We start from the raw sequence: 56,946 nt of genomic DNA on the forward strand, positions 1-56,946 counted from the left end.
AAGGGTTGGCTTGGACCTCGCAACAAGATACTCACCCGCTCCCTGGCCTTGCTGTGCCTGCTGACACTTGCGGGCGTGCTGGTTCTGATCGAAAGCAAGCCCTACCGGTTGGCTTGGTTCAATATCAGCTACGGCTTGAGCCTTGTCACTCTGGTCTGCCTGACCTTATCGCCGCAAACCAACTCGGCCACGGCCTGGCGTTATCTGCTATTGGGTGCTGGCCTTTGCATCGCAAGCATTCTGCTCATACGCGGCTACTTCACCTTGAACGCTCCTTGGCTGCGCAGCTTTGCAGAGGAACCCAGCCCACATATGCTGCTTTCGTGGCTGATCCCCATAGGTTCCGCCATTTTTTTCGTATCGATCCTGATGGCCTGCCGTGACGAAGAAGTCCGCCAGCGATCCGCAAACGCACCAGAAGACAGTCTGACCGGCCTGCCGCTGCGCCAGGCCATCAAGAACCAGGCCCGCTTCATGCTGAACAGAGCTCGACGCGAAGGCCTGCCGCTGGCCTTGATTCTGATCGACATGGATCACTTTTCGCGGGTCAACAGCCGCCATGGCTATCAGGCCGGAGACGCGGCGCTGCAGCTCATGTCACGCACTCTGCGAAAGCAGATGCGCGGCGACGAGGTCGTGGCCAGATGGCAGGGTGAATCCTTTTGCCTGCTGATTCACGCCGATCAATTGGGTGTCAGGTCGCTGCTGACTCGCATCCAGTCCGCATTCCAGATCGGCGCGCAGTACGAACTGCAGATGGACCTGGACTTCAGCGCGGGTTGTGCCCTGGTCCCCTCGGCCTGGAAGAGCCTGAGCCTCAACGAGCTGGCCAGCCATGCCGACACCGCCCTGCAACAAGCCAAGAATCAGGGCCGGGGAAGGGTCGAATGCACCGCTCTGACGCCTCCGCCCGGCGAGGATCATGCCCCCTCCGACCTGGCTCCGCTGACCTGAGTCAGCACTCGGCCTTGATCAGATCTGCCGCCTTCTCGGCAATCATGATGGTCGGCGCATTCGTATTGCCGCTCACGATGCGCGGCATGATCGATGCGTCGACCACGCGCAGCCCTTGCACGCCATGCACCCGCAAGCGTGCATCGACCACATCCTTCACGCCAGGCCCCATGCGACAGCTTCCCACAGGGTGATAGATGGTGTCGGCGTAATTGCGGATGAACTGCTCGATCTCCGCATCGCTGCGCGCCTGTGCCGAATACTCCAGCTCCCGTCCCTCGAAACGAGCCAGCGCAGGTTGCCCGAGAATTTCGCGCATGCGGCGTACGCCGCGCACCAGGCGCAGCATATCGTCGGCCTCGGCAAAGAAGGCAGGGTCTATGAGCGGCGTGGCTCTGGCATCGGCAGAGGCCAGCTTCACGCTGCCCCGACTCCTTGGCTGCAGCAGACAGACATGGCAGGAGTAACCGTGGCCCAGCACCGTCTTGCGACCGTGGTCGACCAGCTTGCCCACCACAAAATGCAGCTGCAGATCGGGCGCACGCTCCTGCGGCCCGCTGCGGATAAAGCCGCCGGCCTCGGCAAAGTTGCTGGTCAGCATGCCCCGGCGCTCACGGCGCCAGCGGCCCATGCCCTGCCAGACATTCCTGAGGCCGGCAAACGACAGGCCAAAGCTGTCCGTCATCTGCGGGCCGTCCACCACCTGCACCACATCGGGGTGGTCATGCAAATGCTCGCCCACACCGGGGAGGTGATGCACGACATCAACGCCTGTTTGCTGCAGATGCTCGCCCGGCCCTATGCCCGAGAGCATCAGCAGCTGCGGCGACTGCAGCGCCCCGGCACAAAGCAAGACCTCGCGCCGGCAGCGTAGCTGCCGGGTCTGACCACCCTGCACATACTCCACTCCGACAGCTCGGCGACCTTCCATCAGTACCCGCAGCACCTGCACACCGGTCAGGATTTCCAGATTGGGCCTGCTGCCGCGCACCGGCTTCAGATAAGCCTTGGCTGCACTGCAGCGCTCGCCCTTGTGATGCGTGACCTGATACAGACCCACGCCCTCCTGAGCGGTGCCGTTGAAGTCGAGGTTGTGCGCATGACCGGCCTGCACGCCTGCGCGCACAAAGGCATGGGCCAGCGGGTTCGGATCGCAGAGATCGGAGACATGCAAAGGGCCGCTGGCACCATGCAGCGCATCCGCGCCGCGCGTATTGCATTCGGCCTTCAGAAAATAGGGCAGAACATCGCTCCAGCCCCAGCCTGGATTACCCTGGGCGCTCCAATATTCGTAGTCCGCAGGCTGACCGCGCAGATAGATCATGGCATTGATGGAGCTGGAGCCGCCCAGCACCTTGCCGCGCGGCTGGTAGCCCCGCCGGCCATTGAGGCCGGCCTGCGGCACCGTGCTCATGGCCCAGTTGAAGTTTTTCTGCTTGGCCATCAGCGCCAGCCCTGCCGGGCAGTGGATCAGCACGCTTTTGTCTTCGCCACCCGCCTCCAGCAAGGTCACGGTGACCTGCGGGTTCTCGCTGAGCCTGGCTGCCAGAACCGCACCAGCGGAGCCGCCTCCCACCACCAGATAGTCACGCATCTCCGCCCTCCTTTTGCCGCAAATTCTGACCAGAGGTCTGCAGCAGCGAAACGAGGAAAAACACGGTCGTGCAGAAAAAACTGTCATCGTGATGACTCCTAACACGCCAACCATGCCCGACTAGGGTCAAACCCGGTCAGAACCGGGATAACATTTTCCTGTTCAACCGCACTCAACTGAATGGAGACAAAAAGATGGCAATCCAAACCGTAGGCATCATCGGCGCCGGCACCATGGGCAACGGCATCGCGCAGGCTTGCGCCGTGTCGGGCATCGACGTGGTGATGGTGGATATCTCCGAGGCCGCCGTGCAAAAAGGCCTGGCCACCGTGGCCGGCAGCCTGGACCGCCTGATCAAGAAGGAAAAGATCAGCGAAGCCGACAAGAACGCAGCGCTGGCACGCATCAAGACCTCGACCAGTTACGACGATCTGAAGTCGGCCCAGCTGGTGATCGAAGCCGCCACCGAGAACTACGAGCTCAAGGTCAAGATCCTCAAGCAGCTCGATACCCTGCTGGCACAGGACGTGATCGTTGCAACCAACACCTCGTCCATTTCCATCACCCAGCTGGCAGCTGCCACGCAGCGTGCCGACAAGTTCATCGGCATGCATTTCTTCAACCCCGTGCCCATGATGGCCCTGGTGGAGATCATCCGCGGCCTGCAGACCAGCGACGCCACCCACGATGCCGTCAAGGCCCTGTCGGAAAAACTGGGCAAGTCGCCCATCACCGTCAAGAACGCTCCCGGCTTTGTGGTCAACCGCATTCTGGTGCCCATGATCAACGAGGCCTTCCAGGTGCTCAGCGAAGGCACGGCCTCGGCCGAGGACATCGACGCCGGCATGAAGCTGGGCTGCAACCAGCCGATCGGCCCGCTGGCCCTGGCCGACATGATCGGTCTGGACGTCTGCCTGGCCGTGATGGAGGTCTACCTCAAGGAATTCGGCGACAGCAAGTACCGCCCCTGCTTCCTGCTGCGCGAAATGGTGGCCGCCGGCCGTCTGGGCCGCAAGACCGGCCAGGGTGTTTACACCTACTAAATCGCCGGCCTTCAGGTCTTGTGCGCGACTGCGGCGGCTGCGACAGCCGTCTAAGGTTGCAGCAGGAGACCTGCCATGCAAATCGACCATCCCAGCCCTCCGCCCGAGGGCTGCATTTCTTGTGAAGTCCGCGGCCATGTGCTGCTGATAGGCATCAACCGCCCGGCCAAGCGCAATGGCTGGACGCCGGCCATGTTCCAGCAACTGGCAGAGGCCTATACCCGGCTCGACGACGAGCCAGAGTTGCGCGTGGGCCTGCTCCATGCGTTCGGTGAACATTTCACGGCGGGACTGGATCTGCCTGTCATCGCCGAGTTCATGAAAAACGGCCAGAAGGTCATCCCTGCAGGTCTCGTGGAGCCTCACGACTATGGCCTGCCCGGCTACCGCCGCCGCACCAAGCCCATGGTCGCCGCCGTCAAGGGCATCTGCTTTACCGTCGGCATAGAGCTGATGCTGGGCGCCGATATCGTCGTCGCAGCCGACAGCAGCCGCTTTGCACAGATGGAAGTACAGCGCTGCATCATGCCCACGGGCGGCGCCACGCTGCGCATGCCCGAGCGCGCCGGCGTGGGCAATGCCATGCTGCATCTGCTGACCGGCGACGCCTTCGATGCAGCCGAAGCCCTGCGCTGCCACTTTGTGCAAAAAGTCGTGCCTGCAGGCCAGGAACTGGAAGAGGCTTTTCGCATTGCCGAGCGCATTGCCGCCCAGGCGCCGCAGGCCGTGGTGGCCACACGCCTCAATGTCCTCAAGGCCATAGAGCTGGGCCAGGCCGCCGCCGTGGCCGATTTCATCCCCGTGCAGCAGCGCCTGGCCAGCAGCGAGGACGCTGCCGAAGGGGTGTGTTCCTTTATCGAGAAACGCCCAGCACGTTTTACCGGTCGTTAATCCCAAGTCCAAGAGGTGATGATGAGTTTGAAGTCTTTTACGCGCAAAACGCTTGTGCCACTTGCGCTGACAGCTATGGTTTCTGCAGTCCATGCACAGGCTGCCGCTCCCGCATTGCCCGACCCGGCCAGCACCAGCGTGCAGGCCATGGGCTGGATGCAGGGCTTTCCGCCCGCAGCCGACAAGCTCATCACCTTCGACAACCCCCTGGGCAATACCTTTCCACGCAATCGCTGGACCTTCTCGCATATCCGCGAAATCACGCCCACGGCCAATGTCTGGCGTGGCCCTGGCTCGCCCAGCGCCCTGCGCTCGGCTCCGGTCGACATCGAGCACGTGCGCTTCAAGGTCATGGGCACCGGCGAGGAACTGAGCTTTGCCCAGGCACTGGATCGCAACTACACCGATGGCATTCTGGTCATGCACAAGGGCCGCGTGATCTATGAGAAATATCTGGGCGCGCTGGAGCCACAGCGCCCGCACCTGGCCATGTCGGTCACCAAGTCCTTTGTCGGCACCCTGGCCGCCCTGCTGGCCCATGAAGGCCTCATCAAGCCCGAGGCACCGGTGACTGACTATCTGCCCGAGATGAAGAACACCGCCTATGGCGACGCCACGGTGCGCCAGGTGATGGACATGACGATTGGCGTGAAGTACTCCGAGAACTACGCCGATCCCAAGGCCGAAGTCTGGGACTACGCCCGCGCCGGCGGCATGATGCCCCAGGGCAAGGACTATGCAGGGCCCAGGAGCTTCTATGAATTTCTGCAGACCCTGCAAAAAGAGGGCGAGCATGACCAGGGATTTGCCTACAAGACAGTCAACGCCGAAGTCCTGGCCTGGATCGTGCGCCGCGCCAGCGGCAAGCCTCTGGCCCAGTTGCTGTCCGAGCGCATCTGGAGCCGCATCGGTGCCGAGCAGGACGCCTACTTCATGGTGGATCGCATAGGCACGGAATCGGGCGGCGGCGGGCTCAACACCACGCTGCGCGACCTGGCCCGCTTCGGCGAGCTGATGCGCAACGAAGGCCGCGCCGCCAGCGGCCAGCAGGTGCTGCCCAGGGCCGTGGTTCAGGACATTCGCCGCGGCGCCGACCCCGCCAAGTTTGTGAAGGCCGGTTATGCCACGCTGCCCGGCTGGTCGTATCGCAATATGTGGTGGGTCTCGCACAATCCCAACGGGGCCTATATGGCGCGCGGCATTCACGGTCAGGCCATCTACATCGACCCCAAGGCCCAGATGGTGGTGGTGCGCTACGCCTCCCACCCGATTGCAGGCAACGCAGGCATAGACCCGACCAGCCTGCCCATGTACCAGGCTCTGGCCGATGCACTGACCACCCGTTAGGCTCGAGACAGCTTCAGCCGCGACAGGCTCCGTGAGCGGAGCCTGTTTGCATTGCTCCGGACCTCTGCACTGCCTCCTTTGGCTTGGTTGCTTGCAAATTAAATTGCACACAATTTAATTGTCTGCAATAATTCAACACATGCGATCCGATGACAACCTTCTCCCCGACAGCTCCGAGCTGCTGCGCCTGGACAATCAGGTCTGCTTTGCGCTGTACTCGGCATCGCTGGCCATGACCAAGCTCTACAAACCCTTGCTGGATGCCATAGGCCTGACTTACCCTCAGTACCTGGTCATGTTGGTGCTCTGGGAAGGCGACCAGCTCACGGTCTCGGAACTGGGTGAACGTCTTTACCTGGATTCAGGCACGCTGACGCCCTTGCTCAAGCGACTGGAGAGCGCAGGCCTGCTGGCACGCCAGCGCGATGCACAGGACGAGCGCCGCGTGCGCATCGCCCTCACGGATACCGGCCGGGCACTACGCGCCGAAGCCGAAAAAATACCTGCCTGCGTGCTTCAGAGCACGCAGTGCACCCTGCCCGAACTGCAGGCCCTCACGGGCCAGCTCGGCACACTGCGCGCACGGCTTGCGCCGCGCCGCAGCCACTCCTGACGATTTCCTCCACCCGCCCGCATTGCCGGGCAATCTCGCAAAGGAAGACACCATGGCCCAACTCGACAAGGTTCTCTACACCGCCCACGCCCACACCACCGGCGGCCGCGAAGGCGCTTCGCGCACCGATGATGGCCGCCTGGACATCCAGCTGAGCTCGCCCGGCGGCGCCGGCAAGGGCACCAACCCTGAGCAGCTGTTTGCTGCCGGTTACTCCGCGTGCTTTATCGGCGCCATGAAGGCCGTGGCCGCTCGCCAGAAGCTGACCCTGCCTGCCGACCTGTCGGTAGACGCAGAAGTCGATCTGGGCCCCGTGGGCGAAGTGTTCGGCATCGCCGTGCGCATGAAGATCAGCCTGCCCGGCATGGACAAGGCTGCGGCCCAGCAACTGGTGGACGCCGCTCACAAGGTCTGCCCCTACTCCAACGCCACGCGCGGCAATATCGGCGTGACGCTGACCATCGCCTAAAGCGGCTCAGGCCACAGGGCACCGGGCGCTGCAACATAGCGCCCGGTGTCCAGTTCGAAGACGCCTTCAAGCGTCAGCGGCCCGGCAATATCGGCCGCCGCATAGCGGGCCAGCGCCAACTCCCTTACCTCGAAGACCGGCAAGTCCTGGATCAGTGCCAGCAACTTGTCCACAGCCTCTCGCAGTGGCAGCCGTCTCGCATAGTGGCCCAGGGTCACATGGGGTACATAGCGCCAGCCCGGCGCGGGCTCCATGGGCACCAGCGCCTTATGCAGGCGCTGCAAGCATTCCTGCCCCCGGCCGACGCCCAGATAAGGCACGGTGGTGAAGCTGCCAGCCCCCGCGACTTGCACGGCAAAAGGGCGCAGCCGCAGGCTTTGCAGCATGGCGACATCGGCGCGCAGCGCCAGCCGGTCATATTCCCGCGCCACATGCTCGTCCCCTCCCCCACACAGCCCCCTATAGGCCAGCGTGATATGCGGCTGGCGCGCATGGCGCGGCAACAGGGCATCACCGAGTCTGGATCTGGCGTGCTGCAGCAAGGACTCCAGGTCAGGGCCTTGCAGCATCACCACCCAGACGGCGCACCAGGGGCAGCCTTTGTGCCACTCGGCAAAATCCCGGTCCTCACAGGGCTGTGAAAGTTCTTCGCTCTCTTGCATGCGGGCAGTGTGCCAGCTTCGGCCACATGCACGGCACCAGGACAGTTTTCCCATTTTTCAGACCACCAAGCCTGGCCTGTCAAATGGATACCGCTATCAAATCAAAAGCAATCTTGTCGGCGTATGCGCAACCCCGTCCGACCCGGACTGGCCTGTTTGGGCCTGACAATGCAGGGATGAGCGATACACAAGACCCCTCTCACCCCTATGCGGACCTCACGCCGGACTGCGTGATCGATGCGCTGTGCAGCACGGGCCTTGTGCCGGACGGACGGCTGACGGCGCTGAGCTCCTATGAAAACCGCGTCTATCTGGCCCATCAGGACGAGGGCGACAAGGTCGTCGCCAAGTTCTACCGCCCCGGCCGCTGGAGCCGCATCCAGATCGAGGAAGAGCACGCCTTCTCCCAGGAGTTGGCGGACGGGGAAGTTCCCGTGGTTGCGCCGCTGGTGCTGCAAGGGCAAACCGTGCATGAGCATGCGGGCTTTCTGTTCAGCATCAGTCCCTGGCGCGGCGGGCGCCGCCCCGAGCTGGACGACTGGGAGGTGCTGGAATGGACAGGCCGCTTTCTGGCCCGCATCCACACCGTGGGTGCCGCTCGGCCCTTTGAGCATCGTCCGGCGCTGAACCTGAAAAGCTTCGGCTACGAATCCATGCACTATCTGCTCGAACATGAGGTCGTGGCGCTCGAAGTGCGCAGCCGCTGGCAGCAGGCTTGCGACAAAGCTCTCTCATTAATAGCACCATCCGCTGACGGATTAAGCGCTGCAGGCCATTTTGGCCTGCATTCTGCAACGCAGATTCGCCTGCATGGCGACTGCCACCCGGGAAACATTCTCTGGACGCCACTGGACGACGAAGGCCATGGCGGCCCGCATTTCGTCGATCTGGACGATGCGCGCAGCGGTCCAGCCGTGCAGGATCTGTGGATGCTGCTCTCGGGCGACCGGGGCCAGCAGACGCAGCAGCTGTCGGCCCTGCTCGAAGGCTATGAGCAGTTCCGTAGCTTCGACCGGCGCGAGCTGGCGCTGATCGAGCCGCTGCGCACCTTGCGCCTGCTGCATTACAGCGCCTGGCTGGCGCGCCGCTGGCAGGATCCGATCTTTGCCATCAACTTCCCATGGTTTGGCAGCACCGACTACTGGCAGGGTCAGGTGGACATGCTGAACGAACAGATCGAAGCCATGCAGCAGGAGCCGCTCTACGCCTAAGGCGGTCCATGCCTGCAAAGAGCTAGCAGCGCCCCTGCAAACGGCATTCGGGCACGAGCTGCCCACGTGCATCGCGCCATTGCACGGCATCGCCGCTCTGTGCGGGGGCCGGCGGCGGCGCGGGCTGCGCCTCTGGTGTCTGCGGGCGATTGGGGTCATGCAGCACGGTGGAGGACCCCACCCCGACACCCACGCTGGCACCGCCCACACCGGTGGAAGCGCCGACACCGGCACTCCCCAGCACCTGCCCGCGCTGATTGACGCCTACGCCCACACCGACAGGCCCGACGCCCGTGCCGACGCCTGCGCTGAGACCGCCGCTGCCAAGGCCCACGCCCACGGAAAACGGCCCCACCGGAATCCCGACGCCCACGCCAGCTCCTACGGAGCCGCAGGCGGGCAAGGCCAGCACCAGAGCAGCGGCACAGACCGTGCTCAGGATTCTGTGATGACCGGGTTTTATGGTGACTGGCATGGAATTCATCTCACTGACTCTCACTGACGTTTGACAGCCGCATTGTCACCCGCCGTGACCGCAAAAAGGTTATCAATCAGTAGCTCGACCAGTGGCTTGAGTGCCAGCTTCTGCGAGCCCTCGGAAGCCAGCAGGTTGTTGTGCACCAGCGCCATCCAGAACGGGCTGGCCAGCAACTGGGCACTGCGGCTGACCGAGCGGGTCTTGAGCTCCCCCTCTTTCACGGCCAGCGCCAGCAAGTCCTGCACATAGTTCTGCCAGGCATCAAAAGCCAGCTCTTTGTACAGTCTGGCCAGCTCGGGCGCATGCCGTGCCTCGCTGAGCACCAGACGTGCCAGCATGCCGCGCTCGCTGCTCTCGACCGCCTCCAGCGTCGGCAGCAGACTGCGGCGCAGAAAGGCACGCACCGTCTCGCTTTTTCGACGCTTGAGCGGCCGGTAGACGGCCGAATGCCGCAGCGCATGCTCCACCACGCCCCGCAGCAGCTCATCCTTGGATGGGTAGTAGAGATACAGCGTGCCCTTGGCCACCTGCGCGCGGCAGGCGATGCGCTCCATGGTGCTACGGGCCACGCCGCACTCCACGAACTCGGCCAGCGCGGCCTCCGCGATCTGCTGACGGGTCTGCGCTGTCTTGTCGAGACTCGGGCCACGCGTGCGCCGCTGACGCTTTGCCACTGTGCCGATATCCGGGTCTGCACAAGGGGCTGCCGTCGCAACATCCGCCATGCTCTGAAATCCTTTTCTAGAATTCATAAAATTGACCAATTAGTCATTTTTAATAATTTTAGGCCAAGCCGACTTGCCCGCACCGGGCATGCGGATGACTGCTCCACCAAAGCCTTCCCAATGCAATCCCGTCTGAGTCCCTATGCCTGGGTCTGCTTTTCCATGTGCGTCGGCGTCATGGGAACGGCGCTTGCCAGCCCGCTCTACCCGCTCTACCAGCAGGCCTGGGGGCTGCAGCCCAGCCATATCACGCAGATTTTCGTGACCTATATGCTGGGCGCCTTGATCAGCCTGCTGTTTCTGGGCCGTCTGACCAACCTCTTCGGTTTTCTCAAAGTGCTGCGCCTGGGACTGATGGTGATGACCGTGGGCGTCATCGGCTCGGCCCTGTCCTGGAATGCCTGGAGTCTGGGCGCCTCCCGCTTCATCATCGGCCTGGCCTCGGGCCTGATCACCACCTCGGCCTCCATAGGCATGACCCAGCTCAACAACAAGGGCGACCTGCAGCGTGCGGCTGCGACCACCAGCCTGACGATTGCCTTCGGCTTCGGCCTGGGGCCCGTGGTTGGCGGCCTGATGGCGCAATGGGTGCCCCACCCGCTGGTCAGCAGCTATCTGCCGCCCATCGCACTGAGCTTTCTGGGCATCCATGCGCTGTTCAAGGTCCAGCTACCGGCGGCCAGTGCGCCCGTCCACAACGCTCCCGGCCTGACACTTAAAGATGTTCTGCCCAGCATTTCCCAGCCGCGCAAGCCTTTTCTCTACCACTATGCGCTGGGCTGCATGGCGGCGTTTTCTGCCTTCGGCATGTTCAGCCTGTTTGCCGCCATGGCCCCCAGCTTCATGGCCCAGATGCTGCCCTGGCACGGACCGGCAGTCTCGGGTCTGTCCATCGGCGTCATCCTGTTTCTGTCGGCCGGCATTCAGCTCATCGCCCGGCCCTACCCTACCAAGCGACTGATCATCATCGGCTTCTTCGCCCTGGCGGCGACCAATGCCCTGCTGGTTCTCAATCTGTTTGCCGGCTCGCCATGGCTGTTCGCTCTGAGTGTGCTGAGCATGTCCTGCGGTCATGCACTGTGCAATCTGTCGGGCATGGCCGTGGTCAACAAGGTCTCCAAGCCCATCAACCGCACGGGCCTGCTTTCCACCTATCTGGTCGTGGGCTATGTAGGCACCATCGTCCCCATCCTGGGCATGGGCTGGCTGTCCGACCATATAGGGCTGACGGGCGCACTGATAGCCTTCTGTGCCTGCCTGGGCCTGCTGTCGGCACTGCTTGGCATCATCAGCGCAAGGGCACGCGTGCTGCCCGTGCCGCGCCAGTAGGCACGACTATCTGAAATGCGGGCCGGCTCCCTGCGCCGCAAGACAGTCATGGTCGTTGCGCAGCGGGCATGCCTGCAGAGACAGGCAACCGCAGCCTATGCAGGAATCGAGCTGATCCCTGAGCTGGGTCAGCATGGCAATGCGTGCATCGAGCTGTGCCTGCCAATGCAAGGACAGGCGACTCCAGTCGGCCTTGCCGGGTACGCGGTTGGCCGGCAGATGGGCCAGTGCCTGCGCGATCTCGGCCAGGGGTACGCCCATGCGCTGGGCTACCTTGATCACGGCCACCCGCCTCAGCACCGCTCGTGCATAGCGACGCTGATTGCCTGCGGTGCGCGCACTCTCGATCAGGCCCTGCTTCTCATAGAAATGCAGGGCCGATACCGCCACCCCGCTGCGGCTGGCGACCTCTCCCACACTGAGATCCGGCATTCCCTCAGCCTCGGCCACCGGGCCGCTGCCGCATCCATTCATATCGCCAGCCTCTTCACACTGCACAGTCATCTCCCGTTGCTTCCCTTTGTCCCTGCCTGGCCGCCATAACCGCAATCCTGTGTGGTCATACAAACCTCTTGACCTCAAGCTTAGTTGAGGTTGAACAATTCCAGCGGCTTCCGGAACAAAGGCCTGCTGCTGGCGGGCCCTGCCGGACCAGCCTTGCCTGAAAGACTTCATGGACGCCAAGCCCAGTTTCATTGCCCCTGCCCCGCAACCGTGCTATTTGCAGCCCGCCGGTCTTTATGACAGCCTGCCCAATGGCTACACCCATGTGGTCACCGTCCAGGAGCCGCTGCGCTGGCTCTTCGTCTCGGGCCAGGGTGGAGAAAACGCCCTGGCCGAGCTGCCAGACAGCTTTGCCCTGCAAGCTGCGCAGGCTCTGGCCAATATCAAGACCGCCCTGGACGCCGGTGGCGCGGACATGGGCCATGTGCTCAAGCTCACCGTGCTCATCGTCGATCATTCGCTGGAGCGCTTCGAACACTGGCAAAGCGCCGTGAGACAGCATTGGGGCAGCGGCGAACCCGGCGACAAGCGGCCGCGCTTTCCGGCCTGCACGCTGATTCCCGTGCCCAAGCTGGCCCTGCCCGGCATGCTGATCGAGGTGGAGGCCACGGCGGCCCTGCCCATGGCGGTGGGCGCCAAAGCCGCCACTCCCGCCTGACACCCTGCACACCTGAACGCCTCATGAAAACCACAACACCAGCGGCCACTACCGTCCTCTCCAGAACCACCTTGCTGCTCATGGCCACGGCCTGCGGTCTGTGCGCCGGAGCCAATTACTTCAACCAGCCCTTGCTCAACTCCATGGTCCAGCATCTGCACATCAGCGATGCCCAGGCCTCCAGCACCGTGACCATGGCCCAGGTCTCCTACGGCCTGGGCCTGCTGTTTCTGGTGCCGCTGGGCGATATGCTGGAGCGCCGCCGCCTGGTTCTGACGCTGATGCTGCTAGCCGCCTGCGGCATGCTGCTCTCGGGTATCAGCGGCCTGGCAGGCAGTTTTGCGCTGCTGGCTGCCGGCACGCTGATGGCCGGTGTCTTCTCGGTGGCCGCCCAGGTACTGGTGCCCATGGCGGCCACCTTCGCCGCCCCCGGCACCAGCGGCCGCGCCGTAGGGCTGGTCATGAGCGGCCTGCTGATCGGCATTCTGGCCTCGCGCAGCGTGGCGGGGATTCTGTCCGATCTGGGCGGCTGGAGCACCGTCTACTGGGCAGGTGCCATCGCTACGGCCTTCATGGCTCTGCTGCTGGCACGTGCCTTGCCCAAGGCGGCTCCCGCCGCTCCCGTCAGCTATGGTGAAGTCATGAAGTCCCTGGGGGACTTGTTGCGCCGACATCCGCGCCTGCGCAGCCGCGCGCTGATTGGCGGCACCGGCTTTGCCACCGTGAGCGTGCTGTTCTCCACCATGGCGCTGCTGCTGGCCGGGCCGGGCTTTGAACTCTCGGATCTCATGATCGGCCTGATCGGCATCGTGGGCATTGCCGGCGCACTGATGGCCAATGTGGCAGGCCGCATGGCCGACAAAGGGCTGGAGCAGTCCACCACGCTGGCCGGCGCCATTCTGATGCTGCTGGGCTGGCTGTGCCTGTGGCTGGGCGGCAGCAGCCTCTGGTGGTTCATGCTGGGCCTGCTGGTGGTTGACGGTGCCTTGCAGGCCCTGCACATCAGCAACCAGAACGTGGTCTATGCATTGGCACCCGAGGCCCGCTCGCGCATCAATGCCGTCTATATGACCACGTACTTTCTCGGCGCCTCCCTCGGCTCGGCACTGGGCTCGTGGGCCTGGCTAGCACATGGCTGGGCCGGCACCAGTCTCATGGGCGGCCTGCTGGGCCTGTTCACCCTGGCCATGGTGCTCTGGGATCGCAGCCTGCTTGCACGTTCACGCAGCTAATCAATTTTGATAGCTGGTTGCCCCCTATCTATAAGTGACACAGCCAGAAATCATGAAAAAATCCCCGCAGAGCCACCACTCTGCGGGGATTTTTATCGGGGTAACCGAACCGCTCAGGCCAGCAGCGCGTTCACACGCTTGACATAAGCAGCAGGATCTTCGGGCATGCCGCCCTCGGCCAGCACGGCCTGGTCGAACAGAATCTGGGCCAGATCGTTGAAGTGGACCGAGCCGTCGAGCTTCTTGACCAGGGCGTGATCGGGGTTCACTTCCAGCACCGGCTTGGACTCGGGCGCGGCCTGGCCGGCCTGCTTGAGCAGTCGGGCCAGTTGCAGGCTCATGCCGCCGTCGCTGACCACCAGACAGGCGGGCGAGTCGACCAGGCGACTGGTGGCACGCACGTCTTCGGCACGGTCCTTGAGTGCTTCCTTGAGCTTGGCCAGCACGGGCTTGAAGGCTTCGGCAGCTTCCTCGGCGGCCTTCTTCTCTTCCTCATTCTGCAGCTTGCCCAGATCCACGGCGCCCTTGGCCACGGACTGCAGCGGCGTGCCGTCAAAGTCGTGCAGATAGTTGAGCGCCCACTCGTCCACACGGTCGGTCATCAGCAGGACTTCGATGCCCTTCTTCTTGAACACTTCCAGCTGCGGGCTGTTCTTGGCCGCAGCCAGGGTGTCGGCCGTGATGTAGTAGATCGCGTCCTGACCTTCCTTCATGCGTGCCTTGTAGTCGGCAAACGAGGTGTTCAGACCTTCATGCGTGGTCGTGGCGAAGCGCAGCAGCTTGGCAATGCGTTCCTTGTTGCCGAAGTCCTCGCCCAGCCCTTCCTTGAGCACGGCGCCGAACTCGTTGTAGAACTGGGTGAACTTGCCTTCCTTGGCCTTGTCCTCTTCGCTGACGACATCCTGCACGCCATCCGCAGCCTCGGCCGCAGCTTCATGCCTGTCATGCCGTGCCAGGTCTTCCAGCATCGAAAGCACGCGCTTGGCCGAGCCGTCGCGAATCAGGCGCACATCGCGGCTTTCCTGCAGCAACTCGCGGCTCACGTTCAGCGGCAGGTCGGCAGAGTCGATCACGCCCTTCACAAAACGCAGATACTGAGGCATCAGCGCCTCGGCGTCGTCCATGATGAAGACGCGCTTCACATAGAGCTTGATGCCGGCATGCTTGTCACGCTGGTACAGGTCGAACGGAGCCTTGGCGGGGATATAGAGCAGCTGCGTGTACTCGGTATTGCCTTCGACGCGGTTGTGGCTCCAGGTCAGCGGGTCCTCGAAGTCATGGCTGATGGCCTTGTAGAACTCCTTGTACTGCTCTTCCGTGATGTCCTTCTTGGCGCGGGTCCACAGGGCGCTGGCCTTGTTCACGGTTTCCCATTCGCCGGTCTTGACCATCTCACCAGGCTGATCGTTCTCGCCGTCCTTCCACTCTTCCTTTTCCATCAGGATGGGCAGGCTGATGTGGTCGGAATATTTGGAGATGACCTGCTTGAGCTTGTAGCCGTTGAGAAACTCCTCGGCGTCCTCACGCAGGTGCAGGATGATGCTGGTGCCGCGCTGGGCGCGTTCGATCTGCTCGATCTCGAAGTCGCCCGTGCCACCGCTGATCCAGCGCACGCCGGCCGATGCCGGAGCACCGGCGCGGCGGGTTTCCACGGTGATCTTGTCGGCCACGATGAAGCCTGAATAAAAGCCCACGCCAAACTGGCCGATCAATTGCGAATCGGCCTTCTGGTCGCCGCTGAGCTTTTCCATGAAGGCCTTGGTGCCGCTCTTGGCAATCGTGCCCAGATTGTCGATGGCCTCCTGCTCGCTCATGCCGATGCCGGTATCGGTGATGGTCAGCGTGCGGGCAGCCTTATCAAAGGAAACGCGCACTTCCAGCTCGGGCTGATCGCCGTAGAGACTGGCGTCGCCCAGCGCTTCAAAGCGCAGCTTGTCGCAGGCATCCGATGCATTGGAGATCAGCTCGCGCAGGAAGATTTCCTGGTTGGAATACAGCGAATGCGTGACCAGGTGCAGCAGCTGGGCCACTTCGGCCTGGAAGGAATGGGTTTGCTTTGTCATGTCTTTGTGAGCGAAAAACTGAAATCAAAAGCCGCCCGGAGAACCTCTCAAGGCGATTCGCAGTCATAGCTAGGGCCTGCCCCTGATATTTCAAGGGCTATTCGAGCAAGAAAAAAGCGCAAGCACTTATTCAAAAAGAATAGCTACTTGCGCTTATCAATAAATGGCCAGAGGCCAATTTCACTCAAAATTCGACACACCCCACAACCGGAGACAGCGAGCAAGGGCCTGGGCGGCCCCGTCGCCCCACACCGAGGGTGTCGTCCCCCTCCCATAGCGCGCAGCGCGTAGAGAGAGGGGGAAGCCGCAAAGCGGCTCAGGGGGAGCTTAGAAACTCTCGTGTGGAGCCAGATAGCGCCATTGGCCGGTGGGCAGATTGCCCAGGGTCACGCCGCCGATGCGGATGCGCTTGAGGCCCACGACCTTGAGGCCGACCTGCTCGCACATGCGGCGAATCTGGCGCTTCTTGCCTTCGGTCAGCACAAAGCGCAGTTGCTCGGGGTTCTGCCAGTCCACCTGGGCCGGCTTGAGCGGCTGCTCGTCCAGCGACAGGCCGTGACGCAGCAGAGCCAGCTTTTCCTCTGGGAAGACGGACTGCACATCCACGTCGCGATCACCGAAGGTCACTCGCACCAGGTATTCCTTGTCGACTTCCGAGTCCTCGCCAATGATCTGGCGCGCCACGCGGCCGTCCTGCGTCAGCACCAGCAGACCCACGGAATCGATGTCCAGACGGCCGCAGGGAGCCAAGCCCTTGAGCTGGCTGAAGTTGAAGCGCGTCTTGCTGCGGTCTTCGTTCCAGCGGTTTTCGTTGGTGATCAGCACCACGGCGGGCTCATGGCCGTCCTCGGCCTGACCGCTGACATAGCCCATGGGCTTGTTCAGCAGGATGGTGACCTGCTGGTCCTGGCGTTCCTGAGCCTTCTGGTCGATCTCGATCCTGTCGCCGGGCACCACGTTCTGGCCCATGGTTGCGACTTCGCCGTTGACCGTGACCCAGCCGTTTTCCACCCACTCATCGGCTTCGCGACGCGAGCACATGCCCATGTCGGCAATTCGCTTGTTAATGCGAATGGCACCGGGACGGTCGTCCTGGCGCGCTTCGGCTTCGGGAGCACGCTTGACGGGAATCGCACGGTCCGAGCCATCGGCTGCGGGGCGATAGGTGCGAATACCGGTGGTGGGGCGACGGGTCGCCTCCGACACAAACGAGCCGGGGATATGGCGCTTCTCAGGCTCGCTACCGCGCTCGTCGCGGCGTTCACCACGGCGCTCGTCGTTGCGGCGGTCATCACCGCGACGGGCATCCCCGCGGCGGTCGTCACGATCAAAGGAGCGGCCTTCGGGACGGTCACCGTAGCCACGGTTCTGCGGACGATCACCAAAGTTGCGGCCTTGCGGGCGACCGCCACCACGGCGCTCGCCATCACGGGGCTGGTATTCACGGCGTTCGCCACCTTCGGAGCGGTCTGGGCGACCATAACCACGGCTTTGCGGACGGTCACCAAAGTCACGACCTTGAGGACGCTCATCGCGGCGGCCTTCAAAGCGATCACCGCCACGACGTTCGCCGTCGCGTGGACGGAATTCACGGCGCTCGCCACCTTCGGAGCGCTCAAAACGGCCCTGGTCGGGACGGCCAAAACCGGACGAACGTGGACGGTCACCAAAGTCACGGCCGCCTTGCGGGCGGTCATCACGGCGGTCGTCACGGGGGCGGAATTCACGGCGCTCGCCACCTTCGGAACGCTCGAAGCGGCCCTGGTCGGGGCGACCAAAACCGGACGAACGTGGACGGTCACCAAAGTCACGGCCGCCTTGAGGGCGGTCATCACGGCGGTCGTCACGGGGACGGAACTCGCGGCGCTCGCCGCCACGCTCGCCACCGCGATCACCATCACGCGACTCGCCATAGGGGCGGAAACCACGGTCACCGCCGCCAAAGCGGCGCTCGCCGCCTTCATCGCGATCGGTGCGGGGGCGGCGCTCATCGCGCTGCGAGAAGCCGCCGCGACGTTCACCGTCGTCACGAGCAGGGCGGCCGCCATCGGGACGACCAAAGCCTGAAGCGCGGGGGCGCTCGTCGCGCTCACGCTGAGGGCGGGCGCCACGTTCGCCACGCGGGCCTTCACTACGCGGGCCGCGATCGGTACCGCCAGCGGGCCTGGAGCCACGGGCTGCCGCAGGCTTTTCGGCCTTGGCTGGCTTGGCCGGTGCACGCAAAACAGGGCGCGCCGACGAGGAATCAGAGGGCGCGGAGGATTTGCCAGCACCAGGGGCGCCGGACTCTTTAGGAGGTTTGACTGACATTTGGGCGTAATTGTCTCGCGACGCGCGGGCGCGAGGCGAGAGTTATCCACAATTCCAGCGCGGAGCTAGGTTATAGGACGTCCCTCAGGCAAGCGCCTTGCGCGACGCACAGAACTCACCATGCCGCAGCGCTTCCAGGTCCAGTACGCGCAGGCCGCCATACTCGATCTGGATCACGCGCTCGCGCTGCAGCACAGACAAGGCCTCGTTCACACGCTGACGTGACAGGCCGACCAGATTGGCCAGCTCCTGCTGGGTGATGCGCAGAATCTGCCCCACGCCGGGATAGAGCAAGGGGTTGAACAAGGCGGCCAGAGTACGCGCCACGCGCAGATCGGGGTTGCTCATGCGGTCGATCTCGCGCGCCGCGATGAACTGGCCCAGGCGCTCGTTGAGCTGGTTCATCACAAAACGATTGAAGCCTATGGAGTGATCAAGCAGCCAGTGGAACATGTCTATGGGCAGGCCGCCCACAACCGTCTTGCGGATGGCCTGCACGTTGTAGCGATAGGGCTCGCGCTTGATGACCGTTCCCTCCCCAAACCAGCCGCCGGGAGGCAGGCCGGCCAGCGTCATGCTGACTCCGTCGGCGCTTTCGGTGTTCATCTTGAGCAGGCCGTCGACCACGCCAAACCAGTAGGTAGGCGGGCGACCGGTGCGGCAGACATAGTCGCCCGGCTCGGCATCGCCGACGAGCAGCACGCGTGCCACGTTTTCACGCTCCATGGGCAACAGAACGGGCCACCAGGGAATGCCATCGAGTTCTGAGCTCAAAGGCTTGCGCCGCCTTTGATGCAGGGACAGTTCTTGACTCATGCCCAGAAGCATTGCCAAAGCCGCGCTGGCGCAACAGCGGGATTTCCACGAGGCAGCAAATGCGCCATTTTCAGCAGCATTTGTTACAGCGGATTTTCACTATGCAGGCTTTCCCTCAAATTGTCGTCAAACAGACATCCTGACGTCAAAGTCACTCATAGCATGTCTGCAAGACTTTCGTGAAGGGTAGCCGCGGCGGCTCCAACCCCAACCAAGAGGATCAGGCATGACAACCACGTTCCCGCAACTGCTGCTCAAGCACGCGACAGAACGCCCCGATGCGCCCGCCCTGCGCGAAAAGGAGTATGGCATCTGGCAAACCTGGAGCTGGCGCGAAGCCGCACAGACCGTACGCCACATGGCCTGCGGCCTGCGCGCGCTGGGGCTTGAAAGTGGCCAGAACCTGGCGTTCATCAGCGATAACCGGCCTCATGTCTACATGGGCTTTCTGGCCGTTCAGGCCTGTGGCGCAGTGCCCATTCCGCTGTACCAGGATGCCGTGGCCGCCGAGATGCGCTTTGTGATGGAGGACGCGGAGATCGCGTTCGCCTTTGCCGAGAACCAGGAACAGGTGGACAAGTTGCTGGAAGTACGCGAGAGCGTGCCAAGCATTCGCCACATCATCTATGACGACCCGCGCGGCCTGCGCAAATATGACCAACCCGGACTCATCAGCACCGATGAGCTGCTGGCCAAGGGCAAGGAATGGGATGCACGGCACGCAGGAGCCTATGAGGCCATGCTCCAGGCCGTCTCGCCCGACGATGTCTCGGTCATCCTCTACACCTCGGGCACCACGGGCAAGCCCAAGGGGGTGTGCCAGACCCACGCCAGCTTTGGCGAATCTGCCCGCGGCGGCGTGCAGACCGATGGCCTGAATGCTTCGGACAATGTGATCTGCTATCTGCCGCCGGCCTGGGTGGGAGACCATCTGTTCTCGTTTGCGCAATGGCTGGTGGCGGGCTTCACCATCAACTGCCCGGAATCCGCCTCGACCATCGCCATCGACCTGCGCGAGATCGGACCCAGCTACTACTTTGCTCCGCCGCGCATATTCGAGGGCATGCTGACCTCGGTTTCCATTCGCATGGAAGATGCCTCGCCGCTCAAGCAATGGATGTATGCCAAGGCCATGGAGGTGGCACGTCGCGTAGGCTCGGACATTCTGGACGGCAAGAACGTCAGTGCCATGGATCGCCTCAAATACCAGTTGGGCAGCTTGTTCATCTACGGACCGCTGCGCAATGCTCTGGGCCTTTCGCGCATCCGCGTGGCCTATACGGCAGGCGCTGCCATCGGCCCCGAGCTGTTTCGCTTCTTCCGCTCCATCGGAATCAACCTCAAGCAGCTCTACGGTCAAACCGAAACCTGTGCCTATGTCTGCCTGCAGCGCGACCGCCAGGTGGAACTCTCCAGCGTGGGCCAGGCGGCTCCGGGCATCGAGCTCAAGATTGCCGACAACGGCGAGGTGCTGGTCAAGGGTGTGTCCGTGCTCAAGGAGTACTACAAGCGCCCCGACGCCACGGCAGAGGTGATCGACGCCAGCGGCTACTTCCATACCGGCGATGCCGGCGTGATCGATGCCAACGGTCAGCTGCGCATCATCGACCGCGCCAAGGATGTGGGCAAGACCAGCCGCGGCGCCATGTTCGCGCCCAACTACATAGAGAACAAGCTCAAGTTCTTCCCGCATATCAAGGAAGCCGTTTGCTTCGGCCATGGCAAGGACGAGGTCTGTGCCTTCATCAACATCGACTACGAGGCCGTGGGCAACTGGGCCGAGCGCCAGGGTCTGCCCTACGGCGGCTATGTGGACCTGGCCAGCAAGGCCAAGGTGCTGGAGCTGGTGGCCGACTGCATAGACAAGGTCAACGCCGACTTGGCCAGCGAGCCCGGCATGGCCGACACCCAGGTGGCGCGCTTTCTGGTGCTGCACAAGGAGCTGGACCCCGATGACGACGAGCTGACCCGCACCCGCAAGGTGCGCCGCAACTTCATCGCCGACAAGTACGGCGTGCTGGTGGAGGCGCTCTACACCGGCAAGCAGCAGCAGTTCATCGAGACCCTGGTGAAGTTCGAGGACGGCCGCACGGGCAGCGTCAGCGCCACGCTGACCATCGTCGAAGCCAAGCTCCACCCGGCTTCGGCCAAGGCTGCTGCCTGAGAGGAATTTTCATGAATACAAGAACCAGCGGCGAAGTGATTCTGGACATCAAGAACATCAGTCTGCGTTTCGGCGGCGTCAAGGCCTTGACCGATATCTCGTTCAATGTCAAAGAGCACGAAATCCGCTCCATCATCGGCCCCAACGGCGCCGGCAAGAGCTCCATGCTCAACTGCATCAACGGCGTCTATACACCGTCCGAAGGCTCCATCACCTTTCGCGGCCAGACCTTCAGTCATATGAACAGCCGCCAAGTGGCCGAGATGGGTGTCGCACGCACCTTCCAGAACCTGGCGCTGTTCAAGGGCATGAGCGTGATCGACAACATCATGACCGGCCGCAACCTCAAGATCAGGAGCAACATCCTCATGCAGGCCCTGCGCATCGGCCCCGCGCAACGCGAGGAAATGCAGCACCGCGAGTTCGTCGAGCACATCATCGACTTTCTCGAAATCCAGGCCTATCGCAAGACTCCCGTGGGTCAGCTTCCCTATGGCCTGCAAAAGCGCGTGGACCTGGGCCGAGCCCTGGCCATGGAGCCTCAGGTTCTGCTGCTGGACGAGCCCATGGCCGGCATGAACGTGGAAGAAAAGCAGGACATGTGCCGCTTCATCCTCGATGTGAACGAGGAGTTCGGCACCACCATCGTGCTCATCGAACACGATATGGGCGTGGTCATGGACATTTCGGACCGTGTCGTGGTGCTGGACTATGGCAAGAAGATCGGCGACGGCGCTCCCGATGAAGTACGCAACAACGAAGACGTGATCCGCGCCTATCTGGGCGCAGGCCACTGAAGGAGCAGTCATGGGATTTTTCTTAGAGACATTGTTCGGCGGCCTCATGGTGGGCACGCTGTATGCACTGATCGCCATCGGCTTCGTGCTGATCTTCAAGGCCTCCGGCGTCTTCAACTTTGCGCAAGGCGCCATGGTGCTGTTTTCAGCCCTGGCCATGGCGCGTTTTTCGCAATGGATTCCCGGCTGGCTGGGCCTGGAGCCGGGGCTGGTCGGCAACCTGCTGGCCATCGCCGTCACCCTGGCGCTGATGGTAGGCGTGGCCTGGGTGATCGAACGTCTGGCCCTGCGCCATCTGGTCAATCAGGAGCCCATCACCTTGCTGATGGCCACGCTGGGCATTGCCTATTTGCTCGATGGCCTCGGCCCCATGGTCTTTGGCAGCGAGGTCTACAAGATTGACGTAGGCATGCCCAAGGACCCCGTCTTCATTATGGACAGCCTGTTTCAAGGCGGCGTGATGATCAGCCTGGAAGACCTGTATGCGGCATGCATCGCCGCCATCCTGGTGATCTGCCTGAGCCTTTTCTTTCAGAAGACCAAAACCGGACGCGCGCTGCGTGCAGTGGCCGACGACCACCAGGCCGCCCAGTCCATCGGCATTCCGCTGTCGCGCATCTGGGTCATCGTCTGGTCGGTGGCCGGCGGCGTGGCTCTGGTCGTCGGCATCATCTGGGGCAGCAAGCTGGGCGTTCAGTACTCGCTGTCGCTGGTGGCCCTGAAGGCCCTGCCCGTGGTGATTCTGGGCGGCCTGACATCACTGCCCGGCGCCATCATCGGCGGCCTGATCATCGGCGTGGGAGAGAAGCTCTCCGAGGTCTACATCGGCCCCATGGTGGGCGGCGGCATCGAGACCTGGTTTGCCTATGGTCTGGCCCTTTGCTTCCTGCTGGTACGACCCCAAGGTCTGTTCGGCGACAAGATCATTGACCGCGTCTGAACAGGGAGAACAAGAATATGTTTTATCGTGAAAACGGCCAGTTCAAGACCAGCTACGCGGCAGACCAGCAGATCTTCGGCGTCGCGCAGGACCGCTGGGTCATCCTGCTGGTGCTGGCCTTTGCCTTCCTGGCCATTCCCTTCATTGCCAGCGACTACACCTTCCAGGCGATTCTGATTCCTTTCGTCATCATGTCGCTGGCGGCGCTGGGACTCAATATCCTCGTCGGCTACTGCGGCCAGATTTCGCTGGGTACCGCCGCCTTCATGGCCGTGGGTGCCTATGCGGCCTACAACCTGCAGGCCCGCATTGAAGGCATGCCTTTGCTGGTGGCACTTCTGGGCGGTGGCGTGGTGGCCATGGCGTTCGGCGTGGTGTTCGGTCTGCCCAGCCTGCGCATTCGCGGCCTGTATCTGGCCGTAGCCACGCTGGCCGCCCAGTTCTTTGTGGACTGGCTGGCGACCCGCGCGGCCTGGGTGACGAACAACTCCTCATCCGGCTCCGTCAGCGCCAAGCCACTGGCCATTCTGGGCTGGGCCATCGACACGCCCATGGAAAAGTACCTGCTCTGCCTGGCCATCCTGTGTCTGCTCGGACTGGCCGCCAAGAATCTGGTGCGCAGCTCGGTAGGTCGTGAATGGATGGCCATGCGCGACATGGACGTGGCGGCTGCCGTGATCGGCATCCGCCCCACCTACGCCAAGCTGTCGGCCTTTGCCGTGAGCAGCTTCATCGTCGGCGTGGCCGGTGCGCTCTGGGGCTTTGTCCACCTAGGCGCCTGGGAACCCGCAGCCTTCAGCCTGGACCGCTCTCTGCAGTTGCTGTTCATGATCATCATCGGCGGCCTGGGCTCGGTCGTGGGCAGCATCTTCGGCGCCGCCTTCTTCGTGCTGCTGCCGCTGCTGCTCAACCAGGTGCCCCACTGGCTGGGCCTGCCGCTGTCCACAGCCACGGCGACCTATCTCGAGCACATGATTTTTGGTGCGCTCATCGTGTTCTTCCTGATTGTGGAACCCCACGGATTGGCCAAGCTCTGGGCCACGGCCCGTCAGAAGCTGCGCGTCTGGCCGTTTCCGCATTGATGACTCCCCTTGTGCCGCTGACGCGGCTTCTCCCAAGGGGGACGGCACCTTCGCCGGGGCGGCCCCGCCGCGAGGCGGCTCTTGCTCGGTGCCCTGAATTGCTGAGTGCTTGATTGAGAGATAGCTGATTTATTTACAAGACACCGCAGAGTGCCTGCAACCGGGACAGCGTCCCATACAACCCAAGGAGACAGTCGATGATGTTCAAGAAAGTTGCGATTGCTGCCGCTGCTGTTGCTGCAGGCATGGGAGCCTTGATGGCCTCGCCTGCGGCTCAGGCCCAGGAGCAGTTCGTGCCTCTGCTGGTGTATCGCACGGGCCAGTTCGCGCCCCTGGGTATTCCATGGGCGGACGGCAAGCAGGATTACCTCAAGCTGGTCAATGCCAAGGGTGGCGTCAACGGTGTGAAGATCAAATTCGAGGAATGCGAAACCGCCTATGACACGGCCAAGGGTGTGGAATGCTACGAGCGCCTCAAGAACAAGGACGGCGGCGCCTCGGGCTTTGACACCCAGTCCACCGGCATCACCTTTGCCGTGACCGACAAGGCTCCCGGCGACAAGGTGCCAGTGGTCACCCCAGGCTATGGTCTGTCCCAGTCCGTGGACGGCAAGGTCTTCGAGTGGAACTTCCCGCTGCTGGGCAACTACTGGACAGCCGCCGACTCCATCGTGCAGGACATTCTGAAGAAGGAAAAAGGCAACCTCAAGGGCAAGAAGATCGCACTGGTCTATCACGACTCGCCTTATGGCAAGGAGCCGATTCCGCTGCTGGAAAAGCGCGCCGCCAAGGATGGCTTTGAGCTGATCAAGCTGCCCGTGACTGCCCCCGGCGTGGAGCAAAAATCCACCTGGCTGCAGATTCGCCAGAACCGCCCCGACTATGTGCTGCTGTGGTCGGCCGGCGTGATGACTCCTACGGCCGTGCGTGAGGCGCAGGCCACGGGCTACCCGCGCGAGAAGATGTATGCCGTCTGGTGGGGCGGCTCCGACCATGACGTCAAGGACATCGGTGCCGGCGCCAAGGGCTACAACACGGTGACCATCCACAACACTGCCGAGAGCGACAAGGTGCATGGCGACATCAAGTCCATGCTCTACGACAAGGGTCAGGGCACCGCCAAGGACGCCAAGGAACTGGGCCAGCTGGCACATACTCGCGGCATTGTGATCTCCATGCTGCAGGTCGAGGCCATCCGCACCGCTCAGGAAAAGTTCGGCAAAGGCAAGGTCATGACACCCGAGCAGGTGCGCTGGGGCCTGGAGAACCTGAATATGACGCAGGAACGCCTGAACGAGCTGGGCTTCGGCAAGATCATCCGCCCCTTCAAGACCAGCTGCGACAACCATCTGGGCGCCGACTGGGCCCGTATTGCCACCTGGGACGGCGCCAAGTTCAAGGTGACTTCCGACTGGTACCAGGCCGACAAGTCCATGGTCGATCCGCTCTACAAGGAATTCGCGGAAAAGTACGCCAAGGAAAAGAACGTCAAGGTAAGAACCTGCACCCCCTGAGGCGCGTCGCGCCTTCCCCCTCACTGGCGCCTGGCGCCTGAGGGGGACGACATCCTCGCTGCGGCGCGGCCAGCCCCGGTCCTTGCTTGATGTCTCTGACCAAGGCTCGCCTCGTCGCAACCGGATTTATAAAAATCAGCCTCAAGCGCTTATCCATGAAGTGCAGACAGCTATCTATTTTGAGTTATCAGGTGACCGCATGACCGATATCGCGCACACAGTTTCCACTTCCGCCCAGACCGCACCGCTGGTGGAAGTCAATGGCATCGAGGTCATCTACAACCATGTGATCCTGGTGCTCAAGGGCGTCTCGCTACAAGTCCCCCACCAAAGCATCGTGGCCCTGCTGGGCGGCAATGGCGCGGGCAAGACCACCACGCTGCGCGCCATCTCCAATCTGCTCAAGGGCGAGCGCGGCGAAGTCACCAAAGGCGGCATCACACTGGAAGGCGAGCAGATCGCCAACCTCTCGCCCGCCGAACTTGTCAAGCGCGGAGTGGTCCAGGTCATGGAAGGACGCCACTGCTTCGCCCACCTGACGATCGAAGAAAACCTGCTCACCGGCAGCTACACACGCACGGACAAGGGCGAGATTGCAGCCAATCTCGAGAAGGTCTACAACTACTTCCCGCGCCTCAAGACCCGGCGCACCAGCCAGGCGGCCTACACCTCGGGCGGCGAGCAGCAGATGTGCGCCATCGGCCGTGCGCTGATGAGCAACCCGCGTATGGTTTTGCTAGACGAGCCCTCCATGGGCCTGGCACCGCAGATCGTGGACGAGGTCTTTCACATCGTCAAAGACCTCAACAGCAAGGAAAAAGTCACCTTCCTGCTGGCCGAACAGAACACCAACATGGCGCTCAAATACGCCGACTACGGCTACATCATGGAAAGCGGGCGCATCGTCATGGACGGCTCCGCCAAGGATCTAGCCAGCAACGAGGACGTCAAGGAGTTCTATCTGGGCGTGGGCGGCGGCGAACGCAAGAGCTTCAAGGATGTGAAGAGCTACAAACGCAGAAAACGCTGGTTGGCTTGATGACTGCCCCCTGAGGCGCTTCGCGCCTTCCCCCTAGGGGGACGACGGCCTCGCTGCGCGGCGGCGCTTGCTCGCTGTCTCTGGCTTGGTGCGCGCCAGTTTTTAACTTGCGCCCATTGACTTCAGTTTTGCTTGCAGATTTTCTCTACAGGATTTGCCATGAGTGATTTCTACGATGCCCTGGAAACCCGCAGCCCCGAACAGCGCGAAGCCGACTGCATGGCCAGCCTGCCGCTGCAGATTGCCCATGCACAGCAGCGCTCCAGCGCTTTTGCCGAAATTCTCAAAGGTGTGGATGCGTCCCGTATCACCAGTCGCGCAGCGCTGGCCACCTTGCCTGTGACGCGCAAGAGCGAGCTGCTGGAGCGCCAGGCTGCACAGCGTCCGCAGCAGATTTTTGGCGGCTTCAATGCCATTGGCCTTGGCCACGACATGCCCAGGCTGTTTTCCAGCCCCGGCCCCATCTACGAGCCCGAAAGCCGCCGCCCCGACTACTGGCGCATGGCCCGCTCCATGTACGCCGCGGGCTTCAGGTCTGGGGAGCTGGTGCACAACTGCTTCAGCTATCACTTCGTGCCCGCCGGATCGATGATGGAAACCGGTGCTCAGGCCCTGGGCTGCACGGTGTTCGCGGGCGGCACGGGCCAGACCGAGCAGCAGGTGCAGGCCATGGCCGATCTGCGGCCTGCGGCCTATGTGGGTACGCCCAGTTTTCTGAAAATCATTGTGGAAAAGGCCCAGGAGATGGGAATGAAGCTGCCCAGCCTGACCAAGGCCATGGTCAGCGGCGAAGCCTTCCCCCCCTCGCTCAGCCAATGGATGCGCGATCATGGCATAGACGCCTACCAGAGCTATGGCACGGCCGATCTGGGCCTGATTGCCTATGAGACCAGCGCCCGTGAAGGTCTGGTGCTGGACGAGGGCGTGATCGTGGAGATCGTGCGCCCCGGAACCGGCGACCCTGTGGCCGAGGGCGAGGTGGGCGAGCTGGTCATCACCACGCTCAACCCCGACTATCCGCTGATCCGCTTTGGCACGGGTGACCTCTCGGCCTATCTTGCGGGAACCTGCCCCACGGGTCGCACCAATGCCCGCATCAAGGGCTGGATGGGCCGCGCCGACCAGACCACCAAGGTGCGCGGAATGTTCGTGCATGCCAAACAGGTGGCCGAGGTCGTCAAGCGCTTTCCGCAGATCGTCAGGGCCAGGCTGGTAGTGACGGGTGAGATGGCCAACGACCAGATGCAGTTGCTGGTTGAAACCACGGAAACCGCACCGGGCTTTGCCCTGCAGGTGATCGACGCCTTGCGCGAAGTCACCAAGCTGCGCGGCGAAGTGCAGATGGTGTCTCCCGGAAGCCTGCCCAATGACGGCAAGGTGATCGAGGATGCGCGCTCCTATCAGTGAAGCTCTGAAGAGCTACCAGCATTCGGCTGGCTCTGCGACCTAAAGGTTTTGTACTGGGACTTGAGCTTGGCCAAGCCCCTGCACATGTGTCGCCAATACGCGACAGGCAATCGGTTTGCTTTAACGCAAATGCAATGTGATCGCCCGCTCCATCAAGGGATAACACTTAGAAAATAACAAAAACCCCACAGATTAGCGCTACCTAGAATCCGGCTTTACGTCACGACAAGTCAACCGTCCTGGTCTGCTTGCACATTATTTTTAGGGAGACACTGTGAAAACTATTTTCAAGATCGCCACCATCGCTCTGGCCGCTACCGCAGCCATCAGCAGCCATGCCGACAGCTACCCAGCCGCTGGCAAGACGATCACGATCATCGTGCCTTTCACGGCAGGCGGCCCCACCGACAAGGTGGCTCGCGACCTGGCCGAATCCATGCGCAAGCAGCTGAACAACGCCACCATCGTCATCGACAACGCAGACGGTGCCGGCAGCACGATTGGCACGGCCAAGGCCGCACGTGCACGCAATGACGGCTACACGCTGCTGCTGACGCATATCGGCATGTCCACCATCCCGACGCTGTACCGCAAGCTGTCCTTCAACGTGCTCAACGACTTCGAGTACGCCGGCATCATCAACGATGTGCCCATGACGCTGATCGGCCGCCCCACCCTGCCCGCCAAGAACTTCGCCGAAGTCAAGGACTGGGTCAGCAAAAACCAGGGCAAGGTGAATCTGGCCAACGCCGGCGTGGGCTCGGCCTCGCACCTGTGCGGCCTGATGTTCCAGGCCTCGCTGCAGCAGGACATGACGCCCGTGCCCTACAAGGGTGCAGCTCCTGCGATTGCCGATCTGATGGGCAACCAGGTGGATCTGCTGTGCGACCAGACCACCAATACCACTTCGCAGATTGCCGCCAAGAAGGTTCAGGCCTATGCCGTGACCACTGCCAAGCCTCTGACCACGCCTGCACTCAAGGACCTGCCCACGCTGCAGTCCCTGGGCCTGAAGGACTTCAACGTGACCATCTGGCACGGTCTGTACGCCCCCAAGGGCACGCCTGCCGATGTGGTGCAAAAGATCAACGAAGCCATGAAGGCTTCGCTCAAGGACCCCGAGTTCATCAAGCGCCAGGAAGCCTTGGGGGCCGTGATTGCCAGCGACGACCGTACCAACCCTGCGGGTCACAAGAAGTTTGTGGAAGCCGAAATCGCCAAGTGGGGCAAGGTCATCAAGGCCGCCGGCATCTACGCCGACTGAGAACGCACAATCCGTTCAACGCAAAAAAGCCTGCATCTGCAGGCTTTTTTGCATGGGGCGACCGAAGAAGGCCGCTTACCAGGTCACTTCCTTGCCATCGGCGGCGCTGCGCCTGAGCATGTCTACAAAAGGCACGATGCGCTGGCCCAGGGCCACGCCGTCCTGATTTGCAGGCACGGCATCCTCCTCCTGCGCTTCGTCTTGCGGCTGCGCACGTCTGGCCGCATCTTCGGCGGCAGCAGCCTCCAGCGCGATGATGGCGGCCGGAATCTGCTCCACGGTGATGATGCCATGCACCTCATCGGGAGACTTGCCGATGATTTCCAGCAGCTTGCGGCCGTTGGCGTCCAGCATGATGAGGTCTGCCGTGGCACGCGATTTGAATTTGTAGGGCATGAAGCGACTCCTTCAACGGTAGATGTATTCGCGGTTGAAAGGATAGCCGCTCTGCGCACCCGCCATCGCACCGCTGCGCAGATCGCCATCGGGTTTGCTGCACAGCATCTGATGCAACGCAATCCAGCCATGCTCGAAGCCCATGGCCGAGCCCGCCAGATAAAGACGATAGGCACGCAAAGCCTTAGCGGCCTTTTCCTCGTCGTACTGGGCTTGTAAAATGATTTGAGCTTCGCCCAGCCTGGCCTCCAACCCATCCGACCAGGCCCAAAGCGTGCGCGCGTAGTGCGGGCGCAAGTTCTCGGTATCCACCATTTCCAGTCCGCTGGCCGCCAGATCATGTAGCACGCGGCTGACATGCATGAGCTCTCCACCGGGAAAGATGTAGCGATTGATGAACTCGCCCATGCCGGCCCCCAGCTCCACATTGCTGACACCGCCCGCCGTGATGCCATGGACCAAGGCCAGTCCGCCGGGCCTGAGCATGGAATAAATGGTTTCGAAGTATTCCTGCAGATTGGCGCTGCCCACATGCTCGAACATGCCGACCGAGCCGATCTTGTCGAATGGCTCCACATCAACCATTTGCCGGTAGTCGCGCAACTCGACCTGAACCTTGCCCTGCAGGCCCTTCTCGGCAATCAGACGCTGCACATGATCGAACTGGTTGCGCGACAGTGTGATGCCATGGGCCTGCACGCCGTAATGCTCGGCGGCCCAGAAGACCAGTCCGCCCCAGCCAGAGCCTATGTCCCAGAAGCGCTCTCCGGGCTGGAGCTTGAGCTTTTTGCAGATGTGATCGAGCTTGGCCTCCTGCGCCTGCGCCAGGCTCATGCCCTGCTCTTTGTAGTAAGCGCAGGAATAGACGCGGCGCGGGTCCAGCCACAGCGCGTAGAAATCGTCGGAGAGATCGTAATGAAACTGAATCTGCTCGGCATCGCGGGTCAGCGTGTGCATGGCCAGCGACCTGGCCTTGGAGACCGTCTGCCCCAGCCAGGAGGGCGTATGGCTGACCGGATCACCGCGCAGCAGCCCGGCCGCTGCCGCCATGATGTCGCGGGAGCTGCCCTTGACCTCCACCCAGCCTTCGACGATGGCCGAACCAATCGAGCCGATCTGGCCGTCCAGCAGCGCCGCAACAGCCTTGGGAGAACGAAAAATGAGTTGAACCGCGCTGTGTTCAGGCCCGATACGCTCGCCCGAGGGAAGCTGTATCGATGCAGTCACAGGAAGTCTTGCTAGCAGCGGCTCCAATGTGCTCAACAGGTTTTTCATGAAAACCATTGTTCACATCGACTATGGCAGGGTCAAGACGGAAAACATCCCTGCCTAAAACTGCCTCCAGGTCTGGCAGAGGATCAGTTGCTGGCTTTCACCAGCCTGTCGTAGGCCTTGAGGGTGGCGGGGGCCACAGCCTGCAGCACTTGTTCATAAGCCGTCTTGTGACGCGCCAGCAAGCGCATGGAAGCAACGGTGCGGCTGCGGCAGAACCAGTGGCAGGTGTGTTGCATCAGCATCAGCTCGGCCGTCATGGTGAAGGCTCGGCGCTTGCGCTCTTCCTCGTCGGCCGCATCCCCCACACGGGCAGCCGCCAGCGCCTGGGCATGAAGCTTCATGGTCTCGCGCACATCCATGGTGGCCGAAGGCAGAACCCTGGTCATATAGGGCAGCGCCAGCGGCAGGGTGCTGGCACGCGTCTGCTCGGCCGGCAAGATGGCGAATTCATCCGCGAAACGCTGAAACTGGCTCACCAGGCTGCTCTCGGTATTGGCCAGCACGGGCCAGATCTGTTCACGCCTCTGCGCATCCTTCTCGCCGATGACACGCAGATATCCCTCCATCAGATTGGCCATGAGCTTCTCGATCTGAAAGCGTGCCAGATGCTGGGCCAGAAGCTGGGTGTGCTGACGCTGCTCCTGCTTCTTGAGCACGTAGAGCACGGTGGTGACAATGATGGCGAGCGTTAGAAAATCCATGAAGTGAAACCAGACAGGCGGACAAGCGCAATGAGAAAAAGGATGAGTGTAGTCAGCCTGAGGGCTTTGCTGGGAATTAGTGCCGCAATTGCAGGCCTGACGGGCTGCAGCAGCGCCGGCTATTACTGGCAAGGTTTCAAGGGACAGATGCAGATTCTTCAGGCCGCACGGCCTATTGATGACTGGCTGGCAGAAGACAGTACCTCCTCAGCACTGCGTCAGCGCCTGCAGACCGCGCAACAGATGCGCCGCTTCGCCAGCCGGGAGCTGGCTCTGCCCGACAACGCCAGCTACACCCGCTACGCCCAGCTGCAGCGTCCGTTTGCGGTCTGGAACGTGGTGGCAGCCCCGGCCTACAGCCTGGAGATGCACCAATGGTGCTTTCCCGTCACCGGCTGCATTGCCTACCGAGGCTACTTCAGCAAGAGCGACGCACAGGCGCAGGCACTGACGCTTCAGTCCCAGGGGTTGGAAACCAGCGTCTATGGCGTGCCTGCCTACTCCACGCTGGGCTATCTGAACTGGCTGGGCGGCGATCCCTTGCTCAGCACCTTCACCTCCTGGCAGGAGGGCGACTTTGCCGGCCTGCTGTTCCACGAACTGGCCCACCAGCTGCTGTATGTGAAGAACGACACGGCCTTCAACGAATCCTTTGCCACCACGGTGGAGCGTATGGCCACACCCTTGTGGCTGCACAGCCATGCCAGCGCCGCCACGCAGCAGCGCTGGCAGCAGAGCCTGCAGCGACGCGAGCTATGGCAGCAGCTGACGCGCGAGACCCGCCAGCGCCTGCAACAGATTTATGAACAGAAAAATACTGAAGCCTTTGATGCCAAAGTGCTGGAAGCCATCAAAAGCAAAGTATTTGACGAATTCCGCGCCACTTATGCGCAGCTCAGAGCGCAATGGATTGCCAGCGACGAGCCCCTGCTGACCAGCCTCGCCCTGCGCGAGCAGTATTACCGGCGCCTGACCCAGACCGATGAATGGGTGGCCCAGGCCAATAACGCCAGCTTCGGTGCCCTGGCCGCCTATGACGACTGGGTGCCGGCCATGACTCGCTGGTGGCAGCAACTGCGCGGCGAAGGCCCGGCCACTCCCGAGACCTGGCGCAGCTTCTATGCGCAGATGCGCGAGCTGGCAGCCTTGCCTGCTGAAGAGCGCAAGCTGCGGCTATGCGCCCAATGGGGAAAAGCGGCAGAAACAGCGACCCAGTGCCAATAAATACGTCAAATTGACATAAAACAATTTTTTACAAGGGTTAACCATGTAGGAGGCTTCAGCGGTTTTTAAGAAAGTCCCGCCAGACTTCTCCGATACCTATTTTTTTGCCGTCCACCGTGGCTACCCAAGACTCCGTTTCCGCCCCATTTTTCAAGGGGCTTTTTCGACCTCGCACGCCTCAGTTCATCGCTCTGGCCCTGGCCATCTGGCTGACACTGACGGCGAACTGGGCCCTGTGGCTGCGCCTGCCTTCCCTGGATGGCTATCACGGCAGTCTGGCCCTGCTGGCCCTGCGGGTTGTGCCGCTGGTGCTGGGCGCCAGCCTTCTGCTGACCTCTTTGTTTGCCTGGCCGCGCTTTACCAAGCCGCTCTGGGTGGCGCTGCTGCTGGTGGCGGCCAGTTCCCAGTACTTCATGGTCAGCTACGGCACCGTGATGGACAAGGGCATGATTCACAACATCCTGCAGACCGATGCGCGCGAAAGCTCGGACTTGTTCAACATCAAGCTGCTGGCCGAGGTGTTGATCATCGCCATACTGCCAGCCATCTGGCTGTGGAAAACCCCGCTCAAACGCGCCAACAGCGCCTGGCGCAATATGCTGCGCACCGCCTTGCTGCTGCTGGGCGGCATTGCCCTGATAGCCGCATCACTGGCCGTTTCCTACCGCGATCTGGCCCCCGTGGTGCGCAACAATCTTTGGCTGCGCTACATGATCAATCCGATCAACCCCGTGCTGTCCGCAGCCTCGGTGGCGCTGGATCCTCTGCTCAACAAGCCCAGGCCTTTTGTCAGCATCACGGGCGGCGCGGCCCTGGGTGCCAGCTATGCCGCAGCCCAGAAACCGCCGCTGCTGGTGCTGGTGGTGGGCGAGACTGCACGCTCAAAGAATTTCAGCCTCAACGGTTACGAGCGCGATACCAACCCCGAGCTGGCCAAGCGCGATGTGCTGAGCTGGCGCAATGCCCGCTCCTGCGGCACCAGCACCCGCGAATCGGTGCCCTGCATGTTCTCCAACCTGGGCCGCGAAGGCTTTTACGCCTCCAAGGTCGAGCATGACAACCTGCTCGACGTGCTGCAGGCCGCCGGACTGGCCGTGCTTTGGGTGGACAACCAGGCAGGCTGCAAAGGCGTGTGCAAGCGTATCCCCATGGCCGATACCGCCGACAGCGTGAATACGCCGGCCGGCAAGGCGCTGTGCGCCCAGGATGGCGAATGCCTGGATGCTCTGCTGCTCAGCGGCCTGGACGAGCGCATCGCCAAGCTGGACCCCGCACGCCGGGCAAAGGGCCTGGTTCTGGTCATGCACCAGATGGGCAGTCACGGCCCCGACTACTTCAAGCGCTCCACTGCAGACCTCAAGGCTTTCAAGCCCGAGTGCGCCACCAATGCACTGTCCAGCTGTTCGCAGCAAAGCGTGGTCAATGTCTACGACAACTCCATTCGCTATACCGACCACTTCCTGGCCCAGACCATAGACTGGCTCAAGACCCAGCAAAACCAGTTTGAAACCGGCATGTTCTACATGTCAGACCATGGCGAATCGCTGGGCGAGCTCGGTGTCTATTTGCACGGCATGCCTTACGCCATGGCGCCCGACGATCAAAAACATGTGCCCATGATTGCCTGGCTGGGAACGCTGGGTGCGCGCACCGGCCTGAATCAGGCCTGTCTGAGCAAGACTCTGGACCAGCCGCGCTCGCACGACAACCTGTTCCATACGGTGATGGGATTGATGGATGTCACTTCTCCAACCTACAAGCAGCCTCTGGATGCATTTGCCAGCTGCCGCACGGCCAGCTAGCCATTGACTGCGCAGTACAAAAAAAGCCTGCCGGATGCACGATCCGGCAGGCTTTTCCGCTTTCAGCAGCTGCGTATCACTCGCCCTGAGAGCCGCGGCGCGCCCAGCCCGTGGTGTGCTTTTCCAGCAGGTTGAACAACTCGTACATCACCATGGCCATGGCTCCCACCACGATCAGCCCCGCAAAGGCCAGGCCCATCTGCATGGAAGAGCCGGCCGAGACCAGCAGATAGCCGATCCCCTCGTTGGCAGCCGTCATCTCGCTGACCGTGGTGCCGACGAAGGCCAGCGTGATCGCGACCTTGAGCGAGCCGTAGAAATACGGCAGGGAGCGCGGCAGGCCGACCTTGATCAGCACGTCCCAGCGCTTGGCTCCCAGCACGCGCAGCACATCCTCAAGTTCGGGCTCCAGCGTGGCCAGACCCGTGGCGATATTGACCATGATGGGGAAAAAGCTGATCAGAAAGGCCGTGAGAATGGCCGGGCCTGCGCCGATGCCGAACCAGACCACCAAAATCGGCACGAACGCTGCCTTGGGCAAGGCGTTGAAAGCCGTCATCAGCGGGTAGAAGGCCGCATAGGCCAGACGCGAGGAGCCGATCAGAAAGCCCAGCAGCACGCCCACCACGATCGCCAGGGCAAAGCCTGCCATCGTCACCCAGTAGGTGCGCCAGGCATGCATGGCAATCGTGCCCGCAAACTCATAGAGCTGATGGCCTATGGCCCAGGGGCTGGGGAAGATGAACTCCGAGACGCCTAGGCCCGAGCAGATGATCTGCCAGAGCAGGACGATCAGCAGCAACAGCAGCCAGGGAGCCCAGCGCTCGGCGGTTTTTTGATGTTTCATGATGCGCCTTATTGAGGAATGGCGGCAGCGATGTCGGTGCCGCTCTTGCGCAGGGCGCCAATATGGCCGCGCAGCTCGTAGACAATGTCCGAGAACTCGGGGGTGTAAGTGACCTCCAGATCACGCGGGCGCGGCAGGTCGATGTCGCGGCGCACCACGAAGCGGCCCGGGCTTTTGCTCATCACATAGACGGTATCGGCCAGGAACACGCTCTCGCGCAGATCATGCGTGACCAAAATCACATTGAACTTCTGTTCGGCCTGCAGGTCGCGCAAGATGCACCACAGCTCTTCGCGGGTGAAGGCATCGAGCGCGCCAAAGGGCTCGTCTAGCAGCAGCATCTGCGGCTCGTGAATCAGGGCGCGGCAGATGCTGGCGCGCTGCTGCATGCCGCCGGAAAGCTGCCAGGGAAACTTGCGCTCATAGCCTGCCAGGCCCACCTTGCCCAGCAGCTCTATGGCACGCGCCTCGTATTCCTTGCGCTTTTGCTTGAACTGCGAACGGTGCGGCTCCACGATCTCCAGCGGCAGCAGCACATTGTCCAGCGTGGTGCGCCAGGGCAGCAGCGAGGAGGACTGAAACGCCATGCCCGAGATCTTGAGCGGCCCTGTCACGCGCTGGCCATCGACCGTGATGCGCCCCATGGACGGCATCTTCAGGCCCGTGGTGAGCTTCATGAACGTGGACTTTCCGCAGCCCGAAGGACCGACGATGGCGATGAACTCGCCGCGCTGCACCGTGAGGTCGATGGCCTCCACCGCAAAGTGATTGGCCTGCAGCAGCTCTTCGTTATAGGCCAGCCAGACGTCTTTGAATTCGACGAAGGGCCGGACAGCTTCTGTATCTGATGATTTCATAAAAACAGGCTGTAGCAACCGTCACACAAGCGCATACAGCTATCAATCAATGAGCAATTACTTTTTGGGAAAGACGTCGAGATCCGCGACTGGCGGCAGAAAGCGGCCGTTCCAGAGCGTCTCGGGGTTCACGCGTGTCTTGGTCGCATAGACGTCCGAGATCTGGGAAGCCATCAGCGCCATGCGTGTGGGGCTGACCTGCCCAAAGCCCTCGCCGCGCGCGTCGGCTGTGTTGATCACGGTGTCGATCGCCAGCTGCAGACGGCGGGTTTCGAGCGCCGTGTTGACGATGCCGTCGCGCTCCTTCACATAGGCAATGGCTGCGCCGGGGTTGGCCATGACTTCCTTGGCGCCCTTGCTGAAGGCCTTGAGGAAGGCACGCACGGCTTCGGGGTTCTCGCGCACCAGCTTGGCGCTGGCGATGATGGCGTTGCCATAGAGCTTGACGCCGTTGTCGGCAAACGGCATGACTGCCACATCGGCCGCCTTCACGCCCCGCGCCTCCAGGTTCAGCAGCGAAGTAAAGGTAAAGCCCGTGATGGCATCGATATCGCCGCGCACCAGCATGGTCTCGCGCAGCGGCGGATCCATGGTGGTCCATTGCACATCGCCGACTTTGTTGGCCTTGGCAAACAACGGAAAGCCGCGTCGGCCTGCATCAAAGACCGGCGCTCCCAGCTTCTTGCCCGTCAGGTCCGCCGGCTTGGCGATGGCGCTCTTCTTGAGCGCCATGACCGAGGCCGGCGTGTTGTTGTAGACCATCATCACGGCCACGGGCTTGTCCTTGACTTCGGGGTTGTTGGCATGAAACTCCATGAGCGCGGCCAGATCGGCAAAGCCCATGTCGTAGGAGCCCGATGCCACGCGCTGGATGGCGCCGCCCGAGCCGCTGCCGGCATCCACCGTCACATTGAGCCCTGCGGTCTGGAAATAGCCCTTGGCGACTGGCTGCAGAAACAGTGCCGCAGGTCCTTCGAAACGCCAGTCGAGCTGGAATTTGATGGGCGTTGCGGCAAAGGCTGCCGTGGCGCTGGCAAAGCTGCCCAGGGCCAGAACGGATTGCAGGAACAGGCGCTTGGTTTGCATGATGGCTTCCCTCTCTCTATGTCAATGAATTGCGGTTGAGTTCGTGTCGGCGCTCAGACTTTCCAGGCGCCCTGGTGTGAACTGCTGGCCTCTTCGATCAAGGCCGGCCCGATACATTCGATGGCGTGCGAAGCGGTCTGAAACACATCGCGGCAGGACAGCTCGGCATCCTTCTGATCGATCCGCTCGCCACGGAACACGCGCAGCCGCTCGGCATCGATGCCATAGACCACGCGGCCGATGGCGGACCAGAAGATCGCGCCGGCACACATCACGCAGGGCTCGGCAGACGAGTACAGCGTGGCGACGGCCAGTTCATCTCGTGAATGCAGGGGGCTGGCCAGGCGGATGGCGGACAGCTCGGCATGGGCCGTGCAATCGCCGCTCTCGCCGTTGGCATTGCTGGCCCGGGCCAGCACGCGTCCGTCGGCCGCCACGATCAGCGCGCCAAACGGCCGGTTGCCGCGCTCGCGCGCCGTATCGGCAAGCGCAATGGCTTCACGCAGATAGCGGCCATCGCTGTCATTCAAGGTCTGGGCTTGAGGCAGGGACATGGAGGCTTCCTCCTCAGGCCTTGAGCATGCGCGCCGACCTGGCTGGCAGCATGCTGCTGTTGAACAGTGCATCGGCAGATGGCGTGGTCTTGAGCGCAAAGGTCTGCACCACGCCGTCCAGTTGCTGCTCCATCAAACGCTTGCTGAAGTCGCCCAGTCCATGGCGTTTCGTATCTGCCGCGGCCACATACTGTGCGGTAATGGACCAGCGCTCCAGCTCCAGCTTCTCATCGAGCATCGGCTCGCGCTGGCGCACGGCGGCAATGCCTGCTGCGGGGTTGGCAAGGCACTCCACAATCGCCCGGTTGGTGGCGCGCAGGAAGGCGGCCACGACCTGCGGCTTCTCGGCGATCAGCTGGCTGGACGCAAGGATCGCATTGCCATACAGATGAACGCCTGCATCGCTGTAACGCAGTATGGAAAGCTCCTCGGGCTTGAGGCGCGTAAACAGCGATACCGCCGAGTCATGGAAATAGGTGGCGGCATCCACATCGCCACGCACCATGACGTTGTCACGTGCCGAGAACTCCGTCGTCGACCAGGCAAACAGATCGGCGGGCAGATTCTTGCGCCGCGCCACCATGGGCCAGGCACGGCGCGTGGACTCCACTGCCGCTGCAGCCACCTTCTTGCCCTTGAGACTTGCGAAGTCCGAAGTGATGCCTCTGTCCTTGCGCCCGATGATCACAAAGGGCGCGCGGTTGTAGTACTGGTAGACGGCCTGCACGCGAGGTGTGCCGGCGTTCTGTGCATTGAACTCGATCAGCGAACTGATATCGCCCAGTCCGAGCTGGTAGGCACCACTGGCGATACGTGTAATCGAAGCCACCGAGCCCGACCCTACGTCCAGACTCACATCCAGCCCCTCATCGCGGTAGTAGCCGTTTTGCTGGGCCAGAAAGAACGGCGCCGTCTGGCCGTTGACGCGGAAATCCAGCGTGAATTTCAGCGGAGTCAGCGACTTGCCCTGGGCATGAACCCAGGGTGCGCCGCAAAGAGGCAGGGCGGCAAGAAATTGGCGACGTAGCATGGTGGAACTCTCAGGTCTCTGGCGACAGGAACGCCAGCAGCTGCCGCTGCTGACAGGACTTGAGCAATTTCCGGGCACTGCACGCGGATGCAGGCTGAACGCTTCTACTCGTTCAACCTTCTAGCAATTGGCGTGCCTGCTTTGGGTTGCGCCTTGCCAGGTATCAACAAAGTGCATGCAAAAGAGATGGATGCATGGATTCATGCACGGCAATGCACCAGATTGAAGCCATGCACCAAAACCAAGAGTGCCCGCGCCCTGGAAAATGGCTGGCACGCTGTTTGCTGCACTCAAATCAAGAGTAGAAGCGTTCAGCACGGTGCTCTGACCTTCCCCCGGTCAGCAGCTTCGCGGGTCATTGCTCTTGAAGTGGGTGCGGCACACAGCCGCGCCTGGTATCCACACTTCAGATGCCCGCACCAAGCCTCACTGGCAAAGCCGGTGTCTGAAGTCATCGCAAGAGAAATTCTTATGCAGACCATGACCAGCCACTCTTACAGCCTTGGCGAGCTGGACAAGGAAGCCCGCATGGGCGGGCAAGGCGCAGAAACCTCGGCGCGCGAAGTTCGCGTCATAGACATCAGCGACTTCGAGCAGCGCAAGCAGGAGATTGCCGAGCAGATCTGGAGCGCTTCGATAGAAATCGGCTTCTTCCAGGTTTCCGGCCACGACATTGCCCAGGCCGATATCGACGCTGCGTTCGGTAGAGCCGAGCAGCTATTCGCCTTGCCGCCCGACACCAAGTCGCAATGGCCGCTATCGCGCAATGCAGGCTGGGAGCACAAGGCGCAGATTCGCCCTTCCACGCGCACTCCCGACCAGAAAGAGTCCTATCAGGTCACACGCCCGCGCATGCAAGGCTTGTGGCCCAGCGAGCAGGAGTTGCCCGGCTTCAAGCAGGCCACGCTGGCTTTTGAGCATCAATGCTGGCAGGTTGGCATGCAGCTGCTGTCCTGCTTTGCCTACAAGCTGGGCTTTGACGATGAATTCTTCACCCGCGCACATGACCCCGCCGTGCCCAGCTACCAGAGCACGCTGCGCATGCTGCATTACTTTGCAGTGGACCCGGCGCTCAAGGACGAAATCGGCCTGTGGCGTGCAGGCGCACATACGGACTTCGACTGCCTGACGCTGTTGTTCCAGCGCGCCGGCCAGGGTGGGCTACAGGTGCTGCCCGGCAAGGAGGCCGAGACCCAGCAATGGACGCCCGTGAAGCCCGTGGATGGCGTCATCACCTGCAATATCGGCGACATGCTGATGCGCTGGAGCGACGACCAGCTGCCCAGCAACTTCCACCGCGTGCGCAACCCTCAGCCCCATGAATACCAGGGGGCCCGCTATAGCCTGGCCTTCTTCTGCCAGGCCAATGAGGATGCGGTGATAGAAGGGCCGGCCAAAAAATATCCGCCCATCACAGGGGCGGAATATTTGCGTCAGCGCATCAGCGCCAATTTCTCGAACAGGTACTGACACCCCCTGAGCAGCCCTGCCGCTTCCTCCAAGGGGACGACACCTTCGGGGCGGCCCTTCCTCGGTGTCCCTGGCTGGGGGGCGCCAGTTTCCAGCCCCCCCGTCTCTGGTGCAGTGTGATGTGGTCCGAATTGAAACGACAAAGCCCCGGAGCCCGGGGCCTTGTCGGCGATCAGGGGTGGCGCGAATCAGCGCAGCGACTCGATGAGATCGATGTACTGCTGCTTGGCCTCATCCGGCGTTGTGCCTTCCAGCTTGGCCCAGGCATCCCACTTGGCGCGGGCCACCATGTCGGTGAAGCTGGGCTTCTTGGCTTCGTTGTCACCCTCGGTTGCCTGCTTGTACAAGGCATAAATCTTGAGCAAGGTGGCGTTGTCGGGACGCTCGCCAAGCGAGGTGGAATTCTTGACGGTCTCTTCAAACCGGGCGTTCAGATCGGACATGAAAGGTCTCCTGGGCTTTAATAGTCGAGGCCAGTGTAGCCAAAAATCCGGAAAATTAGAACGACCGTTCTTTTTATTTCACAAAGTACTGCAACGCCGACAAGCAGCCCTTTGCGGAACGCACTCCCTCAAATCCGCCTCTTCGTGATTCGCCTCGCGGCAGCAGCAACGGACTGCCTTCAGAACATCATGCGCAGACCCGCATCAAAGCCCAATGCGCTGCGTGGCTGCATTCCGGGGCTGTTGCTGTAGGCCGGTTGCGGCATGATGACCGGGCTGCTGACGGCCAGCGGCGTCACACCCATCACCGCAGGATTGTTGTGTCCATTGCTCACGCTGATACGTGACACCGTGGTGTAGAGCGCCGTGCTTTTGGAGAGGTTATGCACATAGCCCAAGGCCAGCTTGTTCACCGATGCGTCGCCGGCTCCCTGCCCATTTTTGAATTGCACCCTGGCCACCGACGCCCTGAGCTGATGCAGTCCGACAGGAATTTGCACACCAGCCAGAAGTCCGTCATAGCGGTCTGTGGCCCGCACATCGCTGCGCGCATTGCGCACCTGCGACCACTCGCCCAACACACGGACCGGGCCGAAGTTGTACGAACCGCCCAGGTTCAAGGACTTGATGGTTTCCTTGCGGCCGTTGAAAGTGCCCAGCATGCTTTCGCCATAGCCCAGCGCAATATCGGTGGGACCACTGGCCCAGCCAATGCGCCCACCGGCATAGCGGCCGCGCCTGGCATCATTTTCCGGGAAGGCATACATCAGCTGACCATAAATTCCGCCCAGCCCTGTCGGCAGGTGGTAGCCGATGGAGTTGTTGGCGCGCAGATAATTGTCCGTGCCTGCCGACAAACCGTTTCCTAGCAAGCGCTCGGGCATCGTGCCGCTGGTCTGCGTACTCAGCGCACGGTTGATGGCCAGGTTGCTGCTGACCACCGCCAGCAAATTGACGCCCACGCCGTTGACGGAATAGGGATCAAAGGCCCAGTCATTCAGAAACGACGGCGTGTGATCACGCCCAAGGCGCAGCTCGCCCCAATTGCCCGCCAGGCTGACGGTGGAGCGTCGCCCAAAGTTCAGCGCGCCGCCGCCCGTGTCGTTGGTCACAGGTGCTTCCAGCCACATGCTGGCAGACATTCCAGCCCCCAGATCTTCAACGGCACGAACACCCAGACGGCTGGCCAGATTACCCGAGGGTGACAGTGCCCAGATACCTTGGCTGGCCGTACGGCCGGAGCCATCCCAGGAATTGCTGCGCACCATGTAGCGGCTGACGCCCGCATCCATGACACCAAACAGCGTCACGGATGACTGAGCGCTGGCCAGGCTGCTGGCGGACAAGGCAAAAAGACTCCAGATATAGCGTGAAATACGTGGCATTTCATGTCTCCTTTTCGTTATGAATTCGCGGTATTGATCCGCGAAATCACTCTAGAAAAGGAAGGCGGCAGCTCTTGTGCAGTTGATGCCATTCATTGCTTATTTGGTGCCATGTTCCCAAGGTGAAATCCCTAGGAATGTCGCCCTGCCGCATGGCCAATGTCAGACAGAAAAAAGCCGGAGCCTTGGGAAAGGCACCGGCACGGATTTTCGCAATGGCTTTACCCGCCCAATATTTGCGCCCAGCAGCTCATGGCACGAGTACCGTGGCCCCCACAGTCTTGCGCGCTTCCAATGCGCGATGGGCTTGTGCCGCCTCGGCCAAGGCAAACTCCTGCTGAGGCTCGCTCACGATGCGCCCCGCCAGCACGTGCTCGAACAGCTCTGCAGCCATCTCCAGCATATGTGAACGGGGCTGGATGTAATGCATCATGGCCGGCCTCGTCATCCAGATCGAGCCTTTGGCGGCCAGCAGCGATGAGTCCACCACCACGGAGCCGGAAGAGGTTCCGTTGCTGACCAGCGAGCCACGCGGCTGCAGGCAATCGAGCGAGTCCATCAGTGTGTCCTTGCCTACCGAGTCGTAAACCACGGGAACGCCCTTGCCTGCCGTGATTTCCTTCACTCGCTCGACGATGTTTTCACGCGAAGTCACGATGGTGTGTGCGCATCCGTTCGCCCTGGCCAGCTCGGCCTTCTCATCCGTGCTGACCGTACCAATCATGTTGACCCCCATGGCGCGAGCCCACTGACAGGCAATCAGGCCTACGCCTCCGGCAGCTGCGTGATAGAGAATGGTTTCACCGCCCTGCAGCGGATAGACCTGACGGAACAGATACTGGGCCGTCATGCCTTTCATCATGAGTGTGGCTGCAGTACGGTCTGAAATTCCGTCGGGCAACGGAATCAGCACTTCTGCAGGCATCACACGCGCCTGTGCATAAGCGCCTTGCGGGCCGGTCAGATAGCCGACGCGGTCACCCACCCGGATATCCGTCACACCCGTTCCGACGGCCTCGACCACACCGACGGCATCCGAGCCCAGCCCGTTGGGCAAGGCCAGCGGATAGCGCCCAGTGCGGAAGTACACGTCGATGAAGTTGAGCGCGATATAGCTGTGCCGCACGCGCGCCTGGCCTGGGCCGGGGTCTCCCACGGCAACGTTTTCCAGTCGCAGGACTTCTGGACCGCCAGTCTCGTAAAAGCGAATGGCCTGAGTCATGAAATGCTCCTGTATCTATTGAGGTGCAAGTCCGGGCATCCTCAGTCGCAGACATGCCCGGACCGATTGACGAGCCGACTCAGTTCAGCTTGATGCCGAAATTCCTGACGATCTCGCCATTGCGCTGGTATTCGGCCTGCAGATCGGTAGACAGCTGCTCCAGCGTGCGCTCCTGGCGAATCGGCTCAAAGCCTGTGGCCGCATAACGTGCCTGCACCGCCTGGCTGGCATTGACCTTCTGCAGCGTGGCATTGATCTTCTCCAGCAACGGCTGCGGCGTCTTTGCCGAGGCAAACACACCCGCCCAGTTGCTGAAATCAAGCTCCGGATAACCAAGCTCAGCCATCGTCGGCACCTGGGGGTAGTCGGCCAGCCGGCTTTTGTAAGCCACGGCCAGCAGCCTGACCTTGCCGCTGGGAACCAGCGGTTTGGTGGTCACGGAGCCGTCGAACATCAGCGGGATCTGATTGCCCATGATCTGTGCCAGCGCCGGTGCCGAGCCAGGGAACGGGACATGTTGCATGTCCAGCCCCGCCTTCTGATTCAGGATTGCCCCTGCGTACTGCGATGCCGTCCCCTGGCTGTAGGAGGCAAAGGACAGCTGACCCGGATGGGCCTTGATATAGGCAATGGCCTCCTTGGCATCCTTGGCCGGGAACTGAGGCGAAGCAATGAAGACCATGACGGAGCGTGCCATCTGCGAGACGGGTCTGACATCCTTCATGGCATCAAAGCCCCCCTTGAGCACATGCGGAACCTCGGTCAGGATATTGGTCACCGTCACCAGCAGGGTATTGCCGTCTGAGGGCTGGGACAGCATGTATTTCACCGCCATGGCACCGCCGGCACCGGGGCGGTTTTCCACAATCACAGGCTGTTTGAGCTCATGCGCCAGCTGATCGCTGATGATGCGAGCAAACACATCGATCGTGCCGCCGGGCGGGGCAGGAACAATGAGCTTGACGGGCTTGTCGGTGAAAGCGAAGGCGCTGCCAGTTGGCAAAGCTGCAGCCAGAGCAATGGACAGCAGGACTGGAATGCGTTGCATCGTGCGCTCCTTTGACCTCAGGCGACTTTGCGCAGAAAACCCTGCTGAGCACCGTTGCGATTCGGAGCAAAGCCGTTCCTTGCCAGGCTCTCCTCCACCGTGTCGTAGAACACGCCGATCTGGCAGATCTCGCGCGCCTGGGCAGGCGTGGCGATGGGGCGGCTGCATTCCTTGGCAATGCGCACCAACTGCTCGATCTGCTCCACCGTGCCCATTTTTCGGGTTCGGGTCTGATTCCACAGATTGTCTTCGGTGCCGCAGCGCACATGCAGGCCCATGGCAATGCCCATGAGATTGATGGGCAGCACGTTCAGCACCGAGGCCTCTACCGTGAGCACCGCACCGTCGGGCACGGCGCGCACAAAATTGGCCAAGCTGTAAACGCTGGGCTGGTCCATTCCGCCGCCGATGGCCACCCAGTTCAGCACCAGCGGTCCTTTGTAGATGCCGCGACGCATCAGCCGCTCCACCGACTCAAAGCTGTTGATGTTGTAGCACTGGAAGGCACTCTGAATGCCGGCCGCACTGAGGCGGCGTATATGCTCTTCGGCCCAGCCCGGCTGTGCTGGCACGGTCATTTCCTTGTAGGCATTGAACACCGCAGGGTCCTCCATCGAAGTGCCCTCGATATCCCGCGCATCGAACTGCTCCAGAATGTTCATCTGCGAGGTATTGATGGTCACCGTCACCTGATCGGGCTTGGGGTCCAGCTCGGCCAGCATGTGGCGGGTATCGTCAGACAGCCATTTGGCGGCCGCGCCATCGGTTTCGGGTGCAAAGCTGATCGACCCACCTACCTGGATGATCATGTCCGGGACACGGGCACGCACGCCGGCAATCAGCTCGTTGAACTTGGAAAGCCGCTTGCTGCCGCGGCCGTCGAGCTCGCGTACATGCAAGTGCAGCACCTGGGCGCCGGCGTTGTAGCAGTCCACGGCTTTTTGAATCTGCTCCTCCATCGTGACGGGAATTTCGCCGGGGAAGTCCTCCGGCAGCCACGAAGGTGCATAAGGAGCTGCAGTGATGATGAGAGGCTGCTGATTTTCGGCAACCAGATGACCGTCGAGGAAATTCATGATGATGTCTCCGTTGTTATATGAATGCCATGCCCGCACTCAGAGCCTTGCGTACAACTGTGCTTCGCACCGCCCGGCCAGGTTCTGCGCCTTGCCACGAACGTCTTTCGATGCTCAAAAAGTCGGCGTGCCAATGATTCCGGCGCGCTCCATCTTTCGATGGCTGGGCGGGTAGTCCATCACCGCGTAATGCTGTGTCGCGCGGTTGTCCCAGATGGCGATGCTGCCGGGCTCCCAGCGCCAGCGGACCTGGTACTCGGGGATCGCGGCCTGGCTGATCAAGAACTGCAGCAGACTGGATGAGCCCTGGGTGAAGTCCTGGCCCACACGCACATTGGCGGGCGTGTGGAAGTTCGTGAAATGAGTGGTGAAGCCGCTGACAAACAGCACTTTTTCACCGGTTTCCGGATGTGTACGAACCACCGGGTGCTCCGCATCCGGAAACTGCGCCTTGAGGGCCAGACGCTTCTGCGCAGGCATGGCGGCGCCAAAGGTGCACTCAATGCTGTGGCGTGCCCGCAGCGGGGCTATCACGTCCTTGATATGCGATGGCAGCATCTCGTAAGCCAGCGCCATATTGGCCCACATGGTGTCGCCGCCGACCGGCGGACATTCGACGCAGCGCAGCACGCAGCCCATGGGCGGCACCTCGCGCCAGGTGGCATCGCAATGCCAGGAGTTTTCATACCGGTCCAGCGGCTTGTCTGGCGTCTTGTAGATCTGCACCAGGCCGGGATGCTCGGGGTCGCTGCCGACCACCGGGTGGTCCTCCAGCTCGCCAAAACGCCGGGCAAAACCGACATGCTCGGCGCGACTGATACTCTGGCGGCGCAAGAACAGCACCTTGTGCTTGAGCAAGGCCGTCTTGATCTCTGCGAAAAGCCCATCATCGCGCAGCGCATCCGCCAGTTGCACATCGACCAACTCCGCGCCTATGGCACAGGTCAGAGGGTTTATCTGCATCACTGTCTCCTACACTTTTTTGAACCCAGGCTTGTTGCTAGTCTCTGCCGCCCGGTAAGTCCACTGTAGAAAACCTGTGTCACATAGGTTGTGCATTTCATGCCGCACGCTATGCATCTCATGCCAGAATTTCTCCGACTTTTTGCGTGGAGCAGTCATGGTCACTTTTGTGCGCGCGGCATCTCTGACGAATTTCTCGGAACTCTTCAGCGAACTGGGAGGAGACCCTGATGCGGCATTGCGTCGTGCCGGCCTGCGCCCAGCCGTGGTGCGCGAGCAGGATCAGCTGATCGATGCATTGACGGCCGGACGCCTGCTGGAAGAAGCTGCAAGCATCACGGGTTGCGAAAACTTCGGGCTGCGCATGGCGCAATCACGACAGGTTTCAAACTTCGGTGTCGTCAGCCTTTTGTTGCTGCACCAGCCCACCTTGCGCAAGGTGCTGAGCACGCTGATCGAGCATGTGCACATGCTCAATGAGTCGCTGGTGATTCATATGGACGACGCCAATGGCGTCGTGGTGCTGCGCGAAGAGTTCACCCTGCCGGATGCATTGCCGCAATCCATGGAACTGGCAATCGGCGTGCTGTTTCGTACCTGCAACCTGCTGCTGCATGAGCAATGGCGCCCGCTGCGGGTCTGCTTCAGCCACCCCGCGCCCGGCGACACCGGCCTGCACAAGCAGATGTTTCGTTGCCGCGTGGAGTTTGATGCGGACTTCAACGGCATTGTGTTTCGCACCGAGGACCTGGATGCTCCCAACCCCTTGGCCGACCCGGTTCTGGTGCGCTATGCCAAGACCATGGTGGACACCACGCAGCAAGGCCGTCAGGCCTCCATCGGCCAGCAGGTGCGCAAGGCCATCTATCTCATGTTGCCCTCGGGCAATGCCACCTGCATCTGCGTGGCCCAGGGTCTGGGGCGCAGCGTACGGACCCTGCAGCGCGAGCTTGATGGTGAAGGCCTGAGCTTTACCGACCTGCTACAGGAGGTTCGCTCGGATCTTGCCCAGCGCTATGTGCGCAACCCTGACTACCCTGTGGGCCAGATCGCCTCCATGCTGGGCTACAACAGCCACAGTGCCTTCACACGCTGGTTCAGCACGCTCTTTGGCTGCCCGCCCGAGGTCTGGCGTGAAAGAAATCTTCCACCCAGCCCGCAGCGGCGGGGCCAAGCCTTCAGCCGCGCGTAGGCTGGTCCAGCCAGCGCTGGGCCAGCTTGACCCAGAAGGTCGCACCCAGCGGAATCAGCGCATCGTTGAAGTCGTAGCTGGGGTTGTGCAAGGTACAGGGGCCACCGCCATGCCCGAGGGCGCGATGATCACCATCGCCGTTGGCGATAAAGCAGTAGGCTCCGGGCTTTTCCAACAGCATGAAGGCAAAGTCCTCGGCCCCCATGGATGGCTCTTGCGGCACCACACCGGCATCGCCCAGAATCTCGCGCATCACGGCCTGGGCAAATTCGGCCTCGGGGGCCGTGTTGATGGTTGGCGGGTAGTTGCGCACGAACTCGAACGAGCATTGCGTGCCATGCGCCGCACAGACGGCCTCGCTGATCTGCTGCATGCGCTGCTCGATGAGGTCCAGCACCTCCAGCGTAAAGGTACGCACCGTGCCCTGCAGCTCCACGCTGTCCGGCACGACGTTGGTAGCCTCGCCGGCATGGACCATGGTGACCGACACCACGCCCGCCTCAATGGGCTTGACGTTACGGCTGACGATGGTCTGGAAAGCCATGATGAGCTGGGCCGCCACGGGTACCGGGTCCACCACCATATGCGGCATGGCCGCGTGGCCGCCCTTGCCGCGTACCACGATCCTGAATTCGTTGCTGGATGCCATGGCGGGCCCCGCACCCACGGCCATGGTGCCGGCCTTCATGCCCGGCCAGTTGTGCATGCCAAACACAGCCTGCATGGGGAACTGCTCGAACAGTCCGTCGTTGACCATCTCCCGGGCACCGCCACCGCCTTCCTCGGCAGGCTGGAAGATGGTGTAGACCGTGCCCTCGAAGCTGTCGCGATGTGCGGCCAGATATTGCGCCGCCGCCAGCAACATGGCCGTGTGGCCGTCGTGACCGCAGGCATGCATCTTGCCCGCATGGCGGCTGGCATGGTCAAAGGTGTTGAACTCCTGCATGGGCAGGGCATCCATATCGGCGCGCAGGCCGATGGCTCGGCCGCTGCTGCCGCCGTCGCGGCCATGGATGACGCCCACCACACCGGTCTTGCCCAGACCGCGATGGATCGCTATGCCCCATTGCTCCAGCTTCGCCGCGACCAGATCCGAGGTCCGTATTTCCTCGAAACACAGCTCGGGGTGGGCGTGGATATCGCGACGCAGCGCGGCAATGTCAGGGGCGCTTGCTTGAAGTTCGGGCAGCAGGGCCATGCGCTCTCTCCTTGGGGTCATCAATGGCAAAGATGCCATGATGGCCCAAAGCGAGAGAGCTTGCGCCCTGCGCGCCTCAAAGCCTCACACCCGGACCTTTCCGTCGCCTGTGAGCATGGACAGCTCGACAAAGCGCGGCTTGCCGGCCTGTGGACGGAAGGCGATCGGAAAACCCGCCACCTGCTGGCCATTCATGGCCTCCAGTGCCGCTACCAGGCCATCGCGCTGCAGCCGGCCTGCGGCAGCGGCGGATTTCAGCGCCTCGCTCACGACACGGGCAGCCAGATAGCCTTCCATGCTGGAGTAATCGGGCTGCAGCGACGCGCCTCCTTTGTGCAGTGCGGCCTGAAACTCACGCGCCAGGGGATGCGATGTCTTGAAGGGCGAGGGCACGACCTGGGTGACCACCACGCCCTCGGCCTCCTTGCCAAGAGCCTGCGCCAGTGCAGAAGTTCCCACGAACGACACGTTGTAGAACTGACCGCCATAGCCCGCCTGGCGTGCCGCTCGCACAAAGGCAGCGCTGGCCGCATAGGTGCCGACCTGCACGATGACATCGGCACCCAGCGGCACCAGAGTCTTGACGGCCTTGGCCACATCCTGGGAGTTGCGCTCCACCGTGGCTGCACCCACGGGTTTGAGGCCATGGCCTTGCAGCGCCTGCATCACCCCCTCGAGACCTGACTGACCATAGGCGTCGTTCTGATGAAACACCGCGATCTTCTTGAGGCCCAAAGAAACCAGCTGTCTGACCATGAGCGCGGTCTCATCGGCATAGGAGGCACGCAGATTGAAGACCGCCTGCGCCAGCTTGGGGTCGCGCAGGCCGGCGCCCCCCGTCAGTGGAGCAATCAGCGGCAGCCTGGCTTTCTGCAGCAAAGGCAGTGCGGCCATGCTGGTGGGCGTGCCCAGATAGCCAAACAAGGCCATCACATCATCGGCAATGAATTTCTGGGTATTGGCCACGCAGCGCTCTGGCTCATAGCCATCGTCCAGCGTGCGCAGCTCCACCTGGCGGCGGCCGATGCCGCCCTGGGCATTGAGCTGATCGAAATACAGCTTGGCGCCCTGCACAAACTGCATACCCAGCTGTGCCGAGGGGCCGCTCAGCGCGCAGGACTGCCCAAGCACAATCGGCCCGCTCGAATCCTGGGAATGACTTGCGCCGATCCAGCTCCCGGCTGCCACAGCTGCGCCAGCAGTCATGAATTGACGACGGTTCCACTCCACTCGCTTGTACTGCATTGCTCTTGATCTCTCTCTACGGGCTACTCATTGCTACGGGCTGGATCGGCCCGTTTCTGGGGTCTTGCATCTCAGGTTTTTTGACATGGATGCGCGCCGCATAATAGGCCCACAAAACGGTCTTCAGACGCAAACCGATCCAGATTTTCGAGCCCACGACATGCCTCATATCGTTCAAGTACGCGGTGCCTGCCCGCATGACTGCCCGGACACCTGCGCCCTGCTCACCACGGTGGTCGATGGCACGGCCACCAAGGTGCAAGGCAATGCAGAACACGCTCACACGGGCGGCGTGCTCTGCGCCAAGGTCAGCAAGTACACCGAACGCACCTACCACGCCGGGCGAGTTCTGCAGCCTCTCAAACGCAGCGGCCCCAAAGGCAGCGGCCATTTCTCCCCCGTGAGCTGGGACGAGGCCCTGAGCGATATTGCCCAGCGCCTGCACGGTATTGCCCGGCGCGCGCCCGAAGCCATACTGCCCTACAGCTATGCCGGCACCATGGGCCTGGTACAGGCCGAAAGCATGGACCGGCGCTTTTTCCACCAGCTGGGCTCCAGCCTGCTGGATCGCACCATCTGCGCCAGTGCCGGTAGCGAGGCGCTGACCGCTACCTATGGCGGCAAGCTGGGCATGCGTGTGGAGTTCTTTGCCGAAAGCAAGCTGATCCTGATCTGGGGCAGCAACAGCATCGCCAGCAATCTTCATTTCTGGCGCTATGCGCAGGAAGCCAAGCGCCAGGGCGCCAAGCTGATCTGCATAGACCCGCGCAAGAGCGAGACCGCCGACAAATGCCACGAGCATCTGCAACTGCTGCCCGGCACCGATGCGGCACTGGCATTGGCGCTGATGCACGAGCTGATCGTGCACGACTGGCTGGACCATGACTACATCGCCCAACACACTCAGGGCTGGGAGGCACTCAGGGCCAGAGCATTGCAATGGCCGCCCGAGCGCGCCGCCAGTGTCTGTGGCCTGAGCGTGGAACAGATTCAGTCCCTGGCCCGCGATTACGGCACGACCAGGCCTGCGGCCATCCGCCTCAATTACGGTATGCAGCGCGCGCGCGGCGGCGGCAATGCCGTGCGCGCCGTGGCCTGCCTGCCGGCTCTTGTCGGCGCCTGGCGCCACCGCGCTGGCGGGCTGCTGCTGTCCGCCTCGGGGGTCTCGCCGTTCAAGCGCGCAGATCTGCAAATGCCGCAGTTGCTGGGCGAGCGTCGCCCACGCACGCTGAACATGAGCCAGATTGGCGATGTGCTGCTGCATGAGGGCGATGCCGGCTTCGGCCCCAAGGTGGAAGCCGTCGTGGTCTATAACAGCAATCCCGTGGCGGTGGCGCCAGAGTCGGCCAAGGTGGCTGCGGGCTTTGCGCGCGAAGATCTGTTCACCGTGGTGCTTGAGCATTTCCTCACCGACACCGCAGACCATGCCGACTATGTGCTGCCCGCCACCACGCAGCTAGAGCATTGGGACATCCACGGCAGCTACGGCCATACCGATGTGCTGCTGAATCGCCCCGCGATCGAGCCCCAAGGCCAGGCGCGCAGCAACGCGCAGATCTTTCGCGATCTGGCCATGCATATGGCCAGGCTGGACCCCGCTTTTGCCGCAGCCTGCTTCTCTGATTCCGACGAAGCGCTGTGCCGCGCAGCGCTAGCACAGACAGCCATTGATTTCGACGATCTTCTGCAACAGGGCTTTGCCCATATCCCGCTGCCCGATGCGCCGTTTGCCGAAGGTGGCTTTGCCACGCCTTCGGGCAAATGCGAATTCGACAACCCCGCCCTGGCGCGGCTGGGCATCAACACCCTGCCCGACTACCTGCCCAATTACGAGCCGCCCACGGCCGCCTACCCGCTGGCCATGATCTCGCCGCCGGCACGCAACTTCCTCAACAGCAGCTTTGCCAATGTGGCCAGTCTGGCCCGCATGGAAGAGCGTCCACTGCTGGAGATGCACCCCGATGACGCAGCTGCGCGCGGCATTGCCGACGGTGACCGGTTACGCGTCTTCAACCAGCGCGGCGAGCATGTCTGCCACGTCGCCGTCAACGGCCGCGCTCGCACCGGCGTGGTGGTGGGCCTGGGCATCTGGTGGCGCAAGCAGGGAGCCAACGGCACGAATGTGAACGAGCTGACGCATCAGCAGCTCACCGATATTGGCCGGGCGCCCTGCTTCTACGACTGCGCGGTACAGGTGGAAAAGTTCAAGGAGTTGTCAGCCTGACGCGGCTGCATTGTGGTTGACCATGAGCAGGGCCACGGCGCGAGCAACCATAATGCAGGCACTCAATGAATATGCGGCCGGGGTCTGAGCCTGTCAGAGCACACAGGTACAGCGCAGAGCCGCCCTGCTCTCGCGACATCATCTGTGAAGAAATCTCTCCCCTGGCACCGCCGGCTTGCGCCTAACCGGCTTGATTTGCGTCGACTGATCCTGGTCCTGACCATCTGCAGCGCGCTGATCCCGTTTCTCAACACCTTCTATGCCGGCTATCTGGTGCAGCGCCAGCAGCTGATAGACAACACGCTTGAAGGTCACCATGCCTATGCGACCAAGCTGGCGCAGAGCACGGATGATTTTCTGCAGTCCGCCCTGCAGCAGCTGGAATACAGCGCCAATCTGATGGGCGCGCACATGGATGACGTGGACTATCTGGCCAAGGAGGCCACACGTCTGCGCCTGCAAACCAAGAGCTTCAACTCCGTCACCATCATCGACCCAACGGGCTATGTGCTGGCGACATCGCCCGAAACCCTGCAGATCAAGGGCAAGACGCTGCAAAGCGCCGGAGTGACACAGACATTGAGCACTCGCGGGCCCGTCATCAGCCAGCCCTATATGTCCACGGCCGGCAACTACATCGTCTTTGTCTCTCAGCCCATTTTCGACCCTCAGGGCGAATTCCTGGGAGCGGTAGGCGGCAGCATCTACCTCAAGGAAGACAGCATCCTCGACACCCTGCTGGGCTCGCACTTCTACCAGGATGGCACCTATGTCTATGTGGTGGACCAGAACAAGCACATCATCTATCACCCCGACAACCACCGTATCGGCGATCAGGTGATCAACAACGATGTCATCAACGCCGTGATCCGAGGCGAGTCGGGTACGGCGCCAGTCGTCAACAGCAAGGGAGTGGAAATGCTGGCCGGCTATGCCGTCATCCATGCCTCGGGATGGGGCATTGTGGCCCAGCGCCCCAAGGCGGCCACGCTGGCCCCGCTCAACAAGCTGATGCGCTCCGTGCTCTACAAGACCCTGCCCATCGCCCTGCTGATGCTGGTGGTCATCTGGTGGAGCGCGCGCCGCATTGCCAGCCCGCTGCGCCAGCTCGCCAATGGCGCTCACGATATGGACAAGCCCGAGACGGCGCAGAACATCCAGGCCGTCAAGTCCTGGTACTTCGAGTCCTACGAACTCAAGAAAGCCATGCTCAAGGGCCTGGGCCTGCTGCAACGCAATATCACCAAGCTGCGCGAGGACGTGAACACCGATCCGTTGACCGGGCTGGGCAATCGCCGCCATCTGGAGGCAGCCATCAGCGCCTTTCAGACGCAAGCGCTGCCGTTCTCGGTGATTGCCATCGACATCGACCACTTCAAGCATATCAACGACGGTTTTGGCCACGACACAGGCGACGAGGTACTCAGACAGCTCGCACGCACCATGCGCGAGGTCTCGCGTGTCGATGACCTGCCCTGCCGCGTGGGTGGCGAGGAGTTTCTGCTGCTGCTGCCCGGCACGGGGCTGGAGGCCGCCGCCCATGCCGCCGAGCGCCTGCGTCAGCTGGTCGAGAAAATGGAGATACCGCCCGTGGGCCATATCACCATCTCGCTGGGCGTGGCCCACTGGCCCGACAGCGATCCCGATATCAAGGCCGTCTTCCAGCAGGCCGATGCCATGCTCTATGCCGCCAAGCGGGGTGGACGCAATCGTGTCATGGTCAGTAAGGCCTGCGAGCCTCCCAGCGAGCTCTGAGCCCGGCAGCACCGTAGTTCCGCTCCCACACTCAAGGCGTATCCGCTGTCACAGCCGCTACGCTTTTTTTGCAGCTTATTGTGTGACTCCGTTGCACCAATTTGGCCACTGACGCTTCAAATTAGTGAGCATGCACCACAAGCGTTAAAAGGATTGAGCGCAAATTGATCTGAATTCCATAACAAGTAACTGATTTCATTGAACTAATGCCTTGAGCCCTCTGACCTGGCACAGCTCTTGCTGAAAACCCTTGCCCCGCAACCCCGGATGGACAGCGGAATACACAACAGCAAAGGAATTTCAGATGCCAGAGCCAAGCAAGCATGTCAGTCGCAGACAACTGCTCTCGATGATCGGAAAGGTCGCGGGCGGCAGTGCCATGTACCAAGCCATGAGTTCACTGGGCTACGCCGCCGAGTCGCATTACAGCGGTCCGGTCAAGCTCGGCAACGCCAGACATGGCGCGTCGGTTCTGGTGCTGGGCGCGGGCCTGGCAGGCATGGTGGCAGCCCACGAGTTGCGCGCGGCGGGCTACAAGGTGCAGTTGCTTGAATACCAGAGTCGCGCCGGCGGCCGCTGCTGGACGCTGCGCGGCGGCGATGAGTTCAGCGAACTCGACGGTACACGCCAGAAAGTGGGCTTTGCCAAGGGCAACTACTTCAACCCCGGCCCCTGGCGCGTGCCCTACCACCACCATGCGATGCTGGACTACTACAAGCGCTTCGGCATCAAGCTCGAAGCCTTCAACCAAGTCAACTACAACGCCTATCTGCACAACAGCAAGGCCCTGGCCGGCAAGCCCCAGCGCTTTCGCCATGTGCAGACCGATGTCTACGGTCATGTGGCCGAGCTGCTCGCCAAGGCTACCAATCAGGGCGCGCTGGACCAGAGCGTCAGCCGGGAAGACAAGGAACGCCTGCTGGAGAGCCTCAAGGCCTGGGGCGTGCTGGACAAGGAGTACCGCTACCGCGCCAGCAATGCGGTCAGCGATTTCCGTGGCTACGACATCGACCCCGGCGGCGGCCTGATGGCGCAGGCCAAACCGTCGACGCCCATGGACCTGCACGAGCTGCTCGAATCCAATTTGTGGCGCCAGATGGGCGTTGGTAATATCTACGAATTCCACAGCGCCATCTTCCAGCCCGAAGGCGGCATGGACATGCTGGCCCAGGCCATGGCGCGCGATCTGGGCTCGGCCATACGCTACAACGCCAAGGTCACCAGGATCGCCCAGAACGACAAGGGCGTGACCGTGGACTATGTAGACGCCCTCAAGCCCGGCGCCACACTGCAGGCCCGCGCCGACTGGTGCGTGTGCACGATTCCGCTGTCCATCCTGAGCCAGATCGAAGTGCAGGCCAGCAGCGCCATGCAAAACGCGATTGCTGCCGTGCCCTACGGCAGCTCCATGAAGGTCGGTCTGGAGTTCAAGCGCCGCTTCTGGGAAGAGGACGAGCGCATCTACGGCGGCATCAGCTACACCGATCTGCCGATTCAGCAGATCTCCTACCCCTCCACCGGCTATATGGGCAACGGCCCCGCCGTGCTGCTGGGCGCCTATGCCTTCGAGAACTCCAACAGCTACCGCTTCTCCTCGCTCAAGCCGGCCGAGCGCATTCGTCTGGCGCTGGAGTACGGCGCGCAGATTCATCCGCAGTACAAGCAGGAGTTCCTCAACGGTGTGTCGGTAGCCTGGCATCGCATGCCCTGGATCAACGGCTGCTTCGGCAACTGGACCGATGCGCTGCGCGAGCAGCACTACAAGGATCTGGCCCAGATCGACGGTCGCCTAGTGCTCGCGGGCGAGCATGTCTCGTACATCCCCGCCTGGCAGGAAGGTGCCGTGCTGTCTTCGCTGGACGCCATCCAGCGTCTGCACGCCAAGGCCTCCAGCCTCTGATCGCCCATGTCTGCAACAAGGAACTTCACCATGCACACATTGCACCGTCTTTGCTCCGCTTTCGCCCTGGCCCTGGGTCTCTCCGGCGCCGTCCTGGCCCAATCACAGGGCATGAAAACCCAGGATGTGAAAAACCTGCAAACGCTGCAGTCTGCCGCCGTTCTTTCCATCTCGCCCGCCGATACCCAGGCGCTGATGCAGAACTTCTCTGCGGTCCGTCCACGCTTCAGCCAGAGCGGCGGAGAGACCCTGTACCAGGCCATCTGCCAGGGATGCCACATGGTCAAGGGCGAAGGCGCCAAGGGCGCCGGCTTCTATCCCGCGCTGGCCTCCAACCCCAAGCTGGCAGCCGCCGCCTACCCGACCTCGGTCGTCATGAACGGCCTGCACGGCATGCCATCCTTTGCCAGCAAGCTGTCCGACGAGCAGATTGCCGACGTCGTGAACTATGTGCGCAGCAACTTCGGCAATCAGTACCCGGACAAGCTGTCTGCCGCCGACGTCAAACCCTTTCGCGTCACCCCATAAATCCATTCAGGAGATCACATGAACGTTCCATCCATCTTCAAGACCGCCACCACCGCCGCCCTGCTGGGCGCTGCAGTCCTGCTCACCGGCTGCGCAGCCACCACCTCCGGCGGTGGCGATGTCCTGCGTTACAAGACACCGGGCTCGACCTTCCCCATCGCCGCAGCCGTGGAAATTCCCACCGATGCCCGCACCGTCTACCTCTCGGGCAAGGTGCCGCCCGTGGTGGACAAATCCAAGCCCGCCACTGATCCTGCTGCCTATGGCGGCGACACTGAAGGCCAGACCGTGGCCATCCTCAAGGGCCTGGAAGAGCAGCTCAAGAGCATGAATCTCGGCATGAGCGATGTGGTGAAGATGCAGGTCTTCCTGGTGGCCGACCCCGCCAAGGGCAACAAGATGGACTTTGCCGGCTTCAT

51 protein-coding genes (1 of these 51 only partly in view) are annotated in these 56,946 nt (G+C 62.0%); 27 read left to right on the forward strand and 24 right to left on the reverse strand.

Annotated elements, in window-relative coordinates:
* Positions 1–954: GGDEF domain-containing protein (locus CSE6_RS22390; RefSeq protein ID WP_059441543.1), on the forward strand; the 954-nt coding region annotated here is incomplete at its 5' end.
* Between the two features lies 1 nt (position 955).
* On the opposite strand, the gene CSE6_RS22395 is transcribed toward CSE6_RS22390, so the two are convergent.
* On the reverse strand, positions 956–2,548 hold the full coding sequence (locus CSE6_RS22395; protein WP_059441544.1) for a GMC family oxidoreductase: 1,593 nt from the start codon (positions 2,546–2,548) through the stop codon (positions 956–958).
* A gap of 194 nt (positions 2,549–2,742) precedes the next feature.
* Here CSE6_RS22395 and CSE6_RS22400 point away from each other — a divergent pair, with 194 nt between their 5' ends.
* From CSE6_RS22400 to CSE6_RS22420, 5 genes are all read left to right on the forward strand, one after another.
* Complete coding sequence (locus CSE6_RS22400) at positions 2,743–3,591, forward strand: 3-hydroxybutyryl-CoA dehydrogenase (protein ID WP_003068696.1); 849 nt, start codon at positions 2,743–2,745, stop codon at positions 3,589–3,591.
* A 75-nt stretch (positions 3,592–3,666) separates the two neighbouring features.
* On the forward strand, positions 3,667–4,482 hold the full coding sequence (locus CSE6_RS22405) for a crotonase/enoyl-CoA hydratase family protein (RefSeq protein ID WP_059441545.1): 816 nt from the start codon (positions 3,667–3,669) through the stop codon (positions 4,480–4,482).
* Positions 4,483–4,503: 21 nt separating this feature from the next.
* Positions 4,504–5,829, forward strand: a complete 1,326-nt coding sequence (locus tag CSE6_RS22410) for a serine hydrolase (protein ID WP_193751165.1) — start codon at positions 4,504–4,506, stop codon at positions 5,827–5,829.
* A gap of 139 nt (positions 5,830–5,968) precedes the next feature.
* Positions 5,969–6,442, forward strand: a complete 474-nt coding sequence (locus CSE6_RS22415) for a MarR family winged helix-turn-helix transcriptional regulator (protein ID WP_003050815.1) — start codon at positions 5,969–5,971, stop codon at positions 6,440–6,442.
* Positions 6,443–6,494: 52 nt separating this feature from the next.
* A complete protein-coding gene (locus tag CSE6_RS22420) occupies positions 6,495–6,911 on the forward strand; it encodes an organic hydroperoxide resistance protein (RefSeq protein ID WP_034354779.1) in 417 nt (138 codons plus the stop codon).
* On the opposite strand, the gene CSE6_RS22425 is transcribed toward CSE6_RS22420, so the two are convergent.
* Positions 6,908–7,573 (reverse strand): 2'-5' RNA ligase family protein, encoded by a 666-nt coding sequence (locus tag CSE6_RS22425; RefSeq protein WP_034354782.1) that lies wholly within the window; start codon positions 7,571–7,573, stop codon positions 6,908–6,910. The genes CSE6_RS22420 and CSE6_RS22425 overlap by 4 nt on opposite strands.
* 176 nt (positions 7,574–7,749) lie before the next feature.
* On the opposite strand from CSE6_RS22425, the gene CSE6_RS22430 reads away from it, so the two are divergent.
* Positions 7,750–8,784, forward strand: coding sequence for a serine/threonine protein kinase (locus CSE6_RS22430; RefSeq protein ID WP_034354785.1), 1,035 nt, complete (start codon positions 7,750–7,752; stop codon positions 8,782–8,784).
* Between the two features lie 22 nt (positions 8,785–8,806).
* Here the strand turns inward: CSE6_RS22430 and CSE6_RS22435 are convergent, their stop codons facing one another.
* Together CSE6_RS22435 and CSE6_RS22440 are read right to left on the reverse strand one after the other, a co-directional pair.
* On the reverse strand, positions 8,807–9,259 hold the full coding sequence (locus CSE6_RS22435) for a hypothetical protein (protein WP_165571702.1): 453 nt from the start codon (positions 9,257–9,259) through the stop codon (positions 8,807–8,809).
* A gap of 20 nt (positions 9,260–9,279) precedes the next feature.
* Complete coding sequence (locus CSE6_RS22440) at positions 9,280–9,987, reverse strand: TetR/AcrR family transcriptional regulator (RefSeq protein ID WP_034354790.1); 708 nt, start codon at positions 9,985–9,987, stop codon at positions 9,280–9,282.
* Positions 9,988–10,107: 120 nt separating this feature from the next.
* On the opposite strand from CSE6_RS22440, the gene CSE6_RS22445 reads away from it, so the two are divergent.
* Complete coding sequence (locus tag CSE6_RS22445; RefSeq protein WP_083994796.1) at positions 10,108–11,316, forward strand: MFS transporter; 1,209 nt, start codon at positions 10,108–10,110, stop codon at positions 11,314–11,316.
* 6 nt (positions 11,317–11,322) lie between these two features.
* Here the strand turns inward: CSE6_RS22445 and soxR are convergent, their stop codons facing one another.
* The gene (gene soxR / locus CSE6_RS22450; protein ID WP_034377412.1) at positions 11,323–11,790 is read right to left on the reverse strand and encodes a redox-sensitive transcriptional activator SoxR; all 468 of its coding nucleotides are present in this window, start codon (positions 11,788–11,790) and stop codon (positions 11,323–11,325) included.
* A gap of 199 nt (positions 11,791–11,989) precedes the next feature.
* Here soxR and CSE6_RS22455 point away from each other — a divergent pair, with 199 nt between their 5' ends.
* On the forward strand, positions 11,990–12,478 hold the full coding sequence (locus CSE6_RS22455) for a RidA family protein (protein ID WP_034377263.1): 489 nt from the start codon (positions 11,990–11,992) through the stop codon (positions 12,476–12,478).
* Between the two features lie 23 nt (positions 12,479–12,501).
* Positions 12,502–13,710 (forward strand): MFS transporter, encoded by a 1,209-nt coding sequence (locus CSE6_RS22460; protein WP_045838773.1) that lies wholly within the window; start codon positions 12,502–12,504, stop codon positions 13,708–13,710.
* 113 nt (positions 13,711–13,823) lie between these two features.
* Here the strand turns inward: CSE6_RS22460 and htpG are convergent, their stop codons facing one another.
* From htpG to CSE6_RS22480, 3 genes are all read right to left on the reverse strand, one after another.
* The gene (htpG, locus tag CSE6_RS22465; RefSeq protein WP_034377265.1) at positions 13,824–15,773 is read right to left on the reverse strand and encodes a molecular chaperone HtpG; all 1,950 of its coding nucleotides are present in this window, start codon (positions 15,771–15,773) and stop codon (positions 13,824–13,826) included.
* A gap of 327 nt (positions 15,774–16,100) precedes the next feature.
* Complete coding sequence (locus tag CSE6_RS26585) at positions 16,101–18,083, reverse strand: pseudouridine synthase (RefSeq protein ID WP_238585781.1); 1,983 nt, start codon at positions 18,081–18,083, stop codon at positions 16,101–16,103.
* 84 nt (positions 18,084–18,167) lie between these two features.
* The gene (locus CSE6_RS22480; protein ID WP_034355313.1) at positions 18,168–18,899 is read right to left on the reverse strand and encodes a Crp/Fnr family transcriptional regulator; all 732 of its coding nucleotides are present in this window, start codon (positions 18,897–18,899) and stop codon (positions 18,168–18,170) included.
* 226 nt (positions 18,900–19,125) lie between these two features.
* Between CSE6_RS22480 and CSE6_RS22485 the strand changes: the two genes are divergently transcribed.
* The 8 genes from CSE6_RS22485 to CSE6_RS22520 all read left to right on the forward strand — a co-directional run bounded on the left by CSE6_RS22485 (position 19,126) and on the right by CSE6_RS22520 (position 29,106).
* Positions 19,126–21,063, forward strand: a complete 1,938-nt coding sequence (locus tag CSE6_RS22485) for a long-chain fatty acid--CoA ligase (RefSeq protein ID WP_034354799.1) — start codon at positions 19,126–19,128, stop codon at positions 21,061–21,063.
* Positions 21,064–21,074: 11 nt separating this feature from the next.
* A complete protein-coding gene (locus CSE6_RS22490; protein WP_003068658.1) occupies positions 21,075–21,860 on the forward strand; it encodes an ABC transporter ATP-binding protein in 786 nt (261 codons plus the stop codon).
* A gap of 10 nt (positions 21,861–21,870) precedes the next feature.
* The gene (locus CSE6_RS22495; protein ID WP_034354802.1) at positions 21,871–22,800 is read left to right on the forward strand and encodes a branched-chain amino acid ABC transporter permease; all 930 of its coding nucleotides are present in this window, start codon (positions 21,871–21,873) and stop codon (positions 22,798–22,800) included.
* Positions 22,801–22,817: 17 nt separating this feature from the next.
* A complete protein-coding gene (locus CSE6_RS22500) occupies positions 22,818–23,882 on the forward strand; it encodes a branched-chain amino acid ABC transporter permease (RefSeq protein ID WP_003068654.1) in 1,065 nt (354 codons plus the stop codon).
* Between the two features lie 197 nt (positions 23,883–24,079).
* Positions 24,080–25,396 (forward strand): ABC transporter substrate-binding protein, encoded by a 1,317-nt coding sequence (locus tag CSE6_RS22505; protein WP_034354805.1) that lies wholly within the window; start codon positions 24,080–24,082, stop codon positions 25,394–25,396.
* A gap of 199 nt (positions 25,397–25,595) precedes the next feature.
* Positions 25,596–26,435 carry an ABC transporter ATP-binding protein gene (locus tag CSE6_RS22510; protein ID WP_012840001.1) on the forward strand — a complete coding sequence of 280 codons (840 nt, stop codon included), beginning with the start codon at positions 25,596–25,598 and terminating at the stop codon, positions 26,433–26,435.
* A 159-nt stretch (positions 26,436–26,594) separates the two neighbouring features.
* A complete protein-coding gene (locus CSE6_RS22515; RefSeq protein ID WP_034377273.1) occupies positions 26,595–27,842 on the forward strand; it encodes a phenylacetate--CoA ligase family protein in 1,248 nt (415 codons plus the stop codon).
* Positions 27,843–28,116: 274 nt separating this feature from the next.
* Positions 28,117–29,106, forward strand: a complete 990-nt coding sequence (locus CSE6_RS22520) for a tripartite tricarboxylate transporter substrate-binding protein (RefSeq protein ID WP_034377274.1) — start codon at positions 28,117–28,119, stop codon at positions 29,104–29,106.
* A gap of 75 nt (positions 29,107–29,181) precedes the next feature.
* Here the strand turns inward: CSE6_RS22520 and CSE6_RS22525 are convergent, their stop codons facing one another.
* The 3 genes from CSE6_RS22525 to CSE6_RS22535 all read right to left on the reverse strand — a co-directional run bounded on the left by CSE6_RS22525 (position 29,182) and on the right by CSE6_RS22535 (position 31,478).
* Entirely contained in the window at positions 29,182–29,502 is a 321-nt protein-coding gene (locus CSE6_RS22525) for a DUF1840 domain-containing protein (protein ID WP_034354819.1), read from the reverse strand.
* Between the two features lie 12 nt (positions 29,503–29,514).
* On the reverse strand, positions 29,515–30,786 hold the full coding sequence (locus CSE6_RS22530; protein WP_083994797.1) for a cyclopropane-fatty-acyl-phospholipid synthase family protein: 1,272 nt from the start codon (positions 30,784–30,786) through the stop codon (positions 29,515–29,517).
* 74 nt (positions 30,787–30,860) lie between these two features.
* Complete coding sequence (locus CSE6_RS22535; protein WP_059441547.1) at positions 30,861–31,478, reverse strand: hypothetical protein; 618 nt, start codon at positions 31,476–31,478, stop codon at positions 30,861–30,863.
* Positions 31,479–31,520: 42 nt separating this feature from the next.
* Here CSE6_RS22535 and CSE6_RS22540 point away from each other — a divergent pair, with 42 nt between their 5' ends.
* Together CSE6_RS22540 and CSE6_RS22545 are read left to right on the forward strand one after the other, a co-directional pair.
* Positions 31,521–32,702 (forward strand): aminopeptidase, encoded by a 1,182-nt coding sequence (locus CSE6_RS22540; protein WP_059441548.1) that lies wholly within the window; start codon positions 31,521–31,523, stop codon positions 32,700–32,702.
* A gap of 104 nt (positions 32,703–32,806) precedes the next feature.
* Positions 32,807–34,504: a phosphoethanolamine transferase gene (locus CSE6_RS22545; RefSeq protein WP_059441549.1), complete on the forward strand. Its 1,698-nt coding sequence runs from the start codon at positions 32,807–32,809 to the stop codon at positions 34,502–34,504.
* A gap of 76 nt (positions 34,505–34,580) precedes the next feature.
* Here CSE6_RS22545 and CSE6_RS22550 read toward each other — a convergent pair whose 3' ends face one another.
* Genes CSE6_RS22550 through CSE6_RS22570 form a run of 5 tightly spaced genes read right to left on the reverse strand, consistent with a single transcriptional unit; the run spans position 34,581 to position 38,878 of the window.
* The gene (locus CSE6_RS22550) at positions 34,581–35,351 is read right to left on the reverse strand and encodes an ABC transporter permease (RefSeq protein ID WP_003068629.1); all 771 of its coding nucleotides are present in this window, start codon (positions 35,349–35,351) and stop codon (positions 34,581–34,583) included.
* Positions 35,352–35,359: 8 nt separating this feature from the next.
* Positions 35,360–36,208, reverse strand: a complete 849-nt coding sequence (locus CSE6_RS22555; protein WP_059441550.1) for an ABC transporter ATP-binding protein — start codon at positions 36,206–36,208, stop codon at positions 35,360–35,362.
* 57 nt (positions 36,209–36,265) lie between these two features.
* Complete coding sequence (locus CSE6_RS22560) at positions 36,266–37,294, reverse strand: ABC transporter substrate-binding protein (protein WP_039050115.1); 1,029 nt, start codon at positions 37,292–37,294, stop codon at positions 36,266–36,268.
* A 53-nt stretch (positions 37,295–37,347) separates the two neighbouring features.
* Positions 37,348–37,848, reverse strand: coding sequence for a nucleoside deaminase (locus tag CSE6_RS22565; protein ID WP_039050116.1), 501 nt, complete (start codon positions 37,846–37,848; stop codon positions 37,348–37,350).
* 13 nt (positions 37,849–37,861) lie between these two features.
* Complete coding sequence (locus CSE6_RS22570; protein WP_059441551.1) at positions 37,862–38,878, reverse strand: ABC transporter substrate-binding protein; 1,017 nt, start codon at positions 38,876–38,878, stop codon at positions 37,862–37,864.
* A 471-nt stretch (positions 38,879–39,349) separates the two neighbouring features.
* Between CSE6_RS22570 and CSE6_RS22575 the strand changes: the two genes are divergently transcribed.
* Positions 39,350–40,348, forward strand: a complete 999-nt coding sequence (locus tag CSE6_RS22575; protein ID WP_059441552.1) for an isopenicillin N synthase family oxygenase — start codon at positions 39,350–39,352, stop codon at positions 40,346–40,348.
* Positions 40,349–40,536: 188 nt separating this feature from the next.
* Here the strand turns inward: CSE6_RS22575 and CSE6_RS22580 are convergent, their stop codons facing one another.
* From CSE6_RS22580 to CSE6_RS22605, 6 genes are all read right to left on the reverse strand, one after another.
* Complete coding sequence (locus CSE6_RS22580) at positions 40,537–40,791, reverse strand: acyl-CoA-binding protein (RefSeq protein ID WP_003050754.1); 255 nt, start codon at positions 40,789–40,791, stop codon at positions 40,537–40,539.
* Positions 40,792–40,970: 179 nt separating this feature from the next.
* The gene (locus CSE6_RS22585; protein ID WP_059441553.1) at positions 40,971–42,176 is read right to left on the reverse strand and encodes a porin; all 1,206 of its coding nucleotides are present in this window, start codon (positions 42,174–42,176) and stop codon (positions 40,971–40,973) included.
* Between the two features lie 250 nt (positions 42,177–42,426).
* Positions 42,427–43,398, reverse strand: a complete 972-nt coding sequence (locus CSE6_RS22590) for a quinone oxidoreductase (RefSeq protein ID WP_012840015.1) — start codon at positions 43,396–43,398, stop codon at positions 42,427–42,429.
* 79 nt (positions 43,399–43,477) lie between these two features.
* Positions 43,478–44,446, reverse strand: coding sequence for a tripartite tricarboxylate transporter substrate binding protein (locus tag CSE6_RS22595; protein WP_059441554.1), 969 nt, complete (start codon positions 44,444–44,446; stop codon positions 43,478–43,480).
* A 17-nt stretch (positions 44,447–44,463) separates the two neighbouring features.
* Positions 44,464–45,522 carry a 3-keto-5-aminohexanoate cleavage protein gene (locus tag CSE6_RS22600; RefSeq protein WP_012840017.1) on the reverse strand — a complete coding sequence of 353 codons (1,059 nt, stop codon included), beginning with the start codon at positions 45,520–45,522 and terminating at the stop codon, positions 44,464–44,466.
* Positions 45,523–45,636: 114 nt separating this feature from the next.
* A complete protein-coding gene (locus CSE6_RS22605) occupies positions 45,637–46,485 on the reverse strand; it encodes a TauD/TfdA family dioxygenase (RefSeq protein ID WP_012840018.1) in 849 nt (282 codons plus the stop codon).
* 157 nt (positions 46,486–46,642) lie between these two features.
* Between CSE6_RS22605 and CSE6_RS22610 the strand changes: the two genes are divergently transcribed.
* Positions 46,643–47,677, forward strand: a complete 1,035-nt coding sequence (locus CSE6_RS22610; protein ID WP_003068608.1) for an AraC family transcriptional regulator — start codon at positions 46,643–46,645, stop codon at positions 47,675–47,677.
* On the opposite strand, the gene CSE6_RS22615 is transcribed toward CSE6_RS22610, so the two are convergent.
* Together CSE6_RS22615 and CSE6_RS22620 are read right to left on the reverse strand one after the other, a co-directional pair.
* The gene (locus tag CSE6_RS22615) at positions 47,664–48,875 is read right to left on the reverse strand and encodes a M20 aminoacylase family protein (RefSeq protein ID WP_003068607.1); all 1,212 of its coding nucleotides are present in this window, start codon (positions 48,873–48,875) and stop codon (positions 47,664–47,666) included. The genes CSE6_RS22610 and CSE6_RS22615 overlap by 14 nt on opposite strands.
* 84 nt (positions 48,876–48,959) lie before the next feature.
* Complete coding sequence (locus tag CSE6_RS22620; protein WP_039050122.1) at positions 48,960–50,120, reverse strand: ABC transporter substrate-binding protein; 1,161 nt, start codon at positions 50,118–50,120, stop codon at positions 48,960–48,962.
* 160 nt (positions 50,121–50,280) lie between these two features.
* On the opposite strand from CSE6_RS22620, the gene CSE6_RS22625 reads away from it, so the two are divergent.
* The 5 genes from CSE6_RS22625 to CSE6_RS22645 all read left to right on the forward strand — a co-directional run.
* On the forward strand, positions 50,281–52,344 hold the full coding sequence (locus CSE6_RS22625; protein WP_059441555.1) for a molybdopterin-dependent oxidoreductase: 2,064 nt from the start codon (positions 50,281–50,283) through the stop codon (positions 52,342–52,344).
* Between the two features lie 195 nt (positions 52,345–52,539).
* Positions 52,540–54,099: a sensor domain-containing diguanylate cyclase gene (locus CSE6_RS22630; RefSeq protein WP_003068601.1), complete on the forward strand. Its 1,560-nt coding sequence runs from the start codon at positions 52,540–52,542 to the stop codon at positions 54,097–54,099.
* Between the two features lie 304 nt (positions 54,100–54,403).
* A complete protein-coding gene (locus tag CSE6_RS22635) occupies positions 54,404–55,999 on the forward strand; it encodes a flavin monoamine oxidase family protein (RefSeq protein ID WP_059441556.1) in 1,596 nt (531 codons plus the stop codon).
* A 30-nt stretch (positions 56,000–56,029) separates the two neighbouring features.
* A complete protein-coding gene (locus CSE6_RS22640; RefSeq protein WP_034404445.1) occupies positions 56,030–56,527 on the forward strand; it encodes a cytochrome c in 498 nt (165 codons plus the stop codon).
* Between the two features lie 18 nt (positions 56,528–56,545).
* Positions 56,546–56,946: the 5' portion of a RidA family protein gene (locus CSE6_RS22645; protein WP_083994798.1), read on the forward strand. 145 nt of this gene lie beyond the right edge of the window; the window shows 401 of its 546 coding nt (coding positions 1–401); the start codon lies at positions 56,546–56,548; its stop codon lies beyond the right edge, outside the window.

This window comes from Comamonas sp. E6, from assembly GCF_001010305.1.
Taxonomy (GTDB): Bacteria; Pseudomonadota; Gammaproteobacteria; order Burkholderiales; family Burkholderiaceae_C; genus Comamonas; species Comamonas thiooxydans.

What these genes read in the sequence shown, in the direction of transcription:
- CSE6_RS22395 (WP_059441544.1), bottom strand. Translation starts at nt 2,548, where the DNA reads ATGCGTGACTATCTGGTGGTGGGAGGCGGCTCCGCTGGTGCGGTTCTG.
- CSE6_RS22400 (WP_003068696.1), top strand. Translation starts at nt 2,743, where the DNA reads ATGGCAATCCAAACCGTAGGCATCATCGGCGCCGGCACCATGGGCAAC.
- CSE6_RS22405 (WP_059441545.1), top strand. Translation starts at nt 3,667, where the DNA reads ATGCAAATCGACCATCCCAGCCCTCCGCCCGAGGGCTGCATTTCTTGT.
- CSE6_RS22410 (WP_193751165.1), top strand. Translation starts at nt 4,504, where the DNA reads ATGAGTTTGAAGTCTTTTACGCGCAAAACGCTTGTGCCACTTGCGCTG.
- CSE6_RS22415 (WP_003050815.1), top strand. Translation starts at nt 5,969, where the DNA reads ATGCGATCCGATGACAACCTTCTCCCCGACAGCTCCGAGCTGCTGCGC.
- CSE6_RS22420 (WP_034354779.1), top strand. Translation starts at nt 6,495, where the DNA reads ATGGCCCAACTCGACAAGGTTCTCTACACCGCCCACGCCCACACCACC.
- CSE6_RS22425 (WP_034354782.1), bottom strand. Translation starts at nt 7,573, where the DNA reads ATGCAAGAGAGCGAAGAACTTTCACAGCCCTGTGAGGACCGGGATTTT.
- CSE6_RS22430 (WP_034354785.1), top strand. Translation starts at nt 7,750, where the DNA reads ATGAGCGATACACAAGACCCCTCTCACCCCTATGCGGACCTCACGCCG.
- CSE6_RS22435 (WP_165571702.1), bottom strand. Translation starts at nt 9,259, where the DNA reads ATGCCAGTCACCATAAAACCCGGTCATCACAGAATCCTGAGCACGGTC.
- CSE6_RS22440 (WP_034354790.1), bottom strand. Translation starts at nt 9,987, where the DNA reads ATGGCGGATGTTGCGACGGCAGCCCCTTGTGCAGACCCGGATATCGGC.
- CSE6_RS22445 (WP_083994796.1), top strand. Translation starts at nt 10,108, where the DNA reads ATGCAATCCCGTCTGAGTCCCTATGCCTGGGTCTGCTTTTCCATGTGC.
- soxR (WP_034377412.1), bottom strand. Translation starts at nt 11,790, where the DNA reads ATGAATGGATGCGGCAGCGGCCCGGTGGCCGAGGCTGAGGGAATGCCG.
- CSE6_RS22455 (WP_034377263.1), top strand. Translation starts at nt 11,990, where the DNA reads ATGGACGCCAAGCCCAGTTTCATTGCCCCTGCCCCGCAACCGTGCTAT.
- CSE6_RS22460 (WP_045838773.1), top strand. Translation starts at nt 12,502, where the DNA reads ATGAAAACCACAACACCAGCGGCCACTACCGTCCTCTCCAGAACCACC.
- htpG (WP_034377265.1), bottom strand. Translation starts at nt 15,773, where the DNA reads ATGACAAAGCAAACCCATTCCTTCCAGGCCGAAGTGGCCCAGCTGCTG.
- CSE6_RS26585 (WP_238585781.1), bottom strand. Translation starts at nt 18,083, where the DNA reads ATGTCAGTCAAACCTCCTAAAGAGTCCGGCGCCCCTGGTGCTGGCAAA.
- CSE6_RS22480 (WP_034355313.1), bottom strand. Translation starts at nt 18,899, where the DNA reads ATGAGTCAAGAACTGTCCCTGCATCAAAGGCGGCGCAAGCCTTTGAGC.
- CSE6_RS22485 (WP_034354799.1), top strand. Translation starts at nt 19,126, where the DNA reads ATGACAACCACGTTCCCGCAACTGCTGCTCAAGCACGCGACAGAACGC.
- CSE6_RS22490 (WP_003068658.1), top strand. Translation starts at nt 21,075, where the DNA reads ATGAATACAAGAACCAGCGGCGAAGTGATTCTGGACATCAAGAACATC.
- CSE6_RS22495 (WP_034354802.1), top strand. Translation starts at nt 21,871, where the DNA reads ATGGGATTTTTCTTAGAGACATTGTTCGGCGGCCTCATGGTGGGCACG.
- CSE6_RS22500 (WP_003068654.1), top strand. Translation starts at nt 22,818, where the DNA reads ATGTTTTATCGTGAAAACGGCCAGTTCAAGACCAGCTACGCGGCAGAC.
- CSE6_RS22505 (WP_034354805.1), top strand. Translation starts at nt 24,080, where the DNA reads ATGATGTTCAAGAAAGTTGCGATTGCTGCCGCTGCTGTTGCTGCAGGC.
- CSE6_RS22510 (WP_012840001.1), top strand. Translation starts at nt 25,596, where the DNA reads ATGACCGATATCGCGCACACAGTTTCCACTTCCGCCCAGACCGCACCG.
- CSE6_RS22515 (WP_034377273.1), top strand. Translation starts at nt 26,595, where the DNA reads ATGAGTGATTTCTACGATGCCCTGGAAACCCGCAGCCCCGAACAGCGC.
- CSE6_RS22525 (WP_034354819.1), bottom strand. Translation starts at nt 29,502, where the DNA reads ATGCCCTACAAATTCAAATCGCGTGCCACGGCAGACCTCATCATGCTG.
- CSE6_RS22530 (WP_083994797.1), bottom strand. Translation starts at nt 30,786, where the DNA reads ATGGTTTTCATGAAAAACCTGTTGAGCACATTGGAGCCGCTGCTAGCA.
- CSE6_RS22535 (WP_059441547.1), bottom strand. Translation starts at nt 31,478, where the DNA reads ATGGATTTTCTAACGCTCGCCATCATTGTCACCACCGTGCTCTACGTG.
- CSE6_RS22540 (WP_059441548.1), top strand. Translation starts at nt 31,521, where the DNA reads ATGAGTGTAGTCAGCCTGAGGGCTTTGCTGGGAATTAGTGCCGCAATT.
- CSE6_RS22550 (WP_003068629.1), bottom strand. Translation starts at nt 35,351, where the DNA reads ATGAAACATCAAAAAACCGCCGAGCGCTGGGCTCCCTGGCTGCTGTTG.
- CSE6_RS22555 (WP_059441550.1), bottom strand. Translation starts at nt 36,208, where the DNA reads ATGAAATCATCAGATACAGAAGCTGTCCGGCCCTTCGTCGAATTCAAA.
- CSE6_RS22560 (WP_039050115.1), bottom strand. Translation starts at nt 37,294, where the DNA reads ATGCAAACCAAGCGCCTGTTCCTGCAATCCGTTCTGGCCCTGGGCAGC.
- CSE6_RS22565 (WP_039050116.1), bottom strand. Translation starts at nt 37,848, where the DNA reads ATGTCCCTGCCTCAAGCCCAGACCTTGAATGACAGCGATGGCCGCTAT.
- CSE6_RS22570 (WP_059441551.1), bottom strand. Translation starts at nt 38,878, where the DNA reads ATGCTACGTCGCCAATTTCTTGCCGCCCTGCCTCTTTGCGGCGCACCC.
- CSE6_RS22575 (WP_059441552.1), top strand. Translation starts at nt 39,350, where the DNA reads ATGCAGACCATGACCAGCCACTCTTACAGCCTTGGCGAGCTGGACAAG.
- CSE6_RS22580 (WP_003050754.1), bottom strand. Translation starts at nt 40,791, where the DNA reads ATGTCCGATCTGAACGCCCGGTTTGAAGAGACCGTCAAGAATTCCACC.
- CSE6_RS22585 (WP_059441553.1), bottom strand. Translation starts at nt 42,176, where the DNA reads ATGCCACGTATTTCACGCTATATCTGGAGTCTTTTTGCCTTGTCCGCC.
- CSE6_RS22590 (WP_012840015.1), bottom strand. Translation starts at nt 43,398, where the DNA reads ATGACTCAGGCCATTCGCTTTTACGAGACTGGCGGTCCAGAAGTCCTG.
- CSE6_RS22595 (WP_059441554.1), bottom strand. Translation starts at nt 44,446, where the DNA reads ATGCAACGCATTCCAGTCCTGCTGTCCATTGCTCTGGCTGCAGCTTTG.
- CSE6_RS22600 (WP_012840017.1), bottom strand. Translation starts at nt 45,522, where the DNA reads ATGAATTTCCTCGACGGTCATCTGGTTGCCGAAAATCAGCAGCCTCTC.
- CSE6_RS22605 (WP_012840018.1), bottom strand. Translation starts at nt 46,485, where the DNA reads ATGCAGATAAACCCTCTGACCTGTGCCATAGGCGCGGAGTTGGTCGAT.
- CSE6_RS22610 (WP_003068608.1), top strand. Translation starts at nt 46,643, where the DNA reads ATGGTCACTTTTGTGCGCGCGGCATCTCTGACGAATTTCTCGGAACTC.
- CSE6_RS22615 (WP_003068607.1), bottom strand. Translation starts at nt 48,875, where the DNA reads ATGGCCCTGCTGCCCGAACTTCAAGCAAGCGCCCCTGACATTGCCGCG.
- CSE6_RS22620 (WP_039050122.1), bottom strand. Translation starts at nt 50,120, where the DNA reads ATGCAGTACAAGCGAGTGGAGTGGAACCGTCGTCAATTCATGACTGCT.
- CSE6_RS22625 (WP_059441555.1), top strand. Translation starts at nt 50,281, where the DNA reads ATGCCTCATATCGTTCAAGTACGCGGTGCCTGCCCGCATGACTGCCCG.
- CSE6_RS22635 (WP_059441556.1), top strand. Translation starts at nt 54,404, where the DNA reads ATGCCAGAGCCAAGCAAGCATGTCAGTCGCAGACAACTGCTCTCGATG.
- CSE6_RS22640 (WP_034404445.1), top strand. Translation starts at nt 56,030, where the DNA reads ATGCACACATTGCACCGTCTTTGCTCCGCTTTCGCCCTGGCCCTGGGT.